Source organism: Helicobacter sp. (assembly GCF_022511165.1).
GTDB lineage: Bacteria > Campylobacterota > Campylobacteria > Campylobacterales > Helicobacteraceae > Helicobacter_C.
This window is the reverse complement of the sequence record NZ_JAFLSB010000006.1, coordinates 1-48719: the sequence shown is the minus strand read 5'-3', so window position 1 is coordinate 48719 and position 48719 is coordinate 1. Positions and strand designations below refer to the sequence as shown.

The window sequence follows — 48719 nt, the reverse complement described above, 5'->3', positions numbered from 1 at the left end:
CACTTAAATCTTGTGCCACACTCTTTTTAGATTCTACTGCGCAAAGCGGGCTAAAAGCTAATCCTAAAGACAAAATTGTAACAAGACTAAGTTTTTTCATAAAAACTCCTTGTAAAGCAAGATATATGTTTCTAGGAAATCATTTATCTCAAGAAACAATTTCATTATATTTATAAAAATTAAAATAAAACTTAAATTTATCATAAATATTAAAATTTTATTTAAAAAAAGTAACATTGTATAAAAATTAACATAAAATAGATTCTACAAAAAAAAAAAAATAATTTTTACTTTTTAGAATCTATATAGATTCTAAAAGCTAAGGAGATGCTCAAGGCTCATAGCGCATTCAAGCATTATTGCATAGTCTTGGCGCGGAGGAAGTATGAGAGGAGTGTAATCATAGATTCTATTATGATAAAAGATAGCATTTAATCGCACAGATATATCACTCTTTTTGATATATGTATTTCCGCGTTTGAAACGCATACCAATGAAACTCTCAAGGCGGAAGCTGCTATCAAAAGTGCTTGATTGAGAGAGGAAGCCCCTCTCTGCACTCTCGCTTACATATTTTCTAAGTATGCTTGGGCTTATACCTGCTCCTACTTCAAGCACTATGGAGCTACTTAACCTTGCGTGATAAGCCATATATGCACCTACAAAAGTGTGATTTGCACTAAAAGTGTGGTTTTCTCCAATATCATATCGCTCTAAGAGTGCCTCAACATAAAGAAAAAGAGGATTCTCTCCGCCAAGCTTTGCACCAATATGGGCGTATGCTGAAAACAAAAGAGAATTATAGTTTTGAATCTTTGAATCTATGGTGGGGGCAAAGCTAGGATACATCTGCCCTATCATCGCACCCCCTGCGAGATAGAATCTCTCCCAATGCCCTCCAATATACAAAGAAAGATATGCACCTGTGTCATAAGTCCTGCTATGATGAATGCCTAAACCTACGCGTATATCCTCGCAATGTGAGCTATAACAAGTATAGGCAAAAGCATTGCTATAAAGAATAAAAGCAAAAAAGAATATTACACGCATATTTTTACAATACCTCAATCATATCTGCACCATAATACCCAACATTTACAACAAATAAACACAAAATGATACCCACAAGAATATAGAGATATTTTTGCTCCTTTTTTCTTTGAATAACTAAAACCAAGATAAAGCAAGTAAAAAGCGCATATATTCCTACACAAAGCGTTATCCACATATTGACACCCAAAGCAGTAAAGACAGAGCTTATGCTTATAGACTCTGCAAAAGAAATCCCCCACAAAACCACAGCTACTATACATATATAGCCCATTAATACTACTAAGAATTCCCATTTACGCATATATTTGAAAGAAAAAATAAGATAATTGACACAAAGCATAATAAGAAAAATGAGCCACATATAAATGTGCTCTAGGGCAAATATCATAACGCTCCTTTTGCATAAAATGATATGATACAAAAACAGATAGCACAAGTTGCAAAAAAACAACTATCGCACTATCTGTTTTTTTAAAATGGAGGCTTACCACTATAAATAGGGTCATTGGTGCTAGGGCATTTAAATAGGATAAAAAACTTAGAAACAATTTCATTATATATACAAAAAATTAAAATAAAACTTAACTTCTTATAAATATTAAAATTTTATTGAGTAAAAGTAACATTGTATAAAAATTAATATAAAGTAAATTTTATAAAGATAAATATTATTTTATAATTAAACTAAGAAGCAAGAAAAAATAAGGGCAATATCAATAAAAGGGATATAAATTATCAGTGAGTTTTGTAGCTCATCTTTAGCTTGAGATTCTTGGAATCTAAGCCTAGCAGCTGCTAGGCTTTATTAAAGCAAGAAGTGAAAATGGCGATTACAAAGCAAATAAATCGCTAAATTCATTAAATGGCGTAGATTCTAAAGCCTTTTGGTCGCTGCAAAGCTTCTCAATCATTGCACATTTTTTAGGGCTAAGTTTAAGAGCAATATTGCGTTTAAACTTGCTCACAAGCACAGGGATTCCTTCATCTCTGCGTCTCTTATGCCCGATAGGATATTCAACCTCCACCTTATCAGTCTTTGAGCCATCTTTAAAGAATACTTGCACCGCATTTGCGATACTTCTCTTATCCGCCTCTAAATACTCTCTTGTATAGCGATCATCAACTTCAACAACCATTTTATCTCTTAAGGCATCAATTCGTGGGTCTTTTGCCACACTATCTTCATAATCCTCTGCACTCAATCGCCCAAACACAAGCGGCACAGCCACCATATATTGGATACAATGATCTCTATCGGCAGGATTTGCAAGCTCGCCTACCTTATTAATAATACGATGTCCAGATTCTTGAGTAGTGATGATGATTTTTTCTATATCATTCAAGCGGTCTTTAACTTTATCGTGGAGTTTGAGAGCTGCTTCAACCGCAGTTTGAGCGTGGAATTCTGCCGGGAAGCTGATTTTGAAAAGCACATTCTCCATTACATAGCTTCCAAAATCTTGTGGAATTGTAAGCTTTTGTCCTTTCATCTTCACATCTTCATACCCCCAAAATTTCGCACTTAACGCACTTGGGTAGCCCATTTCACCACTTAGGGCTTTAAGCGCAAGATTCACTCCTCTACTGCTTGCATCACCTGCTGCCCAACTTTTGCGACTACCTGTGTTTGGAGCGTGGCGATATGTTCTAAGCGCACCACCATCAATAAAAGCGTGGCTCACTGCGTTGCGCACTTCTTCAAAATTACCCCCAAGCATCACACAAGCTACTGCAGTAGAAGCAATGCGCACAAGCAATACATGATCTAAGCCCACTTTATTAAAGCTATTTTCAAGTGCTAAAACACCTTGAATCTCGTGAGCCTTAATCATTCCCTTAAGCACATCTTTCACGAGCAAGGGAGCTTTACCTTCGGCAATATTTTTGCGGCTTAAATAATCAGCCACTGCCCAAATCGCTCCTAAATTATCGCTTGGGTGTCCCCACTCTGCTGCAAGCCAAGTATCATTAAAATCAAGCCAACGCACCATAGCGCCAACATTAAACGCTGCTCTCTCTGGCTCAAGCTGATAGCTTGTCCCGGGAATCTTCGCCCCCAATGGGCGAAATTCTGCACCTTCTACCACTGGTCCCAAAAGCTTTGTGCAAGCGGGGAAATTCAGTGCTAAAAGTCCGCAACCAATCGTATCCATAAGGCAGTAGCGCGCTGTTTCATACGCAAGAGGAGATTTAATATCAAACTCAAGCGCATAACGCGCGATTTTTGTAAGTAACTCATCAAACTCTGGTCGTTTTGTCTCTAAAATACCCATATCGTGGCTCATTGTAACTCCTTAGTAAAAATAAAATATCTTAGCGATTTTGCATTGGCACAAATGCTTTATTGTCTGGTCCTATATATTCTGAACTTGGGCGGATAAGTTTATTATTCGCTCTTTGCTCAAAAATATGTGCTAACCAACCTGAAGTGCGTGAAAAGATGAAAATTGGCGTAAAATAAGGCGTTGGGATTCCCATAAAATGATAAGCAGAGGCACTATAAAAATCCAAATTAGGGAAGAGTTTCTTTTGATCCCACATTACCTTTTCTATCGCTTCACTGATAGGATAAAGCCCCTTTGTATCACCCACATCTTCGCTTAATTTCTTGCTCCATTCTTTAATAACAACATTGCGTGGGTCAGACTTGACATATACACGATGTCCAAAGCCCATAATCTTATCTTTTCTTGCAAGCTTGTCTAAAATCCCTTGCTCTGCTTCTTTGGGTGATTTATACTCTGCGATAAGCTCCATTGCTGCTTCATTCGCACCGCCGTGCAATGGACCTCTAAGCGCACCAATAGCCCCTGTGATACCTGAATACACATCTGACATTGTCGCAGTAATTACACGCGCAGTAAAGGTGCTTGCATTAAATTCGTGTTCAGCATACAAAATAAGACTTACGTGCATTGCTTTAATCCACAAATCTTTTGGTGGCTTTTGGTGGAGTATTTCAAGGAAATATCCGGCAATAGTATCTTGCTTAGAATCTGTGCTAATCTCCTTACCGCTTGTGTGATAATGATGCCAATACGCAAGCACTGAAGGAAAAATACCTAGAAGTCTTACGCCAATCTTTTGTTGCATTGGGAAAGATGCTTTCATTACATCATAAGATTCTGGCTCAAGACAGCCAAGCATAGAACAAGCAGTGCGCATAATATCCATAGGGTGCGCATCTTTAGGCAAAAGCTTCAATGTATCTTTAAGCTTTTGAGGCAAAGCTCTTGCGCCTATAAGTTCTTTTTTAAAAGATTCTAGCTCTGCTTTATTGGGCAATTTTTCTCGCAAAAGCAAATAGGCAACTTCTTCAAACTCGCACTCACGCGCCAAATCATAAATATCATAGCCTCGATAATTTAATCCGTGTCCTGTGCCAACGGTGCAAATAGCAGATTGCCCTGCATTAACGCCTGCAAGTCCTCCAACCTTTGTATTTTTAATAGCTTCTCCCATAAATACCTCCTTTATTTTGATTTATTTTGATTAAAAAGCTTATCTAGCTTTTGCTCATATTCGTGATAACCCAAAGTCTCATACAACTCTGCACGTGTTTGCATAGACTCGATACTCTTTTTCTGTGAACCATTTTGGATAATATCCTCAAATACCCCAAGTGCTGCCTTACACATTGCTCTAGCAGCCGAAAGCGGATAAAGCACCATAGAAATGCCTACGCTTCCTAGCTCATCGCGTGTAAAGTAGGGGGTTTTGCCAAATTCCGTAATATTTGCCAACACAGGGACTTTGATATGCTGTGTGAATTGTTTATATTCCTCGAGCGTATGAATTGCCTCGGCAAATATCATATCTGCACCAGATTCTACATATAAAGCCGCTCTATCAAGTGCTGCTTGTTGTCCCTCACTCGCGTGAGCATCTGTGCGCGCCATCACAACAAAACTTGAATCCAAACGCGCATCTACTGCTGCCTTTACTCTATCGCACATCTCTTGTGGGCTTACTAACTCTTTATTGGGGCGATGTCCGCATCTTTTTTGTGCAACTTGATCTTCAATATGACAGCCTCCCGCGCCACTTCGCGTAAGCTCTCTTATGGTTCGTGCGATATTAAACGCTCCACCCCAGCCTGTATCTGCATCAACAAGCAAAGGCAAATCACTAGCAGCAGTGATTCTACGCACATCAACACATACATCTTCAAGTGAGCTAATCCCTAAATCAGGCACACCCAAACTCATTGCAGCTAATGCACCACCACTTAAATATAATGCCTTTGCTCCACACTTTTGTGCTTGAATCGCACTATAAGCATTAATCACGCCTAGAATCTGCAAGGGCTTATATTGCTCTACTGCCTCTCTTAGTTTTGTTCCTTGTGTTTTCATTTTGCTCCTTTTTGTGAATTTGAGTAGATATTTTAGTCTCATTTCCTCCTTTTATGGTAATTTAAGGGCGAATCTTATTGCTTGCGCGCCAGATTTTCATCTTTTCTGCTTGGGCAATAAGTTCCTCTCTAAAATCAGGGTGTGCTAAAGAAATAATCGCCTCACATTTTTCCCAAGTTGATAAGCCTTTAAGATTTGCCTTACCATATTCTGTTACGAGATAATGCACATTTGCCCTTGTGGCTGTAACAATACTTCCCTCGTGCAAAGTAGGCAAGATTCTGCTTTTTAATGTGCCATCTTTTGCTTTCATTGTTGAACTACAACAAATAAAGCTCTTACCATTTTTTGCCAAATACGCCCCAAGCACGAAATCTAGCTGCCCACCCGCACCACTAATATGTCTTGTGCCTGAAGATTCAGAATTAACCTGCCCAAAAATATCTATATCCACAGCATTATTAATTGATACAAAATTCTCAAGCGCAGCAATCGTGCGTATATCATTTGTATAATCCACAGGTGCGCTCATACATTCAGGGTTATTATCTAAAAAATCATAAAGTTTTTTAGTTCCCATTGCAAAAGAATAGGTTTGTCGCCCTTTATTGATATTTTTTTTGCTTCCATTAATCTTACCCGCTTCGCTCATCTCTACAAACGCATCAACATACACTTCTGTATGCACACCTAAATCTTTCAAATCAGATTGTGCAATAAAAGAACCAACTGCATTTGGCATACCGCCTATGCCAAGCTGTATGCACGCGCCATTGCTAATCTCCTCCACAATAAGCTTTGCCACAGCTTTATCCACATCTGTTGGAGCTGAAGAGCCTACTTCTACAAGGGGCGGATTATCCCCTTCTACAACCATATCTACTTGTGAGATATGCACCTCTGTGCCAAATCCACCCAAACAGCGAGGCATATTTTTATTAACTTCTACAATCACAATATCTGCTGTTTTTACACAAGTATCTAAATGCGATGCACTTGGACCAAAATTAAAATATCCGTGCTTATCCATAGGTGCAACCTGCATCATTGCTACATTTGGTTTTGCCTTTGTCTCTACATAATATCGAGGCAATTCAGAATATCGCATAGGAATATAAAATCCCAAACCTTGCTCAATGAGCTTTCGTCCTATGCCACTTGCGTGCCAAGTATGCCAAGAAGCGTGTTTGCCCCCTGTATCGACTTTGAAAACTTCAGGGACTTGCACTAACACCCCCCCGCGAAGCTTTACATCATCTAATTCTTGTATGCGCTGACTTAGGGCAGCATCAAGTGCCACAGGAGTGGTAACAGCCCAACCATAATCCACCCAATCGCCAGACTTAATCACTTTAACCGCATCAGCTGTGCTTGTGAGCTTTTGCTTATATAACTGATATATATCCATAATGCAACCCTTTCACGCAAATTTTCTTAAAATATAACAAGTCCTAAGCTAGGCTTGGTTTGCTATATTTTAAAGAATAAAACATTCTATACTAGAATATCTTATTTTGTCTTGCACAACTTTTGAGACTTTTCTACAATTTTTACACATAATATTTATTTATGCACAAAAATTGTGCAATTTTGAAGCATCACAGCCAAGAAATGAACCATATAGGCTATTCTTTTTTACAAAAATCTATACAATAAGTAAAGAAAAGCTTTAAATATTTAAGGATAATGATGGCATTAAGTATTTTAGATCGATTGCTTATTATTTATGAACGCTCAAATCTTAGCATCTCGCGTTTTGCACAGATTATTGGCAAAGATAGACGCACACTCACTTCTTGGATTGATAAAAATGTCAATAAAGAGCCATCAAACGAGGTTTTAAGGCTCATATCACAACATTTTCGCTATTCAGAGCGCATTTGGGATAAAGACTGTAGCGATGATGAGTTTTTTTTCTTACTCACACAGATTCCAAAAAGTGAGATAAGAGTCATTGATGAGGGCTATGAAGGGAGTTTAGAATATATTTTAGATAAAGAATCTAAGCGGCGATTTGTAATCCACCCTCGCTTCCCCTCTCCAGCCTATCGTGATAAAATTGTTGCCTTTCCCTACAAGTTTGGGCATTCTCCACGCGCAACACACCTCCGCCAAATGCGCTATGAACTGATGCTCGAACACGGATTTGAGAGTATAGAATGGTATAGTATAGAATCCTTATTGCGCTTTGCATTCTCGCCCATAGGCAATATCTATACAATCAAAGAGCGATTAGCGGTGCTAGAGCTGATGATAGAGAATTTTGAAGATAACTACAATAAAAGCCTCTATCTTTTTGATTCATATAGCACAAAAATTTTTGGCGTGGATATGACCTATCTCTCACTCAATCCCCAAGAGGATTTGATGTTTATTAAACTCCCCATAGATTCAATGATTGTAGAAATTCGAAACAAAATGCTTGTGCATAGAATCCACAAACACTTTACCTCTCGCTTACACGCTCCAAAACATATCCCTAAAGATTTCGCTCCACAGATTCTAAAAATGTGTGCAGAGTGTCTTGGCTCACAAAAAGATATAATGCACTTTTGCACGATTTTGGCAGAAAATACTCCCTATGCACCGCTTTTTATGAGTAGTATCTCAACAGAGTTTCATCATCTGCTTTTTGTGAAATAACCTCATTAGAATCTTTATACCCCTTTGAATAAATTATTAGAGAGTGAAACATACATCACCAAATATGCACTCGTATTTAAGCCTAAAAGAATATAACTTTCTAAAATTTTTAGAATCTAAAAAATACAAGCCTTGAGTTTAGATTTTAGCTTAAACACAGAATCTAAAAAATATTTTTGCATCTTTCTTTATTTATTGCAAAAAGGTTTATCCCCTCTTTAAATATTTTGCCCCCATTATAAAAAAGTAAGATTCTAGATTCTAAAAACTCAAAAAATCTAGAATCTATTATGATTCTTTGACTATCAATACCCCCTGCCAAAGCAGATTTATTAATATTATTGCCGCCTTTTTTTAAGCCACTCTGATAATCGCGCAATATAACTCCAAAAAAGAGGGATAAAAAAGATAGCGATAAATGTTGCTGCTAGCATTCCGCCAATTACCCCTGTGCCAATAGCGTGCCTACTCGCGCTTCCCGCTCCTGTGCTTAGAGCTAAGGGAAGCACCCCGATACTAAAAGCAAGTGAAGTCATAATGATAGGGCGGAATCTTAGCTTTGCTGCACCTATGGCAGATTCTAAGATACTCTTGCCTTCCTTCTCGTGCAAATGTTGGGCGAATTCCACAATCAAAATAGCATTTTTAGCTGATAGAGCAATGAGCATCACTAATCCCACTTGAAAATATACATCTGCACTCAAACCTCTTAATGCTGTTGCTGCACTTGCTCCAAAAACAGCAAAAGGCACAGCACTTATTACTGAAAGAGGCATCAGCCACCGCTCATATTGCGCACATAAAATCAAAAAAACAAAAATAAGCCCGAACACAAAGGCAATTTTTCCTGTGCCACTCGCGCTTTTTTCTTGATAACTTGTGCCACTATAAGCAATAGTATAGCCCTCGGGCAATACCTCTTTGGCTAATTGCTCAATCACTTGCAACGCAACTCCGCTTGAATATCCCTTGCTTTCATCAGGGTTGCCGATAATTTTTGCACTTGTAAAAGAATTGAATCTATCTACAATATCTGCCCCAACTACCCGCTCAAACTTCACAAGTGCGCTTATGGGAATCAAATCGCCATTATGTGATTTCACAAAAATATGGCTTAAATCCTCCGGAGTTTCTCTAAATTCACTCAAAGCCTGCACATTGACTTGATAAGACTTGCCATAGAGATTAAAATCATTTACATAATACTGCCCCAATGTGCTTTGCAAAGTCGTAAAAACATCATCTACATTGACATTCATAGCCTTTGCTCTCTCTCTATCAAGTTCTAAATGATATTGCGGAATATTTGCGCTAAATAGACTCCTCACCCCTGTGAGTTCCTCACGCTTATTAGCTTCTGCTGCAAATAAATTAGCATATTTTTCTAAGTCTTTAATCGTGCCTCCACTTCTATCTTGAATATAAAGCTCAAATCCTCCCACTGTGGAAAGCCCCATAATTGCCGGTGGAGTAGTGCTTAAAACAAAAGCATCAAGACTTGCATTAAGCGCACCCATAGCTTTTTGCGAAAACTCAAGTGCGCTTTCTTTGCGCTCACTCCAATCTTTAAGAGCTGTAAATATTACCGCACCCGAAGTGCGCGCAGCACTTGCTAACATATCAAAACCTGCAATAAGCGTATTTTGCTGTGTGCTTTCTTCTTGCTCCAAAAATGCTAAAGCCTTTTGCCCTTCGGTAATGGTGCGCGATAATGAGGCAGCTGGAGGTAGCTGAATAAAGTTTATCACTATCCCTTTATCCTCACTCGGCACAAGTCCGGTAGGAAGCTTTACAAGTAAGCCCCAAGTAACAATTAAAATACCTCCAAAACATAATAAAAGAGCCGAACCTCTGCGCAAAGCCTTGCCAATTTGCTCACCAAATTTATGTGTAAGCCAATCAAAAACCTCATTAAATCGCTTGACTAAATAAAATGGCTTAGGTTCTTTGGCTTTTAGAATCGATACACATAATGCAGGAGTTAAAGTGAGAGCCACAAAACCTGAAATAATCACTGAAATCACAATAGTAATAGCAAATTGCTGATAAATTGCTCCTGTGAATCCGCCAATAAATGCCACAGGGATAAACACCGAGCATAGCACAAGCACGATAGCAACAACAGGTCCTTGAATCTCACTCATTGCCTTTATAGTCGCTTCTTTAACAGAATATTTTTCGCCCTTTTCATTCCGCTCATTATGGAGGATTCTCTCTACATTTTCAATCACAATAATAGCATCATCAACCACAATCCCGATAGCCAAAATAAGCCCAAAAAGCGAAAGGAGATTGATAGAAAATCCTAGCACATACATACCTGCAAAAGTCCCTATAATAGATACAGGAATGGCAATCACAGGAATAATAGTCGCGCGGAAGTTTTGCAAGAAAAAATACATAATAATAACCACCAAAATAATGGCTTCAATAAAAGTCTTTACAACTTCTTTGATAGAAATTTTCACAAATCTTGTATTGTCATTTGCAATCTTATATCGCATACCATTGGGGAAATTTTTTGATAATTCTTCTATCTCCTTTTCCACCCTATCTGCGACATCAAGCGCATTAGCACCGGGCTGCAATGCGATACCAAAAGCCACAGAGTTTTTGCCATCAAGAAAAGAACTCACACTATAATCTTTTGCGCCTAGCTCAATTTGTGCTATATCTCTTAAGCGCAGTGATGAACCATCTGTATTTGCCCGAATAATGATATTACCAAATTCTTCGGGGCTAATAAATCGCCCCTGCGTAGTGATAGAATAAGTAAAGGCAATATTGCTTCTTATGGGTTCTTTACCAAATGAACCAATCGCAAATTGTGCATTTTGTTCAGAAAGCACTGCAGCCACTTCTGCGGGAGTGAGGTTATTTTGTGAGAGTTTATCGATATCAAGCCACACGCGCATAGAATAATCCCGCTGTGCAAAAACATTCACATCGCCCACACCCGCCACGCGTTTAATTTCATTGACTACATTTAAAATTGCATAATTTGCTATATAAGTAATATCGTGTGCAGGATTATCCGAATATATTGCATACACTTGCAAGAGTGTAGAGGAGCGCTTTCTTACCGTTACCCCCACTCTTTGCACTTCAGTAGGAAGCTGCCTTAAAGCACCCTGCACGCGGTTATTGACATTAACTAATGCCATATCAGCATTAGCATCATTAGGAAAAAACACACTAATAGTCAAACTCCCACTTGAAGTTGATGAAGATTTCATATAGAGCATTCCCTCTACACCATTAATGCTATCTTCTAAGATGCTTGCTACCGTATTTGCTACCACTTCCGCGCTCGCACCGCTATATGTGGTTTGCACCATAATTTCATTAGGCACAACTTGCGGATATTCCTCCACGGGCAAGATATTGATACAAATTGCCCCAACAAGCGTAATTACAACAGAAAGCACCATAGCAAAAATGGGACGTTCAATACAGAATCTTGACATATTGCCTCCCTACTGCTTTGGTGAATCCACTTGAGCTTTTGCTTTACTTACAGATTCAACAGGACTATCATCTCGAATTTTAGAGAGTTGATTAAGGATAAGTTCATCTCCTTCTTGCAAACCACTTGGGATAAGCATTTCTCCATTGGGGAGTTGCTGTCCTAAAACAATACGAGCCATTTTTGCCTTGCCATCTTTTATGACATACACATAGCTTCCTTGTGTATCTTGCAAAAGCGCACTCTCTGGTATAGCGATTGCATTTTGTGCTTCAAAGCCCTTTAGTCGCACACGCACAAACTCATTAGGTAGCAGCTTATACCCATCATTATCCACAATAGCTCGCGCCCTTATGGTTGCTGTCTGCTCATCAAGCACACTATCAACAAAATCAAGCGCACCTATTTTCTCATATACCTTTCCATTGCCAAGTAAAAATTCCACTTGAATGCGAGAATTTTCTAAACCACGCATAAAATAATAATCCACATTGGGGATAGCAAATTCCGCATAAATAGGGCTAAGCTGCGTGATTGTGCCTAATACATCTTGTCCGCTTACCCCCACAAGATTCCCCACATCATAGCTACGCATACCGATTCTGCCACTTATAGTTGCCACAACATCAGTATATCCTAAATCTATATTAGCATCATCAAGTGCAGCTTGTGCGTTTGCGACATTTGCTTGAGCAGAGAGAAAATTAGCACGAGAAGTATCATATTGATCAATAGTATAAACCCCTTGTTTATAGAGCTTTTCTACGCGTTGCCAATCACGATTTGCCTTAATAAAATTTGCCTCTGCAGATTGCCTTTGAGCCTTTGCTTGATTGACTTTTGCTTGATAACGTGAAGGATCAATCTTAAAAAGTAATTGCTCTTCTTGGACAATATCACCCTCTTTGAAATTTTTTGATAAAAGCACACCTTGCACCCTTGCATAGATTTTCACACTTTGGACACTCTTAAAACGTGCCGCATATTCAAAGCTTAAAGGCACATTTTGATGCGTGATTCTTTGCGTTTCTACCTTGAGAGTTGGTCTTTGCTGTCCATCTTGTTGAGAATCCTTGCAGCCCACAAACACACCCAAAATGCAGAATGCAATCACAAAGGACAACGCACTCATTTTTTTCATTCTCTCTCCTTCAACATAACATTTTGATGTACAACCTCATCTTACAAGAAGAAATCATAACAATAGAGGTCAATAAATACAAAAACATAAAAACAAAAAATATGCCAATCCTGCATTTTGCGCGTTTTGCTTTGCTTCCTGCTAAAGCTATAAACTTAAATACCTCACAAAGTCCTAGCTATTACCTACTTCAAAACAAAAAATTCTCTAAAGTTTAGGCAAAGTCTTTTAAAAGCAACTCTTGTGTATTCATCACACCCACGCCCTTATCAAGCACAGCTTGGGCAATTTCTTGAGCTTCTTTAAGAGAGTGCATTTTGGCAGTGCCACATTGATAAATATTGAGTTCGGGGATTTCCTTTTCATCGCGGATACGCAATACATCGCGCATACTCGCTTCCCACGCTTCTTTTACATCATAAGCATCTGGCGCACCTATCACGCTCATATAAAATCCTGTGCGACAGCCCATTGGCGAAATATCAATAATTTCTGTGTGTGTATTATTGAGATGTTCCCGCATAAAGCCGGCAATGAGATGTTCCATTGTGTGAATGCCCTTTTCGCTTAAGATTTCGCAATTTGGACGAGAAAAGCGCAAATCAAATACGCTAATCACATCGCCCTTTGGGGTTTGCATACTTTTTGCTAAACGCACTGCGGGGGCTGGCATACGCGTATGATCAACCTTAAAGCTATCAAGTAATGGCATATAAACTCCTTATATCTTTATATTTGAATAAGTAAGAAGCATATTATACAAATTGATACCTAGTGTTTGTCAAGTATTAAGTAAGAAAGAAAAAAGATTCTTTTTTTGCTGAGTAGCACTTTACACAATAGCGCGATAAACCTCATATGCAAGCATAAGGCATATTTAACCCCTAGAATCTACATTAAAAGATTCTAGAGCAGGGACAAAACTTATACTTTATCCGAATCTTGTTGGGCAACTTTTGCTCTCCATACATTTTTTAACTCATTAATGGCTTTAAAGAGCGTAGTACTTGCATTTTCCATTGTTTTAAAATGGTTTAAAACATCAGGGTGGCACGCATTTTCATTGCAAGATATTGCTTCTGGCACACCAATTTTAGCAGATTCTACCATAGTATTATGAGAATCAATAATAGCTTGCAATTCATTTGTTCCACCATAATTTATTTGCCCTCGTTTTGTAAGCCATTCATCAAAGATTTCAGAAATATGGCTTGCAAGATGCTCATCATTGACTTCCTTAAACACATTTTCATACACATCACTTTTAAAGATAAGATAATCAGTAATCAAAATATTGCCATTTAAAATTGCTGTTACCACTCGCGTAGAGGTATTAATCTGTGCGGAATTAGTGCTAATCTCTTGGAATAAGTTCTCAAATTCGCTCATTGTTTCCCCAAAATCATTCATTTGCTCAAGCATTTTTTGAGAGTTTTCATAAATCTCATTTGTAGCTTGTTGAAAAAGATTGATTTGTGTCCAAATATCTTTTGTAGAGTGCTGGGTCTTTTCTGCAAGCTTTCGCACCTCATCAGCCACGACTGCAAAGCCTCGCCCGTGTTCTCCTGCACGCGCGGCTTCAATAGCAGCATTTAAGGCTAAGAGGTTAGTTTGTTCAGCTACTTCATTGATCATATTAACAATTGAGTTTATCTCCGTAGATTGTGTGCTTAAGTCACCTACGGCTTCATTATTTGCCGATACAAGTGCGCGGGTTTGCTCAAGCGAAGTCATAGAAGTCGCCACATTTTTATAGTTTTCTTCAGAGCGAGTAGCCATTGTGTAAATCTTACTTGACATATCGTTAATGAGCGAAAGAACTTCGTGGAAGCTTGTCTGTATGTCTTTTTGCTGTTGGGGATTTTTATTGATATTTCTTAGGGCGAAGTTAAGCTCCCTGTTTGCATTGAGTCGCTCTATTTCTTGTACCACATTCACATTATCATTGATATGTTTGCCCACCATTTGCAGATTTGGCAAAATACCATCGGTTAAAAATGGTCTGTAACTCCCCATTTCTAGGGATTTGCGAATCACAGTATTATTCTCGCGTATAAATGTCTCTAGGTTATCAAGAAGCCCATTCAAGCCTCGAGCAATCTTATGAAGCTCTGTATTGCCAAGATTTGTGATTCGTGGCTCAAAATTACCCTTTAAAACTTCATCAATAAGATGTTTGATTCTCCTTATCGAATCTTTATCTTGTGCCACCTTTGCCTTAAGAAATATGATATAGCCCAATAACCCAACACATACAATAGCTAAAATGCCTATAATCATTTTTTATCCTCCTTGCTGTGCTCATCTTCTACCTGCAAATGCAAGACAAAACTTTCATAGCTTTGCCCCAAATCTTGAAAATATTGACGAAAAAATGCCAAACCAGATTCTATGCCACCATTATTTTCTGCCTCTTTGATTTTGGCATATAAAGCAGTAGCACTCTCAATTCCCCTTGCATTGGGTTTTCTACGCACAGAGTAATACCCTATAATATTGCCTCTAATATCAAGCGAGGGGGTTACATTTGCAAAAACCCAATAATAATCTCCATTTTTTGCGAGATTCTTCACATATACATTCACTTCCTCTTTATTTGATATTTTTTTCCATAAATACGCAAAGATACTGCGTGGCATATCCGTATGACGCACGATATTATGTGGTTTGCCTAAAAGCTCTTCTTCAGTAAATCCTGAAATATTAATAAACGCCTCATTGCAATAAGTAATTTTTCCTTTTGGATCAGTCTTAGATACCAAAAAACCATTTACGACTTTTTCTCTACTCATTTAAGAACCCCTTTCTTAAAGAACAGCTTTAATTTTAAAAGCTCTTACCTTATAGTAAGGTATTTTTAAAAAAATATTATGCCCTAAAAATCAAAAAAAAAAAAAACGTTACATTTTAGCTCTTTTTTCTTTTTTATGCTTATAAAACCTAAGGAATTAGATTTTTTTTTGAGCTACTCCTGCTTATTGAATATAATCGCGTATATTTTGCGCAGTGAGTGTGATTAAACGCTCTCTTGCTCTATCATACGCCCACGCAATATGAGGTGTAAGGAGCAATTTATGCGCAATATTTGGATTCAAAAAGGGGTGATTTGCCCTCATTGGCTCACACTCTAGCACATCTGTGCCAAAATACATATCCTTACTTTTGAGCAATTCTGCTATGTCTTCTTCATTAACAATCCCACCGCGTCCAACATTTATAAGCACCGCACCATCTTTTAAAAGCCATAAATTTGTGCGATTTAAGAGATTTTTTGTTTGAGGATTGAGCGGAGCGTGGATAGAAATAATATCACTTGTTGAAAGTAAGCTCTCTAAATCCTTTCGCATAAAACCCATTTGAGCATTTTTGCCACTTGTGGAGTAATAACTTACCTCTGCGCCAAAAGCTTGAGCAAGTGCTGCTACTCTTTGCCCGATATTCCCAAAGCCAATAATCCCCCATTGCAGATGTTTTATCTCACGCAAACCCCCATTAATATGCACAAAAATTTCACTCTTACAATACGCACCGCTTTTGCAATAACTATCATAATAGCCAAGTCTTGCCAAAAGATGTAGTGATATACTCATCGTATGCTGTGCAACAGAATCTGTGGAATATCCGGCAACATTTTTAACAACAATGCCCCTTTTTGCTGCATATTCTAAATCAACATTATTCATTCCCGTAGCTGTGATACAAATGAGCTTCACACTAGGAAGTTGAGATAAAATTGCTTCATCAAGCACGACTTTATTTGTAAGTATCACTTCCGCCCCAGCACAGCGAGAAATCACTTCATTTGGTGCGCTAAAGCCATAGCTTACAAGCTCGCCTAATGCCTTTATCTCGCCCAAATCACACTTGCCTAGAGTATCCGCATCAAGTATAACCATTTTCATCTCTTATCCTTTGCATAAAATTTGAGATATAATAGCATTCATCTTTTGCTCAAGGGTTAGTTTATGCAAAAAAATGCAAGGGTTGTGAAAATATTGCTAGATTCTCTCCCATTCATTAGAATCTTTCGTGGCAAAATTATTGTCATTAAATACGGCGGTGCAGCCCAAAGCAGCCTAGAACTCAAAGAAAAATTCGCCCTTGATATTGTGATGATGTATATGCTTGGACTAAAACCTGTGATTATTCACGGCGGAGGCAAACGCATTAATGAAATACTCGATAATATGGGGATAAAAAGCTCCTTTAAAGATGGTTATCGCATAACTTGCGCAGATTCTATGCGTGTAGTAGAAATGGTGCTAAGTGGCGAAATTAATAAAGAACTCACAGCTTTTTTAAACTTTCACGGCGCAAAGGCAGTGGGTATGAGTGGCAAGGACGCACATTTACTTCAAGCAGTAGCAAAAGATAATGGCGCACTTGGCTACACAGGCGAGATTACACAGGTAAATCCTGAATTTCTCCTGCAAGTCATCAATGATGGTTTTGTGCCTGTAATTGCGCCTATTGCCACAGGCGAGAGTGCGGGACATTTGGGCTATAATATCAATGCTGACCTTGCTGCTTGCCATATTGCAAAAGCTCTTAAGGCACAAAAAGTAATTTTTTTGAGCGATATTGCCGGGGTATTAGATGCCAATAAAGAGCTTATTTCCTCGCTCACACCAAAACATATTGAGACGCTCAAAAAAGAGGGAGTGATTAGCGGGGGTATGATTCCAAAACTAGAGGCGTGTGTGGATTGTGTGAAAAATGGCGTAGAAAAGGCGCATATCATTGATGGGCGTATAGAACACTCCTTGCTTTTGGAGCTTTTTACTACGCAGGGCATTGGCACGGAGATTTGCAATGAATGAGCAGCTAAAACAAACTAAACAAAAACCTACTAAGCCCAAAGGGGCAGATTCTAAGTCTATGGCGAGTGAGCCAAAATCTCCAAAATCTATGGTAGAGAAGCCAAAAGTAGAGATAATCCCTGAATCTGCAAAGCCAAAAGTAAAGCCTAAAAAAGGTCTAGATTCATATCAATATGGCTTTTTAAAACGCTTATGGCTTAAATTAGAATCCCGCTCGGCTGATAAAAATACTGAAAATATCATTATGATTTTGCCTGTGTTGCTTTTTATGCAAAAAGAGCATCTTGAAGTCCTCCTTGATGATTTGCCTAGGATTTTATCACTTTATCTTAAGCCCCATTTGATACAGCGCGTTTTTATTCATATTGTGATAAGGCTTAAAAAATACATCAAAAATGAACAACTTTTTATGCAAGAGCGTGATAAGGCTCTAGAATATATTGCTACAAATATCCAATTCTACGCTCTTGTGCTTGATTTATTTGATGAAAAATCAGAAGATAAACTTGCCATTATCGAACAAATCGTGCGTAAAAAATTTGATAAAGACTATCAGTTAAATAAAGACGATCACCGTTTGCTGCTTTTACAAGAAAAATACTACCAAAACAATGCCTAAGCTTAGAGCATTAAGATTTATATTAATCTCATCTGCAAGATTCTCATTTCTTAGAAAGTGAAATTATAGCCCACTTGCACAATGCTTGCACGAAAGGTAGCCACTCCGCTAAAATCTAGCCAATCAGGGCGATTGCCATCATCATTGTCATAATTATAGCTTGCAAGGGGAATCTTTGCTCCTAAAGTAATTTGATTTGAATTACTCACATTAAGAGTAAGCCCGATGTTTAAAGGCACAGCCAAGCCACCCTTTGCTCCACGCCCTGTAATTAAAGGATTAGTATTGCCAATCCAATTCCAAATGGGATTATACTCTTGATAACCTATACCAAAACCAATATATGCACCAAAAAAGCGTGTGGCATTAAAATAATAATCAACATTTGCGGTAATGAGTTTTTGCGTAATATGAGAATCTATTGAACCAAATACTCCATTATCTTTAAAGCCTTTAGTTTCATTGTAATTATAGCTAAGATAGAATTTTAAGCCATTTTCTTCACTTAAAGCTTTTTTATAGCCTACATCTACGCCCCAGCCTTTGCCTGTTTGATTTTGAGGAAACCACCGCCCATAACCGATATTTTGTGTAAAATCACTAAATTCAGCTTCAAGCATAGAGAGTCCATAATTCACCCCGATAAACACGCCACTGCTTTGAGCTTCTATAATAGAAATTAGCACAAATACGCCTATAAAACTTTTTTTCATAGCCTTATCCCTAATTATTTTAGATAAATCTTTAATAGCAAAAATTTATCTTTTATGCTTATTGATTTTGCTCTACTATTGTATATTTTTTTTTTTTTACAATCAAGCTTTTTTCAAGTCTTTGCCCATCAAAAACTAAACTTGTGGGCATTATTTTTGAGCCATTGGCTGCTTTTTTGACGCACTTCTTCATCAAGCGCACAAATAGATTCTATACTTTGGAGTGAAGAAAAATCAACATTATTCAAAGATTCTAACATCGCAAGAATAAGGGTGCTTATTGTCCCAAAGGGTATGCGTCTAGCTAAAAAATGCGATATAGCTACTTCATTGCTAGAATTCAGTATGATACCTTTTTGCGGAGTAGCAAGAATCTCATCTTTAAGCTGCCACAGAGGATAGCGACTTTTTTCAATAGGCTTAAAACAAATTGAGAGCAATGAGGGCGAAAGAGGAGTGATAAAGCTTTGATTTTGCGCAAGAGTGGGATTAAGCGCATAGGCGATAGGAAGCTTCATATCAGGACAAGAGATATGAGCTGTAGTGCTTCCATCTTGAAATTCAATCAATGCGTGAATGCTTGAGCTTGCCTCAATAAGCGCATCAATGTGGCTTGTATGAAAAAGCCATCGTGCTTCTAGAATCTCAAAAAGTTTATTTGCCATTGTTGCCGAATCTATGGTGATTTTTTGTCCCATTTGCCAATTTGGGTGCTTGAGGGCAAGCTCTGGCGTAGCAGAGGGGATTTTTTCAAGTGGATAATCCCTAAAAGCCCCACCGCTTGCAGTAATATAGAGTTTATGTATAGGGCGATTATTATACAAATACCATAGCCCAAAATGCTCACTATCAATAGGTGTAATGTCGGCATCTTGCAAGAGCCAACCCGCATTGACTAAAGATTCTTTATTGGCAAGAGCGATTTTTTTACCACATTGCAGAGCTTTAAAACTAGGCATTAGCCCCACAAAACCCACAAGAGCATTAAGCACAAGAGAGGATTGCGAGGATTCTATCATTTCTAAAATCCCCTCACTCCCATAAAAAAGACGATAATTCCCAGAAATAAGCAGATGTGCATCTGCTTTGTCAGCAATACACACATTTTTGGGCTTGTGTGTGGCAATTTGCTGATTTAAAAGTGTGATGTTTTTCCCCGCACAAAGAGATTCTATGGGGATACAAAAGCGCGTAGCGACCTCAAGGGCATTTGTGCCAATGCTCCCTGTGCTCCCAAGCAGAATCATTACTTACCTTAGAACACAATGATAAAATCATTATAGGCAGGGAGAAAAAAAAGTAAAAAGTGCATTACCACCGCACCAAAAAGCACAGCATCAAGTCTATCAAGCACCCCGCCGTGTCCGGGCAGTATAGAGCCGCTATCTTTTACTCCGGCTTCGCGCTTTAAATAGCTTTCAAATAAATCGCCAAATACTGCACTTATGGCTACAACAAAGCTAATTCCAAGTGAATATAAAAAGTTTTCAGTGATACCAATGCCCACAAATGAGCCACAAACCACACCACAAATAACCCCACATATCACACCCTCAATCGTTTTTTTAGGGCTTGTGGGGCAAAAGGGCGTTTTACCAAGGATTTTACCCCCAAAATACGCCCCTGTATCTGTAAGGGCAACAATGACAATAAGCCATATAAGCACCCATACGCCATTACCTCCAGCATCTTTGTATAGGGCATAAATGCTTAAAAATGGCAAAAGTGGGTAGATAAAAGGAAAAAGGGCTTTGGGCGAAATTTTTTTACTATATGCAAGATAGGAGGCATAGACAATGAGTATAAAGAGGGCAGATTCTATAACACGACTACTCAAATATGCCCCTACCCACGCTAATGCTGTGGCAATGCAGTAATGAGGGGCAGATTCTAAGCCATAAAGACTAAGGGATTCTCGCACACCAATAAGACAAAAAATAGCCAAAATAACGCAAGTAAGCAAAGGATAATCAATGCTAAGCACAATAACAAGTGCGGCAATGAGAGCAAGAGCAGTAATAAAACGCGCTTTATCGGCAAGAAAACGCGCCTTTATGCCTTCTGTAATGCGCTGTGAGAGTGGCTCACTCCCCAAAACCTCATCACTTGAAGCACCCTCTTGATGTATTTTTTCATCTTTTGCTTTTTTTTCTACTTGCTTTTTTGCATTATGATTTTCCATACTTATCCTTTATAGTCAGTGGCATTTATTTTAGCATTAAAGCTTTTTAGATTCAATATTGCTTGGCTTTGTTTAAAGCTATGCGTGAGATATATTTGTATAGAGTGAATGAGCTTAAGAGGCAAAAAGTCTTTGGTGTTCGATTTCAATGCAACTATCTTCTTGATATAAAATCCCGCATTCTTGCGCTTTTTGATAGGCTTCTTGGCTTTTTAGTCCAAGCTGCACCCATACACATAAACGATTTTTATCAAAAGAGCTTAGATGTGAGAGAGCGCAAATCTCGCTAAGCACAGCAGGCAAAGCCTCGCTTTTGCGAAATACATCGATAATATCACATTGCTCATTTTTTTGTGCAAGAGATATAAGGGCGTCTTTAAGAGAACAGAATGCTTTTTGTCCTAGAATCTCCCCACCTCGTGGATAAACAGGAATAATAGTATAGCCTTTTGCAAGGAGATAGCTTGCGACTTGAAAGCTTGGTTTTTGCGCATCTGGGCTTAAGCCGATGATAATGATGTTTTTAGCATTTTCTAAAACTGCCTTTTTTTGAGTATCTGTAAGCAATGTTTGCACTCCTTTAAAAAATAAAGCATTCTACACAAATGAAGTAAAAAAGCATATTATTGTGATATACATAGATTTAAGAGAGTTATGGCATCTATATAAGCCTTATTTTTGGAATCTATTCTTTATATGTGTTGTGCGGTATGATTTTTTCTTTGATTTGAGGGAATTGTGTGAGGATATTTTTGATTTGCACATCATTTTGCTCTTGAAGGCAATTTATATGCCACAAAGGATTTCCTTCATCAGCAAAACCCTTTAGCTCGCTTATATTATGCTTTATGACATTAATCTTTGTCCCTTGTAGCACTGCCATAGCCCAAAACCACACATCATCAGCTGTGGGGCAGAGATTCATAAACATACTCCAATCTTGCACCCTTTTATCTAAGGTATGTGGTGGGTAAAGCACCCCGCCAACGCCTGTAAGAAAATTGAGAAATGAAGGAGAGGTTTTTGTATAATCAATGCAAGATTCCCATTGATGATAGGGCAGGAGGTTATTATCTGCATCAAAGCTTACCAAATGTGCCCTATGGGCGTGTATGAATTGCGGTGCTTCTTGGTAGGCATTATAGAGTAGTTCTAGCCAATGTGGCGAATATATCGTATCATCATCAATGGTTATAATAATATCATCAGGGAAATCTTGCAAGGCAAAAATGAGTTTGTTATATGGTTTCAAATTTTGTGCTACCCATCTAATTTCTAAACCTTTGTGTAAGAATGCAAGAATGGTTTGGGATACGCTAGAAACTTGATTTGGATATTCTTCCAAAGCAAGATAAAGGATAATTTTATCGGGCTTAAGAGTTTGTGTGAAAAGTGAATAAAGCGTGTAGGGGAGGATATGGGCGCGTTTAGGATAAGAGGTAAGAGAGATAATGATTTGAGGCTTTCTTATCCCCCCCCCCTGTTAAAATATTTTGCTTATTGTGAAGAAAAAGCTTAAGCTTTGTATGAAATATATAGCTATCTATTTTTTTAAAGAATCTTCTAAAACCAAACATTACTGCTCCTTAAACTAGCAGGATAATCCTGTTTGTTATACCATTTTTCCTCTGTTTTAAGGCACCTTTATCATTTATAATAGGCTGTGCTTTAAATAGGAAGCACTCGAATATGAGAATCTAGCTTTTCTTGCAAAATAGATTCAATAGCATAGAGTGTGCCTGTTGTCCCACTCGCACAGCCACTACACGCGCCAAGATAGCGGATATATACATCAATATAACCATCGCTTGTATCTTTAATATCTAAAATCTCCATATCCCCGCCGTCCATCATTAGCATTGGGCGGACATTCTCATCAATAAGCTTATCAATGCTTTTAACCTTTTGCACCATTGTCATTTCTTTAAAGGCGATGTTTCCACTTGCGCTTTTTTGAGCAGATTCTCGCACACTTTCTCTATCCATTTCTGCCCTTACATCACGCAAAATATCCACCAAATAATACTCTCTTTTTTCGTGTCCGCCCTCTTTTATACAGCTTTTGCAAAATGCTCCTGCTTTGGTGTAATTTGTGATTTCTTCCACACTCTTTAAATCATTAAGCTTAATCACTTCTTTAATCGTAGAGAGGCTTACACGCGCACATTCGCATACGATAATCTCATCTTCAAAATCTTGCGCATCTTTGCCTAGATACATTCCGGCAGCTTTTTTAATCACATCATACGCCATTACCGAGCAGTGCATTTTTTGCCCGGGCACTGCGGGAGTATCTGGGTCATCGCGCAAGGCGTGTTCAACATCAAGATTTGTAATTTTTACAGCCTCTTGCACCTTTTTGCCAAGGCAAAGCTCTATCATCATATCGCTACTTGCTATGGCAGTCCCGCAACCAAAGCTCTTAAACTTCGCATCAATAATCCTATCATCTTTATCCACAAGCCAATACAAACGCACTGCGTCTCCGCAAGATTCTGCGCCATAGTCTGCCACGATAAGTTTTGCCCCTTTTGCATCAGCATCTTTTTGGGTCAAAACACCTAGATGTGTAGGATTATCCATTCTTTCACTTACTTTTTTTGAGTAGGCGTCCCAAAGTGCGCCCCCAATTAAATCATTTTTTGCCATTTTCCCTTCCTTTGTTATTTGTTACGCGCTGTATGAGCTAGAAATCGCTCGAAGTCTTTTGACTGCTTGTTGAAATATATCAATCGTGTAATCTATATCTTCATTTGTTGTGAATCTGCTAAGAGAAAGCCTAATTGCAGTATGAGCAAGCTCTTTATCTGCGCCAATAGCTACCATTACAGGATTTGCCTCTAAGTCCTCACTCGCACACGCACTTCCGGTTGATGCAGCAATTCCGGCTTTGTTTAAATCCCATAGCATTGCCTCACCTTCAATGCCCCGCACACTAATAAGCGTGGTATTAGGCACACGATTTTCTCTTGTGCCAATCACTAGCACATCAGGGATAGCAAGAAGCGCATCTTCAAGTTTATCGCGCAGTCGGCGCACCTCTGTGAGTTCATAATCAAGGAATTTATGTGCTAATGCCATTGCCTCCCCCATACCTATAATATAAGGCACATTGAGCGTGCCTGACCTCCTGCCGTGCATATGCTCTCCGCCGTGAAAAAGTGGCGTAAGGGGGACATTTTTGCGGATATATAATCCACCAATGCCTTTTGGTCCGTGGAATTTATGCGCACTAAAACTCAAAAAATCCACCTGTGCCTTTTGCACATCAACAGGAATCTTACCAATAGCTTGAACTGCATCTGTGTGAAAAAGCACATCACGCTCTTTGCAAAGTGCACCTATCTCCTCAATAGGAAAGATAAGCCCGGTTTCATTATTTGCCCACATTACACTCACAAGCGCAGTATCATCTCTTAAAGCCTCACGCACTTGTTGCGCGGTAATACTGCCTTGCGCATTAATAGGCAGATAAGTAACCTCCACGCCAAGAGATTCTAAAAATTCGCAAGTAGAGCGCACTGCTGGGTGTTCCACCTCTGTGGTAACAATATGTTTCTTGCCTTTTTTCACAATCTCATCAAAATATATGCCCTTAATCACCCAATTATTTGATTCTGTCGCGCAACTTGTGATGATAATATCATCGCTATCATTTGCATTAATGCCATTGTAGAGCTGCTCAATTGCCCTTGCAATCGCGGGGTGAGTTTGTGTGCCATATTTATGAAGACTATTTGGATTCCCAAATTTTTCACAAAAATATGGCTCCATAAGCGGCAGTATGCTCGGGTCAAGCATTGTTGTCGCATTATTGTCTAAATAGACTTTTCTCATCTTTGAACTCCTAAATTTGTGTTTGAATATTCATCAAAATAAATTTTTCTCAACCTTAAATAATACTAAAGAAAGCGCAGGTTTTAACATTTTATAATTAACTTATGATTAACTGATGTTATGTGTGGAAAAATGGGCTTATAATCTCTCAATTTTAAAAATAATTTTTAGAACTTTATATTTTTTAAGGTTAGGACTCCCTACAAAAAGCAAGAATCTTAAGCCAAAGAAAAGCTAAAAAACACAGAATCTATTCTGCCATAATGTGCAAAAGCTCTTGCAAGGAAGATTCAAAGCTCCATTGCTCATTTGTTTCTTGTTTTAAAAATGCCTCCATAAGTGGATGCTTGTTGATTGCCTCATCAAGCTCGGGGTCGCTCCCTTTTTGGTATGCACCAATGCGGATAATCACTTCATTTTCTTTGATAAGGGAATATAAGCGTCTAAATTTTCGCACTGCAGCAAGATGTTCGGGTGTGATGATGTCATTTATAATACGTGATGAGGAGTTTAGGATATTAATAGGTGGATAAATGCCCATATCAGTCAAATCACGATTAAGCACAATATGCCCATCAAGGATAGAGCGACTTTGATCAGCGATAGGATCACTTAAATCATCGCCCTCTACAAGCACGGTAAAAAAGGCAGTGATTGAACCTACCCCATCTTCTTTTCCTGCACGTTCCATTAATTGAGGAAGTAATGTGAGTGTGGAGGGTGGGTAACCTTTGCTTGTAGGTGGCTCCCCGAGTGCCAAGCCTATTTCGCGTTGTGCCATAGCAAAGCGCGTAACAGAATCCATAATAAAAAGCACATCATTGCCAAGTGATTTAAAATACTCTGCAATCGCCATTGCGCTAAATGCTCCATATTTACGCATAAGCGGAGAATCATCACTTGTTGCCACCACAAGAATAGTATTTGTCAAATCATCATTGAGATTCTTATGTATAAATTCTGGCACTTCTCTTCCACGCTCGCCAATGAGCGCAATAACTTTAATAGGGGCATTTGAATTACGCACAATCATTCCCATAAGGGTGGATTTCCCCACACCTGATCCAGCAAAAATACCCATTTTTTGCCCCTTACCGCAAGTAAGGATTCCATCAATGGATTTCACACCCACTTCAAATACCTCATTGATTAAGCCACGTTTGAGTGCGCTTATGGGCGGGCGTATAAGCGCGGTGCTTGAGGTAGCTTCGATTGCTCCTTTATTATCAATAGGCTCACCAAGCGGATTTATCACGCGTCCTAAAATTTCTTTTCCCACGGGGATTTGTAAGCCGTGATTGAGAATCTCCACCCTATCACCACTTTTATGTCCCTCTATAAAAGAAAAGGGACTAATAAAAAAATGCTCTCCCTCAATGCCTATAACCATACCAAGATTATGGATATTTTCTTTTGCGTGTATATCTTGCCCATTTGTGTATGTTTGCGCAGAATGAATAGAATCCGCATCTAAAGATTCATTATCGTGCTTAAAAGGAGAGATTTTGACTATATCGCCTACTGAAGGCTTCACGCCATCAGCCACAAGTATATTTTGCATTACTTTTATCAAATGTCCATAGTTTGGAGAGAGGTTGATATTATTTTTAAGCTTTTGTTTGATATGAGATAATGACATATAAACCTACTTTTAAGATTTTCTTGTTAGAATACCAAATTATACTTTTTTATTTCATTAAGGAAGCCTATGAATTTCACAACAAAACGCATAAACAGCGCTAATGCTGTTGTTAATGGCAGCATTGCATTAAAAACACTTGAAGAAAAGTTTAATAAGGTGATTCAAAAGATTGCCAAAAATGCGAAAATTGATGGATTTAGAAAGGGAAAAGTTCCAGCACAGGTAATTAAAACGCGCTATAAAGAACAAGTAGAGCAAGATGCCCAGCAAGAAGCGATTCAGGATTTTTTAGAATCTGCGCTTAAAGAACTAGGGATAGCACCAAGAGAGCTTGTTGGTAGCCCTGTTATTGCAAAATTTGATAAGCAAGATGATAAGATTGAGCTTGAGATTAAAGTAAGTGTTACGCCTTCATTTGAGCTTGATAAAGTTGAGGAATATGTGCCAGAGGTAAAGCTTAAAGCCATTACAAAGGCGCAAATTGATGAACGTTTAGAAGAAATTGCCAAAAATCGCGCACCTTTAAACGAGGTAACAGAAGATAGGGCATTGCAAAAAGATGATACAGCAAATATTGATTTTGAGGGATTTGTTGATGATAAAGCTTTTGATGGAGGCAAAGCAGAGAATTTTAACCTCCTTATTGGCTCAAATCAATTTATCCCCGGCTTTGAAGATGCGCTTATTGGTATGAAAAAGGGGGAGAAAAGGAGCATTAAGGTTACTTTTCCTACCGACTATCAAGCAGAACATTTAGCAGGAAAAGAGGCAAGATTTGATGTAAGTTTGCACAAGATTTTGCAAAAAGAAACACCAAAAATTGATGATGCGTTTGCAAAGAGCATAGCAGGGGAAGAATCTACCCTTGAAACACTTAAGAGTATGGTTAAAAATCAGCTTGAGATAGAGCAAAAAAATGAGCTTTATAACAAGGAGCTTAAAGAAAAGCTTGTGGAGGCTTTGCTCCAAAATATCCGCTTTGATTTGCCTGATTTGATTGTGGAGCAAGAAATGGATATTTTATTTAGAAATACCCTCTCTCAACTTGCCCCAGAGGAGTTTGAGAAACTTAAAAACAACGAAGAAGAGGCAAAAAAACAGCGCGAAGCTAAACGTGATGAGGCGCAAAAAAGTGTGCAGATTACTTTTATTGCAGATGCTTTGGCAAAAAAATATAATATCATCATTAATGATGATGAGGTAATGCAAAGGATTTATTATGAAGCAATGATGATGGGGCAAGATCCACGCGCTGCTTTTGAACATTATCAAAAAAATAATATCCTCCCAGCAATTAAAATGACAATGATTGAAGATCGAGTGTTGCATTATTTGCTTGATAAAAAGTTTGAATCTACCAAGCAATCTACAAAAGAGCCAAATGTAAAAGTAACCAAAGAGGAAGGTGCAAATGAGTAGTTATATCCCCTATGTCATTGAGCGCACAGGGCGCGGTGAGCGTAGCTATGATATTTATTCACGATTACTTAAAGACCGCATTATTTTGCTAAGTGGCGAGATTAATGATCATATTGCTTCATCTATCGTGGCGCAATTACTTTTCTTGGAAGCTGAAGATCCAGAAAAGGATATTAATTTTTATATTAACTCCCCCGGTGGGGTAATTACAAGTGCATTTAGCATTTATGATACAATGAACTATATCCGCTCTGATATTAGCACAATCTGTATTGGACAGGCTGCTTCAGCCGGTGCGTTTTTGTTGAGTTCAGGCACAAAGGGCAAAAGATTTTCCTTGCCAAATTCACGCATTATGATTCATCAGCCACTTGGTGGGGCGCAAGGGCAAGCTACAGATATTGAGATTCAAGCCAAAGAGATTTTACGCTTAAAAAAATCGCTCAATGAAATAATGGCACAAAATACCGGACAAAGCGTAGAAAAGATTAGTCTTGATACAGAGCGAGATTATTTTATGAGCGGAGAAGAAGCTAAAAAGTATGGATTGATTGATGAGATTCTTACTAAAAGCTTAAAGTAATACAAACAAGGGAGGTGCAGCTATGGATTCAGATGATGTCGGCAATAACAATTTTTTTGGGAATCTTGATGATGCAGGACTAGAAGAGAATCTGGACAAACAACCTCAAAAGGTGGCACCACCTCCTGCGGTTCCCGCAGAGATAACTCAAAAATTACGTTCTATTTATAAACAAGCTTTGCAAGCCCTTGAGAAAGATGATGTTCTCCCCTTACCCGAAAATTTCGAAGCGTATTTTGAAAAAACACTTCTTCAAGAGCAAGATGAGAAAGTGCGTGAAAAAATTGAGGACATTGTTGAGAGCGCTCATCACGATTCACGCCTGATTGAACTTGAAAAAGTTTTTAATGATAACTTTACAACACTAAGAGATATCCTTGAGCGTTTGCTCACCCTCTGCAAACAAATGTCTGCAATGGAGAGCAATACCGATAAACGTTTGGCTGAAATTGCAACCATCACTAATCCTCTAGGTGTGCAAAATGTGATAAAAATGCTTATGAATGAAATAAGAGGATTCCATAAGCAGTTTGTCGAGCAGGCTGATTTTATCACGCGCTCTTATCGCGATATGTATGCCCAATCCTCTGCCGCACGATCAGGCACAATATATGATACTACACTTGATATTTATACGCGCTCATTTTTTATCTACACACTCGAGCTTGAATGCAAAAATATCAAAGATTTTCCTAGAAATTGTGCTGTGGCAGTCTTTGCTCCCACTAAAGAACTTGCCTCACAACTTAATGAACAAAATCAGCTTGTGGTTATTTTTAAAAATATCTCTCGCATTGTTGCAAAAAACATCGGCACTAAAGATGTATTATCATATTTAGGTGGCGGACGTTTTGGTATGCTACTTAAGAATGTTTCAGCCGATGCAGCAGTAGCTTTGTGTGAAGAGGTGATTAAAAAATGCAAGGCAACAAATGTTTTTATTGGCGGCACAGAACTACAGCTTAATATCGCTATGGGTGGGGTTGTATTTGATGGAGATAAAACCCCAGAAACAATGATAGAGGAAGCAAAAGAGCAGCTACAACTTGCTCAAAAAGAGAGAGAATCGCTTAAATTTGCCCAAGCGCAGACTCAATCTCGAACAGCTTCGAGTGCCTCAAGCGACGATGCAGAAGATTTTGAACTACCCGGAGAAAGCCTTGGCGACCTTGACGATTTTAACTTATCCTAATCAAAAGCTTAGACAAAAATCTAAGCCCATAGAGCAGTTTGATGCACATTTGCATCACTTCCTCGATGATATGTATGATACGATGATGGAATGCGGAGGAATAGGCTTAGCAGCTATTCAAGTGGGAGAGCCAAAGCAGATTTTAATCATCAATCTCCCACGCGAAGAGGACAATATTCAATACAAAGAAGATTTGCTTGAAATCATTAATCCTACATTTTTAACCCAAGAAGAAAGCATTGATTGGGAAGAGGGCTGTTTGTCTGTGCCAGATTTTTATGAGAGTGTAAAACGTTTTAATAAAGTCTCTATCGCCTATAAAGATCGTTTTGGACAAGATAAAGTCCTTAAGGCAGAAGGTTTTTTGGCAGTGGCGATTCAGCACGAGATTGATCACTTAAATGGCGTGCTTTTTGTTGATAAACTACCTATTTTAAGACGCAAAAAATTTGAAAAAGAGCTCAAAAAAATAAGAAATTCCAAAGATTAAAGATTATGATATGACACATACGATTCTCACTGCCACGAGCTTTGGCACAAGCGCAAAAGTGGTAGAAGTGGAAGCAGCCTTTATTAAGGGCTTACCACAATTTAATATCACAGGACTTGCCCACAGCTCTATATTAGAATCCAAGCAACGGGTGCTATCAGCCCTTGCAAATAGTGATATTACACTCCCTCCTTTGAAAGTTAATATCAACCTCTCGCCTTCTGATTTACCAAAGAGTGGGGGGCATTTTGATTTGCCTATCGCTCTTGCTTTACAAAAAAATACGCAAGAAGAGCAGCCATATTTTGCCTTTGGGGAGCTTGGGCTTGATGGGAGCGTGAAATATCTTGAATCAATCTATCCACTTTTGCTAGATATTGCACTTTTATATCCTCAAGCTAGGGTTTTTGTCCCTCTTTGCGCAAAGCCTCTGCTTTGCCCCATTCCTCAACTGCAATTTCTTTTTGTCTCTCATTTAAAAGAGGCTATTACACTTCTTAATCAGCCACAACCTGCCTCCTTGCCACCATTGCAAGATTCTAACCCCCATACTTTTGGCTTTAAAAGCATAGAGATTGCAGGAGAGCAGTATTTTTATGATGATAGCTTTACGCAAGATTTTGCAGAAGTCAAAGGACAGCAGGTTGCTAAACGCGCTGCACTCATAGCCGCTGCGGGTTTTCATAACTTTATGATGGAGGGCTCACCGGGCTGTGGTAAAAGTATGATTGCTAAAAGGCTTTTATATATTCTGCCTCCTAGCTCTTTGCAGGAGATGATAGAAAATGTCAAGGCTCAAGCGCTCAATAAGCAAAATACAGGCTATACACCCCTGCGCCCCTTTCGTAATCCCCACCAAAGCGCATCTAAATCAAGTATTTTAGGCTCTGCCACGCAGTTTGAGGCAAAGCCCGGTGAGATTGCTTTAGCACATAATGGTATTTTATTTTTTGATGAATTGCCATATTTTAAAAGAGATATTTTAGAATCTTTGCGTGAGCCACTTGAAAATAATAAACTCGTCATATCGCGTGTGCATTCTAAGCTTGAGTATGATACAAATTTTCTTTTTGTATGTGCGCTTAATCCCTGCCCTTGTGGGAATCTCTTGAGTAAGAGCAAGGAATGTCGCTGCCAAGATAGAGAGATTAGTGCCTATCGTGCGCGACTTTCTGAACCATTCCTTGATAGAATCGATTTGTTTGTGCAAATGAGCGAATAAGAAGAGCATCTAGCAACATCAAATCAAGAGCTAGATTCTCAATATATGCAAAAAATGGTTTTTGATGCTTTTATCTCACAAAAATCCAGAGGACAGGCGGTATTTAATGGCAAACTTGATGAAAAAGATATTGCCTTATTTTGTGTGCTTAATAGTGAATGCCAAACTCTCTTGCAACAAGCAAGTGAGCGTTTTTCTCTCTCTTATCGCGCACAAAATAAGATTAAAAAAGTAGCGCGCACGATTGCGGATTTAGCAGGCAAGGAGTATATAGACAAAGCGCATATCCTTGAAGCACTAAGCTATCGTAGAATCTAAATAAACTGACACAAATTGAAGGAGGGGCATTATGTATGAACAAACTGCACAAAATATTCATAAGCGACTGCAACGCATTATAGGGCAACTTAATGGTATCGATAAAATGATAAGCGAAAATGCGCCTTGCCCTGATGTGCTGATTCAACTTAATGCAGCAAAAAGCGCGATACATAAAGTAGGGCAAATCGTGCTTGAAGGGCATATTAATCATTGTGTGCGTGATAGTGTATGTGATGAGGGAGGCGATATTGATAAGACTTTAAATGAATTAGCTAAGGCAATCGAGCATTTCTCGCGTATGAGCTAGGCTTTGTGCATTAAGACAAGAGGTTAAATGTTATTTATAAAAGATTCTAAAAATCTTAATAAAAACATCTCAAATCTCTTTTGATTTTTTATAAACAAAAAGCTTGGACAAAAAGAGAAGTGGCTTGAAATATAGAATCTAATGCAACAATTTGTAACAATCCCTCTATTCAAACAAACACGCTCCATTTATTTTTTTTTTTTTTTATAAAAACTTACGATAATGTAAGCATCCCTAAAGGCTGAAGGCCAAATCTTTAAGGGTGAAAGGATAAAACTATGAAAAAAATCTTGGTTTCAAGCGCATTAGCAGCAAGTCTTCTTTGTGTGAGCAATGCTCAAAGCAGTGGATTATTTGTGGGCGTAAATGCAGGTGTGCCTATCACTGTGCCTAAATATAGTGGCTTTGGGACTATGGAAGATTTATTCCCTACAAGCGGTATAGGCTGGGGAGCAGGAGTAGATGTAGGCTATAAACAAGCTTTTTCTGAAAGCAGTGGCTTAAGATACTATGTGAGCTACTTCTATGACCAAAGCAAAGGCTCAAAAGACAATGGTGTAATGGGAAAAACTGATGCAGATATTAACCAACAGCTTATTACTGCAAATGTAGATTATTGGCTCAACTTCACTCAATCTTTTGGCGCATATATCGGTGTGGGTGTGGGCTATCAGCAATTTGACCCCACTTGGAAAACAATGGGTATGAGTATCTCTAATGGCAAAAAGGGTGGTTTAGCCGTGCCTGTAAATATCGGGCTTACTTATAACTTCAATGAGAAAAACCAAATCTTGCTTGGCGCAAAGATTCCACTTGTGGCATATGATTATGAATCAAGCATAATGCCCGGACAAAATGCAACAGCTTCACTCCGCACTTATATCGTGCAAGTGGGCTATAACCTCACTTTCTAAGCTTTTTAAGGCTACCATAAAGGCAAGCTCTCCCTTGCCTTTATACCTCACAATGAAATATATCCCATTGTGAGGCAATACACAATCTTTTGAACTACCTTAACTTTTATTATAACCCCCTCCATATTTGCACCCTTAAGCTTTCTTTACCCCTTAATATTTATAAGAATCTAGAATCTTTTGCAAACTATGCGTAGTTTCAGCAATAAGGTATATCCTTATATTACAATAAAATCAATGATACACGCAGTGCTACATTAAAGGCGTCGTAGGGGGTTTGGGGGGTGAGTGGTATATCTGCGAACGGGATAAGGGGAGCGACTTCGCCTAATTCAAGCCCCCTTGTCCCCCTAAAAGAAAAACTAAAAAATATGTTTTAGATTCTGCATTTGGCTTAGATTCTAGAATCTTAAAAAACAAAACTCAGTAATTTTGTATATAAACTTAAATTATATTTGCGCATTTTAAGCCTATCTATAAGAATTTCTGCTCAATCCTTATAAAAAGAATCTATTAAGGAGAAAAAGTAAAATTCTAAGAAACTCAAATTTTACCCTCACTCCCCTCTCATAAGATAAAAAAGCTCCTTAGAGTATGCTACAATAGCAAAACTTTTATATCGCAATTTATACATAAGGAATCCTATGAATACCTGCGCTTTTGTCTCTACCCGAGATGATAATCCCGCTTTTGCTCAAAGCTTCAAAGAAGCTATACTCAATCCTTTGGCTTCGCAAGGAGGGCTTTATACCTTTAGCAATCTCCCAAATCTAAGCGCGCAAGATATAGCTTCTTTTGTTCATTTAAGCTATGAAGAGCTATGTATCAAACTCTTTGAGATACTTAATCTCGGGCTTCCTCAAGCACTTTTACAGGAAGCTTTGCAATGCTATACAAGCTTTGATAACCCCACAAATCCCGCGCCATTGCAGCCTTTAAGCGATAATCTCTTTATGCTTAATCTCTACTCGGGTCCCACACGCGCTTTTAAAGATATGGCTTTGCAACCTTTTGGGGCTTTACTCTCTGCTTTTGCCGCGCAATCTAATCAAACCTATATGATTCTTGCCGCCACAAGTGGCGATACGGGACCTGCGACTTTGCAAAGCTTTGCTAATAAGCCTTATATCAAGGTGGTATGTCTCTATCCAAGTGGTGGCACAAGCGATGTGCAAAGACTACAAATGACAACACAGGAAGCAAAAAATTGCAAGGTAATAGGCATTCAAGGCAATTTTGATGATGCGCAAAATGCACTCAAATCTCTGCTTGCTCATACACAATTTATAGAATCTTTGCATAAGCGAGGTATCGCGCTCTCTGCGGCAAATTCTGTGAATATCGGGCGCATTGTTTTTCAAATTGTCTATCATTTTTGGGCATATATTTGCCTTGTAAAAAAAGCTCACATCAAACAAGGCGAAAAAATCTCTGTTGTCGTGCCAAGCGGGAATTTTGGCAATATTTTGGGTGCATTTTTTGCTAAAAAAATGGGTTTGCCCCTTGAAAAGCTTGTCGTAAGCTCAAATGCAAATAATATTTTGAGTGATTTTATACATAGCGGCGTATATGATATATCCTCTCGCACCTTGCTTAAAACCAAATCTCCTGCTATGGATATTTTAAAAAGTTCAAATGTCGAGCGTGTATTGTATGCGCTCTTTGGTGCAAAACGCACAAGAGAATGTATGCAGGACTTAGCTCAAAAAGGCACATATAGCCTCAATAAAGATGAACTTGCAATGGTGCAAGAAGACTTCCTCGCGCTCTCTTGCGATGATAATAAATGCCTAGAAAGCATTGCTCAAGCTTTTGCAAAAGGTTTAGTGCTTGACCCACATAGCGCAATAGCCTATTATGGGGCGCAGCAATTACAACAAGAGGGTAAGATTCAAAAAAGTATCTTTCTTGCCACAGCAGAATGGAGTAAATTCGCCCCAAGCGTATGGGAAGCTTTGATTCAAGCGGGAATGACGCAAAAAATATGCAAGGGCGATAAAGAGGCAATAGAGGCTATTTGTGAGCGCGCAGGAGTAAAAATCCCTCCACAAATTAATGCGCTTTTTGCCAAAAAAGAAGTGCAAAATGATGTGATTGCCCATACACAGATACAATCTCATATTCTGCAATGGATTGAAAAAGAGGATAGATAAGGGAAATCATATAAGGATTGAAATTAAAACAAATATGATAGAATCCACGACTTAAGCAATATAACAAGGAGTAAAAATGGATTTTGTGAGCGTGATTATGGGGAGCAAGAGTGATTGGAATGTGATGAGCGAATGTATCGAAGTCTTTAAAAAATTTGATGTTGCTTATGAAGTGATTATTAGCTCGGCTCACCGCTCACCTGAACGCACAAAATCCTATGTTAAAGAGGCGCAATCTCGCGGCGCACAAGTCTTCATCGGTGCAGCAGGTATGGCAGCGCATTTAGCAGGAGCGATTGCTTCTCAAACTTGCAAACCCGTGATTGGTGTGCCCTTAAGTGGTGGGGCGCTTGATGGGCTTGATGCTCTCCTCTCCACCGTGCAAATGCCAAGCTCTATGCCTGTGGCTACCGTGAGCATTGGCAAAGCTGGGGCGATTAATGCGGCATATTTAGCAATGCAAATTTTAAGCCTAAAAAATGATGAACTTGCAGGAAAACTTATAGAAGATCGCGTGATGAAAGCAAAAAAAGTTGAGCTTGATTCTGCTGAAATCGAGGTGAGGAGGAGCTAATGGAAAACACAACAACTTGGGTTGAATTAGCAGAATTTGTTAAGCTCTCTGGCTTAAGCGAAGCCAAAATTACAGAACTTATCAATGAGGGAGGCATAAAGAGTAAAAAAGAGGGAGATAAAACCTTTGTTGATGCTACAAGTGGCGTTGGGGCATTGGTTAAAAAAGTAGAATCTAATCTTGTTTCAGCAGATATGAGTGGCAAAGAAATTGATCCAGTATTTGTAGAAAAAACCATTTCTACGATTTTAGGATTGCACGATAAAGTAGTCGCGGCAAAAGATGAAACCATTAGTGCTTTTAAAAATGAAAATAGCTTCCTTAAAGACGCGCTAATTTCAATGCAAGAAGTCTATGATGATGATAAAAAAACAATGGAAACCCTCCGTGCAGAGCTAGAGCGTTCGCGCGAAGAAATAGAATTTATGAAGCGCAAGTATCGCCTTATGTGGGGCAAAGTTACTGATATGACCGAGACAAAATGATAGCTCAAAATGCTTGTTTTACTTGTTTGCAAAATCAAGTCCAATATCTCTGCTCCCTTTTACAAAGAAGTGATAGCGTAGATATTGCGCAAAAAATCAATGCCATACTCGATGCGTTTAAGGCTAAAAATCTAATGCCCCCACAAATTGCTATTAGCGTATATGAGGCGTTTAGAGAAAGTGCAAATCTAGATGACCCTTTTTTAGAAATTAAACGCACAAGTATCACAAAGGCTCACGCCATTGTGCAAAATCTCCTTGAAGCCTATCCTGCGCCAATTTTAGAATCCACCCTAGAGCACACTAAAGATTTGCATACTCAAAGCTTTAGCGTGGATTCTATCTCTAGGCGACTTGATTGGGCAATAAGGATAGCGATTTTAGGCAATGTGATTGATTATGGCTCACAGCATCACTTTGATTTTACGCACACAAATTTTGATTTGAAGAATCTGCAGTTTGCATATTTTGATTTATCGCCATTTATCGCTCAACTCACACACGCACAAACCCTACTCTACCTCGCTGATAATGCCGGAGAAAACTGCTTTGATGAAGTTTTATTGCATTCACTTAAAAGCATTTATCCGCATTTACAGATATATTATGCTCTGCGCGGTGAGCCTATCATCAATGACTTGACTCTTAAAGATTTATCTCACCCCCTCGCACAAAGCATACAAAACTATTGCACCTTGCTTGATTCGGGTGTGAAGAGTCCGGGCTTTGTCTATGAAGACGCAAATAAGCCAACACAAGCTATTTATGATAATGCCGATGTGATTGTAGCAAAAGGAATGGGGAATTTTGAATGTTTGCATATGTGTGAAGATAAGCGACTTTTCTTTCTCTTTAAAGTCAAATGCGATGTAGTCGCAAAGCATTGTAATGTGCAAAAAGGCAAAATGATGTTTATTCACAGCCTTAACAAAGGAGAGATATGCTAAGTTTTTCAGATATTTTATTGAGGCTACAAGAATTTTGGAAGAATCAAGGTTGTCTCATCGTGCAACCCTATGATATTCCTGCAGGTGCGGGGACTTTTCACCCTGCAACCTTATTAAGAAGCCTTGATTCTAAGCCTTGGAGTGTAGCGTATGTCGCTCCCTCTCGCCGCCCGACTGATGGACGCTATGGGGAAAATCCAAATCGCCTAGGAAGCTACTATCAGTTTCAAGTACTGATTAAACCAAGCCCCAATCATATACAAGAGCTTTATTTAAAAAGCTTGGAGATGTTAGGCTTGGATTTAGCTTCCCACGATGTGCGCTTTGTAGAAGATAATTGGGAATCCCCAACACTTGGCGCGTGGGGGCTTGGCTGGGAAGTATGGCTTGATGGTATGGAGGTAACACAATTTACATATTTTCAGCAAGTAGGGGGTATCCCTTGCTCTCCTGTGGCAGTAGAAATTACCTATGGCGTGGAACGATTAGCAATGTATATTCAAGGGGTGGAAAATATCTTTGATATTGCGTGGAATGATTCTACAAATGCACATTCTATGTCCTATGCTGATGTACATTTGCAAGGGGAATATGAATTTTCTAAGTATCATTTTGAAGTAGCTGATACCCAAATGCTTTTTTCACTCTTTGAACAATATGCTAAAGAAGTGCAAAACTGCTTACAAGCTAGAATCCCGCTTGTAGCGTATGATTATACAATGTTTGCAAGCCATTGCTTTAATATCCTTGATGCAAGGGGGGCAATCTCTGTTGCTCAAAGGCAAGAGTATATCCTGCAAATACGCGAACTCGCCAAAGCCTGCGCTATGCTCTATAAAGAAATGGAAGAAGAAAGAAACCAAAAATTAGCTAAAATCAAGGGAGCATAATGCGTTTTTTCTTTGTCTGCATCATTTTTACCCTCTCTTTGTCTGCTGAAAATCTCGTGCGTGATTTTGCGCTTTATAAACTCAATGAGGGCGACAAAAGAGCTCCTACTTTGCTCTTAATGGGCGGGATTCACGGCAATGAGCCGGGTGCATACTACGCGAGTGATTTTTTTATGCGCCATTACAAAATCACAAAGGGTAGCGTGTGGGTTGTGCCGGTGGTAAATCCGCACGGAATGTTTGCAAACTCACGCGGTGTATATGGCGATATGAATCGTAAATTTGCCTCTCTTCCTGCTTCTGATCCTGATTATGCAAGTATTCAAAAAATTAAAGAACTCCTCAAAGATCCACACATTGATATTTCGTTGCATTTGCACGATGGGAGCGGGTATTGGCGTCCTACTTATGTCAATGATTTGCTGAATCCTAATCGTTGGGGAAACTGCTCGGTCATTGACCAATCAAGCCTTCAAAATGCTAAATATGGCGCATTAGAATCTTTTACAACTCAAATGGTGGCAGATATTAACACGCATCTACTTATGCCTATACATCGCTACCATTTACATAATACCCACACCAAAGCAAAAAATGATCTCGAGCAGCTAAGGGCGCTTACTTTTTATTCTCTTTCGCTTGGCAAACCCGCCCTTACTAATGAAGCAAGCAAAGAGCTTGATTTGCCAACACGCGTATATTATCATCTCCTTGCAATTGAATCAATGCTCGGACAGCTTGGCATCGGCTTTGAGCGAGATTTTGAACTCAAAGTTCATACGATAAAAGAGCTCCTCTCCCCTGCACTTTTAGAAATAAATATTGAGGGGCTTATTACCCTACCCCTTAATACCTTGCGCCCATATATCACATATTTTCCTCTGCCCAAAAATGAGTCGCTTAAACATATCCATATACAAAGCCAAAGCCATTTGCTAGGCTTACTTTCACTCAATCAAGCACAAACTCAAGTTGCCCTTAAATATGGTTCCACTACATTAAGCACCCTTTTGCCCGAATACCGCACTTTTGATACAAGCCTTAAAAGTGTGAATGTTCTCATCAATGGGCAAAAGCGCACATTTCCCATAGGCTCACTTATTTATGTGGGTGAAAATGAAAGTATAGAATTTGAATCCCTAAGCGATTATCGCGTAAATGTGATTGGCTTTGTTTTGCCCAATCAAACAAGTGAATCACCAAATGAAAGCGGCGTGAAGATTTATAAAAAAGACTTATTGCCTAAATACAGCCTTGATACCACAGCAAAGACTTTTCGTGCGGAGTTTTACCACAAAGATGCCTTTAGCGGTATGATTACTTTCTCTTTTGATAGCCCTAAGCCTCAAACGAATGCACAATTTTTTGCAGTAAGCTACACCCCTGCCCCCACTCAAGGTAAAACACATATAGCTCAAGCACAGCCACAACAAACAACACAGGCAAAACCACAAGAGCCGCCAAAGACTATAAATAAGCCTCCGCTACCAACACCATCTCAACAACCACAATCACAGCCTAAGCCGCAACAAACGCTTCCCCAAAAGCTTTTTGTTAGAAGTGAGCGAGGAGTAAATGTCCGCACACAAGGGCATATAAATGCGCCAATTATTACTAAACTCCCACAAGGAACAAGCGTGAATCTTATAGAAGAGAGCGGGAAGTGGAGCAAGATTAGCTATGCTGATAAAGAGGGCTATATCATCACAAGTGCGCTTATTCAAACCCCGCCAACAACACAGCCTACGCCCAATATAGCGCAAAATACAGCATCTCCTACACAAGAAAAAACACAGCAAACACCAGTAAAAACGCAAAAACAAGTCGATATTTCACAGACACAAACTACATCACAGACACAAAAGCCTAATGCAAAAGTCAAAGTGAGTGTGGCACTTGTGCGTAATGCGCCACATTTAGAAGCTGCGGTGGTGGCAAAAGCTCCGCTTGGGCGAGAAATGCGTATTATCTCTTTAAGTGAAGATGGACTTTGGGCGCAGATTCACTATATTTTTCAAGGTTCAAGTGGTGCGCGTGAAATCAATGGCTATGTCGCAAAGCGACTCCTTACTCCTATTGAAAGATAAATGATGAATTTTCATATCACAGAAGATACTTTTCTTATCTCTGATAGCCATTTTGGGCATAAAGCTGTGCTGAAAAAAGAGCCTTCGCGCCTGCAATTTGCAGAGGCTCATCAATATAAAGATTTTTATGCACTGCATAGGGATTTATGGAATCAAGCTGTCCGCAAGAAAGATAATGTATTGCATTTGGGAGATTTGTATTTTAGCGGGGGATTTTCCTATCTCAAAAAACTCAAAGGTACAAAAATGCTTATTGTGGGTAATAATGATATAGAAGGCTTTGAAAGACTTAAGACGCTCAAAAATTGGTATGTGCAACAAGGCTTAAAACTCAATATCGAGCAAAAAGAATCCATTATAAAAAAACTTGATAAAGAATTTGGCAAAACAAAGATAAAAGAAGATATATACCTGAATGCCATTGTGCAAGATATTGCGGGTGAGCGCATTATGTTTTCACATTTTCCGGTATTTAATCGCAAACATAATGATCGTTTTAGTGCCACTCGAGATATACTCGATAAGCTTTTTAAACTTGCTGATTGCTCACTCAATATCCACGGACATATCCATTCACGCCAAACCGGACATTCTTTTTGTTTTAATGTATGCTGTGAGCAGCTAGGCTTTGCCCCTAAGCGATTAGGCGAGATTCTAAAGCTTTGGCGATACATACATATCTAAAATGATTTATTTTTACGCACTGATTGCAAATGGCACACATAAAAAACATATTCCTAAATCTTTTCTTCACGCATTCAAACAACTTGAAGACTTAAATGTGCTTGAGAGTGAAGGGACGCGAGTTAAACTTAAGTCTCAACTCCTCCTTGGCACACTTGATATTTCCTCTACCCATACATACTTCCTCAAAAGCCTCCAATCCACCCATAAAGAGGATTTTTTACTTGAAACAGGAAGAGCAGAATCTCAAACAAAAAGCAAACGCACAAAACAACAAGCACACAAGAAAGCATATAAAAACACTACTTATGGCTTTGTTAAAGGTGATATTGTCCTTGCTAAACTTACAAAGCAAGGCAAAGCGCGTTTTATTACCTTGCTTTATCGCGCAAAACCCTATGTCCTCGCCACACTTAGAATGAAAAAAGGCACAATCCAAGCTTTTGAGCTTCGCACACAATCGCCTATCCCACTTCAAGTCTCACAAAAATCTCTCCGCGCCCTGCCACCACATTGTGTAGTCAAGGTAGAAATTGCAAGTGGGAATATTATAGAGGTTTTTGGGGTGCTTGAAGATGCGCGCATTGATGAATACATTGCGCTTCATAGCGCACAAAACATTGAATTTAGCCATAATGCCCTGCAAGAAGCCAAAGCTTTTGGTGATGAAGTATATAAGCAGATGTATCCACATCGCATTGATTTAAGCCACTTACCCTTTTGTGTGATTGACCCAGAAAATGCACGCGATCACGATGATGCAATTTATTTTGATAGCAAACATCGCACACTCTATGTCGCAATTGCCGATGTGAGCGAATATGTCAGTATGGAGAGTGCGCTTGATAAAGAAGCAAGAAGTAGAGGATTTAGCCTCTATTTTCCCCACAAAGTTATACCTATGCTTCCATTTGAGCTTAGTAGCGGCATTTGCTCTTTAAAAGCAAATCAACTCCGCCTTGTAATGGTGTGGCAAATTACCTTTGATAAAAAGAAGCAAGTTAGCAAATCTACGCTTTTTGAAGCGCTCATTACATCTCAAGCGACTCTAAGCTATGAGTGCATAGAGGCTTTTTTGCAAGAAAAAGGCATACTCACATCATCGCCCACAGATTCTACAAAGATTACAGAATCTGCGCCTTTAAAAAAATCTAAAAGTGCAAATACTCAAACAAAATCCGCCTTGCCAAAGAAGATTCAAAAATGGCTCATTGAGTATGTGCCTTATGTGCAAGCAATCAAAGCTCAAAGATTGCGCAATGGCTATGAATTTCACACCAAAGAGATAGCTCTAACCCTTGATGAGAAAGCAGAGGTGCAGAGTGTGCGAGAGTTAGAGCATACGCTCGCACATAGCATCATCGAAGAATCAATGCTTTTAGCCAATAAAGAAAGTGCCAAATTTTTGGAAACTTATGCAGACAAGGCACTTTTTAGAATCCACCCGCCCCCAAAGCGCACTAAGGTGCTTTTATGGGAGCTTGAAAATCTAGGATTTACCCTCCCTCCCACACAAGATCTCCACCATATTATTTGCACCCTCCAAAAAGAATGCGATGAATCTTTGAGAGAGGTGCTTGATTCATTACTCATTAAATCTTTAGCAAAAGCTACTTATAGCACGCATAATGTAGGGCATTTTGGGCTAGGATTTGAAAGCTATACGCATTTTACCTCGCCTATCCGCCGATATAGCGATTTAGTAGTGCATAGAATCTTAAAAGCCCTGCTTCACCAAAAAAAATCTCTGCCTTTTTTGCTTGAGGGATTAGAGGGTATTGCTTGTGAAATCAATGCCAAAGAAAAACAAATAAGCCATATTGAGCAAGAATTTTACCATTATAAAATGTTACGTTATGCAAAAAAGCTTTTAGATTCTAAAAAGCCGCTTATATGTTTGGCACTTGTGATAGATGAGCTCTCCCACTGCATCGCTCTAGATACCCTCCCACAAGTCAAAATTACCCTTTTGCAATCACTCTCGCGCTTTGAGCGCGTAAAAGTAGAAATTACAGAAGTCGATTTGCTCTGTGGGCGCATACAAGGAAAAGTGATAGAATCTTAAATTTTATTTGATTTATATCAATATTATTTGATAAAAAATTAATATAATGAGTAGCGGTGCTTTACACCATAATTCTACTTTAAGGTTGGTGGAAATAACCACGCCCTTTTAGGACAAGAGTCCTAAGAGTCAATAAAAAATGGAGGTTAGAAATGTTGAAAAATATCTTTTTCTTTAGTCTTTTTTGTATTTTTAGCACTTCTGTTTATGCTCTGCAATGTGAGAAAAACTCTTGCGTGTATGGGCACATTGGCTTAGGTGGGCAGTATGATAATTTTGGGGGCAAAGATATAAAAAGCTATAGTGGCTATCTTGCCCTAGAAAGCAAAAGTGTGTTTTGGCAGAGGGCGCAAATTGGAATAGGTGGGCGCATAGGTGGAGGCTCTACATTAGCACAAAACGCAAATGATTTGGGTATTACAGACAAAAATAATCTCTTTATTATTGATTATTATGTAAAACTTGGAGTGAATATCGCAGGGAAAAATGCACCGCTTTTTGTAAATCTTGTGTTGGAAAACAATAAACACAATGGAGCAGTGGGCAAAGGAAGTGGCTTAGAGCGACAAATATCAATGCTAGGCGGGGAACTTGAAGGCTATATCCCATTAGGAAACTCATATTTGGATTATGGGGCTGGATATGCTTGGGTTGGCATAGGCAAATATACCTTAAATAATGTTACGCTAGAAATCAAAGATTATAGCTACACTATCAATGCTTACATAGGATATTCTGCTCATATCACGCAAAACACGATGTATTATGTGAGGCTTATAGGCAAATATTTTGATTTGCAAAGCGCAAGCAATGACTATTCTAGCCTTGTTTATCCTCACTCAAAAGACTTTGTTGGTATGATAGAGATAGGCTTTAAAGGTTTTGATAAATAAAAGTTTGCTTGTGATAGAATCCTTATATGATTGATGTATTCATTTAAGGATTCTCTATGTATAAATCTCAACTTGATACGCTTTTAAAACAATCTGCGCCGCGCGTGAGCTTTCTTTATGGTAATAGCTTTTTGGTGGGCTATTATAGTAAGAAGATTGCTCATTGCCTCAAAAGTGAAGAAAAAACAACTTTTTATTTTGATGAGTATCATTTACCTAGTATTAATGCCCTCCTTTCACAAAGCTCACTCTTTGGCAATAGCTCACTGATTATTGTAAAAATCAACCATAAGCTCCCTAAAACTGATATTGATACCTATCTACACTCACTTGCGCATAATCCCCATAATGCCCTTATTATCGAGTATTACCAAGCACCAAATAAAACAGATGCTGACTATGCAAGAGATTGCAAAACTTGCGCAGGGTATTTTAAAAATACAAAAATTTTCAAAGATAATCCCCAAAATAGCATTATAGAAGTGCGATTTTTTGAACCAAATATGAGTGAATGTATGGGCTTTATGCGTGAGAGAAGCAAGGAGCTAGGGCTAAATACTGACGATAAGATTCTAAGACATATCCTAGAATTACAAAATAATGACATCGCGCTTTCTTTAAAAGAGCTAGAAAAATTTGTCATTTATGCGGGAAAGCCTATTGAGCCAAGCGATGTGAATCTGCTGTGTGATGGCATAGCAAGTTTTAGCGTGAGTGAGCTTTGCTATGCCATTATGGACAAAAAGCCATTTATAGAAATGTTGCAAAGTATTTATGAAGAGGGCGTGAATGAGATAGCAATGATTTCGGAGATTCAGCGATTTTTTTATCAACTCTTTTTATTTTATGCCTCAATCAAAATCAATGGAAAAGCCGATGCAAAGGAGATTCTAGGCTATGCCCCGCCGACACATATTATCGAGCATTTGACGCGCTATTGTATCCGCTTTAGAGAAACAGAATATATTGCTATTTTTGAGCTTCTCTCGACTTGGCGATATGAAGTGAGCAAAGGCAAATCAAAACAATCAATGTGGAGTTTAATTAAAATTCAAGAAATGATACGATAGAATCCACCCTTATGCCTTGCTCTTTCATTGCCAAAAGCTTATAGCTTTTTAAATTTCATAGCCTTATCTCATTTTAGTTTAGTGAGTGCTATGAGGGCGCGGAAAGGGCGGTTACACCAAAAGGAGCAAAAATGAAATTATACGAGACGATGTTTATCCTTAAGCCCACGCTTGTGGAAGAGGAAATTAAAACACAGCTTGAATTTTTCAAGGAAGTGATTACAAAAAATGGTGGCGAGATTGAAACTTGCCTTGATATGGGTATGCGCAATCTTGCTTATGAAATCAAAAAGAATAAACGTGGATACTATTATGTGATTTATTTCAAAGCACAGCCACGATTAATCAAAGAGCTTGAGCGCAATTATCGCATTAATGAAGAAATTTTGCGCTTTATTGTTATAAAATATGAAAACAAAAAAGAGCAAAAAGCTTGGCAAACCCTCGTAGATAGAGCAAATAACAAGCCAGAACCAAAGGCTCAAAAAGCAAAAGAAGAGCCTCAAACCACAGAGACACAAGAAGATTCTCAACAATCGTAATAAACAAGGATAGCCAATGTATAACAAGGTAATTATATTAGGAAACCTCACTCGTGATGTGGAATTACGATATTTGCCTAGTGGAAGTGCTTTAGCAACTATTGGCTTAGCGAGCAATCGCCGATTTAAAAAACAAGATGGGAGCCCAGGTGAGGAAGTGTGCTTTGTAGATGTGAAGCTTTTTGGTCGAAGTGCTGAAGTAGCCAATCAATATCTGCGTAAAGGAAGTAAAGTGCTTATCGAGGGACGACTAAGCTTTGAGACTTGGAGCGACCAAAATGGCACAAAACGAAGCAAACATACCATTACCGCAGAGAGTATGCAAATGCTTGATTCTAAATCATCAGCAGAAAATACTCATTTTAGCGGGGATTATGGGAGCAATACTTCAAATCAACAACCCAACCAAGCGCAAAATTATGGCGGTGGGAATTATAGCGGTGGCAATACCCAAGCAGGAAATTACACCCAAAATATCCCTGAAATTAATATCGATGAAGATGAGATACCTTTCTAATCTTTTCAAAAATACATTATCACAAGGAGCATAATATGGAAAAGAAAAAATACTCAAAACGATACTGCCGATACACTGAAGCCAAGCTTGAATTTATCGACTACAAAGATATAGAGATGCTTAAGCACTCACTTTCAGAACGTTATAAGATTATGCCTAGACGTCTTACAGGCAACACAAAACGTTGGCAAGAACGCGTAGAAGTAGCAATCAAACGCGCAAGACATATGGCGCTTATCCCTTATATCATAGATAGAAAAAAAGTGGTTGAAAATCCTTTTAAAATCTAAGCTCAATCTATTAGCAAAATAAAGAAAGTCCTTTAAGTGATATAAAAGCAAAATTCATAGAATAAGTCTCCTTTGAGGCGTATCAAGGGCTTTGTAGATTCTAGGATTTGAAGTTTCTAAATTATTTAGGAGAGATTGAAGGGGGGTAGCAATGTGGGGGAAAAAACTCTTTGCTCTCTTTATCTTGCTTTTTCTTGCAGTATTTGGCATTTTCGCGTGGGTTTTTCAGCCAGAGAGAATAAGTCAAGAGGTGCTTGATTTATTCCCGCAAAATGAAAGCAAACTTGTCATTGAAGCCCATAGATATTTTGCAAGTTCAAAATATGTGCCAATTGCCATTAAAGGCTTTGATGAAGAGGCACATAAAATCGCCATAGAAGTAGAAAAGCGCCTTATGGCGATGCCTCATATCATTTCTGTGAGCAAAAATGAGCCATCACTCTATGTCTCATTTTATGATTTTTTAACGCATAATGATGCCTATCTCCTTGCACCAAAGGGGCAGAATGTAGATTCTGAACCTGCTGTTTTTGAGCCGCTTTTGAGCAAACTCGCACCTTCTCTTGGGCATCTCCCCGTAGCAGAGCCTTTGCGTGCGGGGGATTATGGACTAATGCTTTTAGCAGAGCTTGAAAACCTCGAAGATTCTACATTACAAAGCACATTAAGCGAGTTTAAAGCTCTGCAAAAAGATTACCCTACTCTGCATTATTTTTCACCTGATTTTATGGGCGTAGAGAATCTTCATCTTATTTTGCAAGAAGTAAATTTCCTCTTAGGCTTTGCATCGCTTGTGTTTATTATTATTTATTTTGTGATTATCCGCATACCATTTTTGACATTTAGCACAATTTTAACACTTATTTTTTCAAATACAATCGCTATTTTGCTCACACTTTTAGTGTATCCAAAGGTTACAATTATGGCTTTAAGCTTTGGTATGGGTATTTCAAATATCGCCATTGATTATATGATGCACCACCATTTTTTTGGTCTCTACACGCATTCAAGGGCTTATGCAAATGCCAATTCTCCTCGCCCTGCCTTTAATCGTCCGGTATTTTATGGCTATCTTACTACGATGATTGGCTTTGGCGTATGTCTTTTTATCCCCTTTCCACTTTTAGCACAACTCTCGCTTTATGCGATGATTTCACTAAGTATCTCTTATATCAGTTTTGCTTTTATCTATCCGCGCATAGGTTTTAATCCTCCGCGGCTTTTCCATACTCTCTCTCAAATCAAAAAGCCACTTGTGCCAAATATCATATTCTTAATTCTTGCGTGTATAGGCTTTGCTTTTGCCCTAAGCACCTTGAAGCTTGATTTTGACTTATCAAAACTTGATTATCAAAATCAAGCAATGCTTGAAGAGAGGGCATTTTTTGAGAATCTTACTCCCAAAGATGAGTTACAAGTGCTTATCATAGCGCAAGAAAAAGAGGGGCTTTTGCTCTTTGTGCGTGGTTTAGCTAAAGATTTAGGTTGGCTTAGATTTTATCGCAAAGAAGGAGATTCACAACTCCCACAATACTACTATCTACTCTCGCTCTCACAAGAGCAACTCACCCAAGCCAATACGCTTTTAGAGAGTATCGCACATAAACAAGCCCCTACAAATCTATGGAACACCAAAGAGCTAGAATCCATTGCTAAAGCTCACATTAGTCTTGAATCACGCTCTTTGCAAAAAACTATGGATAGCTTAGCAGATGCGATTTATCAGCCTATGCTCATTGTGCTTATCCTCGCACTTTGTTTAATGCTTCTCTCTCTTGCCTTAAGCGTAGGGAAAGCATTTTTTAATGCCCTAAACTTTGTGCTTTTCCCTCTAAGTATGGCTCTATGTGTTGTATCAAGTCATAGCGTGTTTAATATGATGCACCTTTTTGCTTTGCTTATTTTAATTGTAGTAAGCGTGGATTATGGCATTTATGCTATAAAAGAGACAGAAGATTCTCGTGCCACTCACGCGATTTTATTCTCAGCACTCACTACCGGCATAAGCTTTGGCATACTCACCCTCTCACAAACAAAAGCGCTCAATTCCTTTGGGGAAGTCATTTTTACAGGTATGAGCTGTATGACTATATTACTTATATTCGGGCGATTTAGGCAAAAAGGGGTAAAAAATGATAGAATCTCTACATCTCACTCGATAAAGGATTTGCAATGAAACAAAAGAAATCATCGGCAGAAAAAATATTAAGAGAGCTTGTGCGCCCTTTTTATCAGCTATCTTGTAAGATGTGGGCGATAGCAAGTGAGAGCAAAAACCAAATGAGTCAAAAAGAGATTGCACAAGATAAAGCAAATTATACGCGCCTTAATACAGATAAGCGATTTGAGATTGATAGTGCGTGGGATTATCTCTGTCTTGGTGATAAATACGCACAAAATGGGGGCGATTTGAGTGGAGGAAATGGGCAATATTTTATACAAGATATTTGGGGAGCGCGAAAGGTATTAGAGCATAAGCCAAGTGTGCATTATGATGTAGGCTCAAGCATTAAGGGATTTATCGCACATCTCCTTGCCCAAAAGCAAAAAATTATCTTGCTTGATATTCGCCCAATGGATAATCAATTTAATACAGACTTTTT

At 38.7% G+C, this 48719-nt stretch carries 43 protein-coding genes and 2 pseudogenes; 25 read left to right on the top strand and 20 right to left on the bottom strand.

Annotated elements, in window-relative coordinates; all coding sequences use genetic code 11:
• Positions 1–312 precede the first annotated feature (312 nt).
• From J1E28_RS01715 to J1E28_RS01690, 6 genes are all read right to left on the bottom strand, one after another.
• Positions 313–1050 carry a hypothetical protein gene (locus J1E28_RS01715; RefSeq protein WP_291026211.1) on the bottom strand — a complete coding sequence of 246 codons (738 nt, stop codon included), beginning with the start codon at positions 1048–1050 and terminating at the stop codon, positions 313–315.
• 4 nt (positions 1051–1054) lie between these two features.
• Positions 1055–1441: a hypothetical protein gene (locus J1E28_RS01710; protein ID WP_291026210.1), complete on the bottom strand. Its 387-nt coding sequence runs from the start codon at positions 1439–1441 to the stop codon at positions 1055–1057.
• 442 nt (positions 1442–1883) lie between these two features.
• Positions 1884–3338 carry a 2-methylcitrate dehydratase gene (prpD, locus tag J1E28_RS01705; protein ID WP_291026209.1) on the bottom strand — a complete coding sequence of 485 codons (1455 nt, stop codon included), beginning with the start codon at positions 3336–3338 and terminating at the stop codon, positions 1884–1886.
• 28 nt (positions 3339–3366) lie between these two features.
• On the bottom strand, positions 3367–4515 hold the full coding sequence (prpC, locus tag J1E28_RS01700) for a 2-methylcitrate synthase (protein WP_291026208.1): 1149 nt from the start codon (positions 4513–4515) through the stop codon (positions 3367–3369).
• Between the two features lie 11 nt (positions 4516–4526).
• Positions 4527–5408 carry a methylisocitrate lyase gene (gene prpB, locus J1E28_RS01695; RefSeq protein ID WP_291026207.1) on the bottom strand — a complete coding sequence of 294 codons (882 nt, stop codon included), beginning with the start codon at positions 5406–5408 and terminating at the stop codon, positions 4527–4529.
• Positions 5409–5469: 61 nt separating this feature from the next.
• Entirely contained in the window at positions 5470–6816 is a 1347-nt protein-coding gene (locus tag J1E28_RS01690; protein ID WP_291026206.1) for a butyryl-CoA:acetate CoA-transferase, read from the bottom strand.
• Positions 6817–7097: 281 nt separating this feature from the next.
• Between J1E28_RS01690 and J1E28_RS01685 the strand changes: the two genes are divergently transcribed.
• Positions 7098–8051 carry a hypothetical protein gene (locus J1E28_RS01685; protein WP_291026205.1) on the top strand — a complete coding sequence of 318 codons (954 nt, stop codon included), beginning with the start codon at positions 7098–7100 and terminating at the stop codon, positions 8049–8051.
• A 338-nt stretch (positions 8052–8389) separates the two neighbouring features.
• Here J1E28_RS01685 and J1E28_RS01680 read toward each other — a convergent pair whose 3' ends face one another.
• The 6 genes from J1E28_RS01680 to J1E28_RS01655 form a co-directional block, all read right to left on the bottom strand.
• Entirely contained in the window at positions 8390–11518 is a 3129-nt protein-coding gene (locus J1E28_RS01680; protein ID WP_291026204.1) for a multidrug efflux RND transporter permease subunit, read from the bottom strand.
• 9 nt (positions 11519–11527) lie between these two features.
• Positions 11528–12658, bottom strand: a complete 1131-nt coding sequence (locus tag J1E28_RS01675; RefSeq protein ID WP_291026203.1) for an efflux RND transporter periplasmic adaptor subunit — start codon at positions 12656–12658, stop codon at positions 11528–11530.
• A 214-nt stretch (positions 12659–12872) separates the two neighbouring features.
• Positions 12873–13370 carry an S-ribosylhomocysteine lyase gene (gene luxS / locus J1E28_RS01670; RefSeq protein ID WP_291026202.1) on the bottom strand — a complete coding sequence of 166 codons (498 nt, stop codon included), beginning with the start codon at positions 13368–13370 and terminating at the stop codon, positions 12873–12875.
• A 212-nt stretch (positions 13371–13582) separates the two neighbouring features.
• A complete protein-coding gene (locus tag J1E28_RS01665) occupies positions 13583–14938 on the bottom strand; it encodes a HAMP domain-containing methyl-accepting chemotaxis protein (RefSeq protein WP_291026201.1) in 1356 nt (451 codons plus the stop codon).
• A complete protein-coding gene (locus tag J1E28_RS01660) occupies positions 14935–15450 on the bottom strand; it encodes a PAS domain-containing protein (RefSeq protein WP_291026200.1) in 516 nt (171 codons plus the stop codon). The genes J1E28_RS01665 and J1E28_RS01660 overlap by 4 nt, the downstream gene beginning before the upstream one ends.
• A 183-nt stretch (positions 15451–15633) precedes the next feature.
• Entirely contained in the window at positions 15634–16560 is a 927-nt protein-coding gene (locus J1E28_RS01655) for a D-2-hydroxyacid dehydrogenase (RefSeq protein ID WP_291026199.1), read from the bottom strand.
• Positions 16561–16623: 63 nt separating this feature from the next.
• On the opposite strand from J1E28_RS01655, the gene argB reads away from it, so the two are divergent.
• Complete coding sequence (argB, locus tag J1E28_RS01650) at positions 16624–17478, top strand: acetylglutamate kinase (RefSeq protein ID WP_291026198.1); 855 nt, start codon at positions 16624–16626, stop codon at positions 17476–17478.
• Positions 17471–18097: a hypothetical protein gene (locus J1E28_RS01645; RefSeq protein ID WP_291026197.1), complete on the top strand. Its 627-nt coding sequence runs from the start codon at positions 17471–17473 to the stop codon at positions 18095–18097. Before argB ends, J1E28_RS01645 begins: the two co-directional genes overlap by 8 nt.
• A 50-nt stretch (positions 18098–18147) precedes the next feature.
• Here J1E28_RS01645 and J1E28_RS01640 read toward each other — a convergent pair whose 3' ends face one another.
• The 8 genes from J1E28_RS01640 to fliI all read right to left on the bottom strand — a co-directional run bounded on the left by J1E28_RS01640 (position 18148) and on the right by fliI (position 26468).
• Complete coding sequence (locus J1E28_RS01640) at positions 18148–18810, bottom strand: outer membrane beta-barrel protein (RefSeq protein ID WP_291026196.1); 663 nt, start codon at positions 18808–18810, stop codon at positions 18148–18150.
• A gap of 128 nt (positions 18811–18938) precedes the next feature.
• Positions 18939–20057: a 1-deoxy-D-xylulose-5-phosphate reductoisomerase gene (dxr, locus tag J1E28_RS01635; RefSeq protein ID WP_291026195.1), complete on the bottom strand. Its 1119-nt coding sequence runs from the start codon at positions 20055–20057 to the stop codon at positions 18939–18941.
• An 8-nt stretch (positions 20058–20065) separates the two neighbouring features.
• Positions 20066–20992: a CDP-archaeol synthase gene (locus tag J1E28_RS01630; RefSeq protein ID WP_291026194.1), complete on the bottom strand. Its 927-nt coding sequence runs from the start codon at positions 20990–20992 to the stop codon at positions 20066–20068.
• A gap of 114 nt (positions 20993–21106) precedes the next feature.
• The gene (locus J1E28_RS01625; protein ID WP_291026193.1) at positions 21107–21568 is read right to left on the bottom strand and encodes a CoA-binding protein; all 462 of its coding nucleotides are present in this window, start codon (positions 21566–21568) and stop codon (positions 21107–21109) included.
• Positions 21569–21677: 109 nt separating this feature from the next.
• On the bottom strand, positions 21678–22409 hold the full coding sequence (locus J1E28_RS01620) for a glycosyltransferase (RefSeq protein WP_291026212.1): 732 nt from the start codon (positions 22407–22409) through the stop codon (positions 21678–21680).
• 251 nt (positions 22410–22660) lie between these two features.
• Entirely contained in the window at positions 22661–23641 is a 981-nt protein-coding gene (locus J1E28_RS01615) for an iron-sulfur cluster assembly scaffold protein (protein WP_291026192.1), read from the bottom strand.
• Between the two features lie 21 nt (positions 23642–23662).
• Positions 23663–24829 carry a NifS family cysteine desulfurase gene (locus tag J1E28_RS01610; RefSeq protein ID WP_291026191.1) on the bottom strand — a complete coding sequence of 389 codons (1167 nt, stop codon included), beginning with the start codon at positions 24827–24829 and terminating at the stop codon, positions 23663–23665.
• Positions 24830–25079: 250 nt separating this feature from the next.
• Positions 25080–26468, bottom strand: a complete 1389-nt coding sequence (fliI, locus tag J1E28_RS01605; protein WP_291026190.1) for a flagellar protein export ATPase FliI — start codon at positions 26466–26468, stop codon at positions 25080–25082.
• Positions 26469–26537: 69 nt separating this feature from the next.
• On the opposite strand from fliI, the gene tig reads away from it, so the two are divergent.
• From tig to J1E28_RS01495, 22 genes and pseudogenes are all read left to right on the top strand, one after another.
• On the top strand, positions 26538–27890 hold the full coding sequence (gene tig / locus J1E28_RS01600; RefSeq protein WP_291026189.1) for a trigger factor: 1353 nt from the start codon (positions 26538–26540) through the stop codon (positions 27888–27890).
• A complete protein-coding gene (gene clpP, locus J1E28_RS01595) occupies positions 27883–28473 on the top strand; it encodes an ATP-dependent Clp endopeptidase proteolytic subunit ClpP (protein WP_291026188.1) in 591 nt (196 codons plus the stop codon). The genes tig and clpP overlap by 8 nt, the downstream gene beginning before the upstream one ends.
• A gap of 22 nt (positions 28474–28495) precedes the next feature.
• Positions 28496–29665 carry a diguanylate cyclase gene (locus J1E28_RS01590; RefSeq protein WP_291026187.1) on the top strand — a complete coding sequence of 390 codons (1170 nt, stop codon included), beginning with the start codon at positions 28496–28498 and terminating at the stop codon, positions 29663–29665.
• Positions 29634–30155 carry a peptide deformylase gene (gene def, locus J1E28_RS01585; protein WP_291026186.1) on the top strand — a complete coding sequence of 174 codons (522 nt, stop codon included), beginning with the start codon at positions 29634–29636 and terminating at the stop codon, positions 30153–30155. The genes J1E28_RS01590 and def overlap by 32 nt, the downstream gene beginning before the upstream one ends.
• 10 nt (positions 30156–30165) lie before the next feature.
• A pseudogene (locus tag J1E28_RS01580) lies at positions 30166–31695 on the top strand (YifB family Mg chelatase-like AAA ATPase).
• 31 nt (positions 31696–31726) lie between these two features.
• A complete protein-coding gene (locus J1E28_RS01575) occupies positions 31727–32005 on the top strand; it encodes a metal-sensing transcriptional repressor (protein ID WP_291026185.1) in 279 nt (92 codons plus the stop codon).
• A 278-nt stretch (positions 32006–32283) separates the two neighbouring features.
• On the top strand, positions 32284–32919 hold the full coding sequence (locus tag J1E28_RS01570; protein ID WP_291026184.1) for an outer membrane beta-barrel protein: 636 nt from the start codon (positions 32284–32286) through the stop codon (positions 32917–32919).
• 644 nt (positions 32920–33563) lie between these two features.
• Positions 33564–35072, top strand: coding sequence for a threonine synthase (gene thrC / locus J1E28_RS01565; protein ID WP_291026183.1), 1509 nt, complete (start codon positions 33564–33566; stop codon positions 35070–35072).
• A gap of 76 nt (positions 35073–35148) precedes the next feature.
• Positions 35149–35646, top strand: a complete 498-nt coding sequence (gene purE, locus J1E28_RS01560) for a 5-(carboxyamino)imidazole ribonucleotide mutase (protein ID WP_291026182.1) — start codon at positions 35149–35151, stop codon at positions 35644–35646.
• Positions 35646–36131 (top strand): DUF3972 domain-containing protein, encoded by a 486-nt coding sequence (locus J1E28_RS01555; RefSeq protein WP_291026181.1) that lies wholly within the window; start codon positions 35646–35648, stop codon positions 36129–36131. The genes purE and J1E28_RS01555 overlap by 1 nt, the downstream gene beginning before the upstream one ends.
• The gene (locus J1E28_RS01550; protein WP_291026180.1) at positions 36128–37078 is read left to right on the top strand and encodes an ARMT1-like domain-containing protein; all 951 of its coding nucleotides are present in this window, start codon (positions 36128–36130) and stop codon (positions 37076–37078) included. The genes J1E28_RS01555 and J1E28_RS01550 overlap by 4 nt, the downstream gene beginning before the upstream one ends.
• Complete coding sequence (gene glyQ, locus J1E28_RS01545) at positions 37072–37968, top strand: glycine--tRNA ligase subunit alpha (RefSeq protein WP_291026179.1); 897 nt, start codon at positions 37072–37074, stop codon at positions 37966–37968. The genes J1E28_RS01550 and glyQ overlap by 7 nt, the downstream gene beginning before the upstream one ends.
• Positions 37968–40055: a M99 family carboxypeptidase catalytic domain-containing protein gene (locus tag J1E28_RS01540; protein WP_291026178.1), complete on the top strand. Its 2088-nt coding sequence runs from the start codon at positions 37968–37970 to the stop codon at positions 40053–40055. Before glyQ ends, J1E28_RS01540 begins: the two co-directional genes overlap by 1 nt.
• A gap of 3 nt (positions 40056–40058) precedes the next feature.
• Entirely contained in the window at positions 40059–40739 is a 681-nt protein-coding gene (locus J1E28_RS01535) for a metallophosphoesterase (protein ID WP_291026177.1), read from the top strand.
• Position 40740: 1 nt separating this feature from the next.
• Positions 40741–42804 carry a ribonuclease R family protein gene (locus J1E28_RS01530; RefSeq protein WP_291026176.1) on the top strand — a complete coding sequence of 688 codons (2064 nt, stop codon included), beginning with the start codon at positions 40741–40743 and terminating at the stop codon, positions 42802–42804.
• Between the two features lie 152 nt (positions 42805–42956).
• On the top strand, positions 42957–43697 hold the full coding sequence (locus tag J1E28_RS01525; RefSeq protein ID WP_291026175.1) for a hypothetical protein: 741 nt from the start codon (positions 42957–42959) through the stop codon (positions 43695–43697).
• A gap of 56 nt (positions 43698–43753) precedes the next feature.
• Positions 43754–44767 (top strand): DNA polymerase III subunit delta, encoded by a 1014-nt coding sequence (gene holA, locus J1E28_RS01520; protein WP_291026174.1) that lies wholly within the window; start codon positions 43754–43756, stop codon positions 44765–44767.
• Between the two features lie 131 nt (positions 44768–44898).
• Positions 44899–45309: a 30S ribosomal protein S6 gene (gene rpsF, locus J1E28_RS01515; protein WP_291026173.1), complete on the top strand. Its 411-nt coding sequence runs from the start codon at positions 44899–44901 to the stop codon at positions 45307–45309.
• A 16-nt stretch (positions 45310–45325) separates the two neighbouring features.
• The gene (locus tag J1E28_RS01510; RefSeq protein ID WP_291026172.1) at positions 45326–45826 is read left to right on the top strand and encodes a single-stranded DNA-binding protein; all 501 of its coding nucleotides are present in this window, start codon (positions 45326–45328) and stop codon (positions 45824–45826) included.
• Positions 45827–45861: 35 nt separating this feature from the next.
• Positions 45862–46116 carry a 30S ribosomal protein S18 gene (rpsR, locus tag J1E28_RS01505; RefSeq protein ID WP_291026171.1) on the top strand — a complete coding sequence of 85 codons (255 nt, stop codon included), beginning with the start codon at positions 45862–45864 and terminating at the stop codon, positions 46114–46116.
• Between the two features lie 151 nt (positions 46117–46267).
• Positions 46268–48292, top strand: a complete 2025-nt coding sequence (locus J1E28_RS01500) for a hypothetical protein (RefSeq protein ID WP_291026170.1) — start codon at positions 46268–46270, stop codon at positions 48290–48292.
• Positions 48289–48719: pseudogene (locus tag J1E28_RS01495) on the top strand (hypothetical protein); the annotation flags it as partial. The gene J1E28_RS01500 and the pseudogene J1E28_RS01495, both read left to right, overlap by 4 nt.

Coding starts and splice junctions, on each gene's coding strand:
- rpsF (WP_291026173.1), top strand. CDS start 44,899: ATGAAATTATACGAGACGATGTTTATCCTTAAGCCCACGCTTGTGGAA.
- J1E28_RS01610 (WP_291026191.1), bottom strand. CDS start 24,829: ATGAGAAAAGTCTATTTAGACAATAATGCGACAACAATGCTTGACCCG.
- prpD (WP_291026209.1), bottom strand. CDS start 3,338: ATGAGCCACGATATGGGTATTTTAGAGACAAAACGACCAGAGTTTGAT.
- J1E28_RS01525 (WP_291026175.1), top strand. CDS start 42,957: ATGTTGAAAAATATCTTTTTCTTTAGTCTTTTTTGTATTTTTAGCACT.
- luxS (WP_291026202.1), bottom strand. CDS start 13,370: ATGCCATTACTTGATAGCTTTAAGGTTGATCATACGCGTATGCCAGCC.
- dxr (WP_291026195.1), bottom strand. CDS start 20,057: ATGATTCTGCTTGGGAGCACAGGGAGCATTGGCACAAATGCCCTTGAG.
- J1E28_RS01570 (WP_291026184.1), top strand. CDS start 32,284: ATGAAAAAAATCTTGGTTTCAAGCGCATTAGCAGCAAGTCTTCTTTGT.
- argB (WP_291026198.1), top strand. CDS start 16,624: ATGCAAAAAAATGCAAGGGTTGTGAAAATATTGCTAGATTCTCTCCCA.
- holA (WP_291026174.1), top strand. CDS start 43,754: ATGTATAAATCTCAACTTGATACGCTTTTAAAACAATCTGCGCCGCGC.
- J1E28_RS01655 (WP_291026199.1), bottom strand. CDS start 16,560: ATGAAAATGGTTATACTTGATGCGGATACTCTAGGCAAGTGTGATTTG.
- rpsR (WP_291026171.1), top strand. CDS start 45,862: ATGGAAAAGAAAAAATACTCAAAACGATACTGCCGATACACTGAAGCC.
- prpC (WP_291026208.1), bottom strand. CDS start 4,515: ATGGGAGAAGCTATTAAAAATACAAAGGTTGGAGGACTTGCAGGCGTT.
- glyQ (WP_291026179.1), top strand. CDS start 37,072: ATGCTAAGTTTTTCAGATATTTTATTGAGGCTACAAGAATTTTGGAAG.
- J1E28_RS01715 (WP_291026211.1), bottom strand. CDS start 1,050: ATGCGTGTAATATTCTTTTTTGCTTTTATTCTTTATAGCAATGCTTTT.
- J1E28_RS01540 (WP_291026178.1), top strand. CDS start 37,968: ATGCGTTTTTTCTTTGTCTGCATCATTTTTACCCTCTCTTTGTCTGCT.
- J1E28_RS01575 (WP_291026185.1), top strand. CDS start 31,727: ATGTATGAACAAACTGCACAAAATATTCATAAGCGACTGCAACGCATT.
- J1E28_RS01665 (WP_291026201.1), bottom strand. CDS start 14,938: ATGATTATAGGCATTTTAGCTATTGTATGTGTTGGGTTATTGGGCTAT.
- thrC (WP_291026183.1), top strand. CDS start 33,564: ATGAATACCTGCGCTTTTGTCTCTACCCGAGATGATAATCCCGCTTTT.
- J1E28_RS01680 (WP_291026204.1), bottom strand. CDS start 11,518: ATGTCAAGATTCTGTATTGAACGTCCCATTTTTGCTATGGTGCTTTCT.
- J1E28_RS01710 (WP_291026210.1), bottom strand. CDS start 1,441: ATGATATTTGCCCTAGAGCACATTTATATGTGGCTCATTTTTCTTATT.
- prpB (WP_291026207.1), bottom strand. CDS start 5,408: ATGAAAACACAAGGAACAAAACTAAGAGAGGCAGTAGAGCAATATAAG.
- J1E28_RS01675 (WP_291026203.1), bottom strand. CDS start 12,658: ATGAAAAAAATGAGTGCGTTGTCCTTTGTGATTGCATTCTGCATTTTG.
- J1E28_RS01510 (WP_291026172.1), top strand. CDS start 45,326: ATGTATAACAAGGTAATTATATTAGGAAACCTCACTCGTGATGTGGAA.
- tig (WP_291026189.1), top strand. CDS start 26,538: ATGAATTTCACAACAAAACGCATAAACAGCGCTAATGCTGTTGTTAAT.
- J1E28_RS01615 (WP_291026192.1), bottom strand. CDS start 23,641: ATGGCAAAAAATGATTTAATTGGGGGCGCACTTTGGGACGCCTACTCA.
- fliI (WP_291026190.1), bottom strand. CDS start 26,468: ATGTCATTATCTCATATCAAACAAAAGCTTAAAAATAATATCAACCTC.
- J1E28_RS01590 (WP_291026187.1), top strand. CDS start 28,496: ATGGATTCAGATGATGTCGGCAATAACAATTTTTTTGGGAATCTTGAT.
- J1E28_RS01530 (WP_291026176.1), top strand. CDS start 40,741: ATGATTTATTTTTACGCACTGATTGCAAATGGCACACATAAAAAACAT.
- J1E28_RS01630 (WP_291026194.1), bottom strand. CDS start 20,992: ATGGAAAATCATAATGCAAAAAAGCAAGTAGAAAAAAAAGCAAAAGAT.
- clpP (WP_291026188.1), top strand. CDS start 27,883: ATGAGTAGTTATATCCCCTATGTCATTGAGCGCACAGGGCGCGGTGAG.
- J1E28_RS01535 (WP_291026177.1), top strand. CDS start 40,059: ATGAATTTTCATATCACAGAAGATACTTTTCTTATCTCTGATAGCCAT.
- J1E28_RS01550 (WP_291026180.1), top strand. CDS start 36,128: ATGATAGCTCAAAATGCTTGTTTTACTTGTTTGCAAAATCAAGTCCAA.
- J1E28_RS01640 (WP_291026196.1), bottom strand. CDS start 18,810: ATGAAAAAAAGTTTTATAGGCGTATTTGTGCTAATTTCTATTATAGAA.
- J1E28_RS01660 (WP_291026200.1), bottom strand. CDS start 15,450: ATGAGTAGAGAAAAAGTCGTAAATGGTTTTTTGGTATCTAAGACTGAT.
- J1E28_RS01685 (WP_291026205.1), top strand. CDS start 7,098: ATGGCATTAAGTATTTTAGATCGATTGCTTATTATTTATGAACGCTCA.
- J1E28_RS01645 (WP_291026197.1), top strand. CDS start 17,471: ATGAATGAGCAGCTAAAACAAACTAAACAAAAACCTACTAAGCCCAAA.
- purE (WP_291026182.1), top strand. CDS start 35,149: ATGGATTTTGTGAGCGTGATTATGGGGAGCAAGAGTGATTGGAATGTG.
- J1E28_RS01500 (WP_291026170.1), top strand. CDS start 46,268: ATGTGGGGGAAAAAACTCTTTGCTCTCTTTATCTTGCTTTTTCTTGCA.
- J1E28_RS01555 (WP_291026181.1), top strand. CDS start 35,646: ATGGAAAACACAACAACTTGGGTTGAATTAGCAGAATTTGTTAAGCTC.
- J1E28_RS01690 (WP_291026206.1), bottom strand. CDS start 6,816: ATGGATATATATCAGTTATATAAGCAAAAGCTCACAAGCACAGCTGAT.